Annotated in this window: 63 protein-coding genes, 2 pseudogenes and 1 riboswitch (2 of these 66 cut by a window edge); of the genes and pseudogenes, 10 read left to right on the forward strand and 55 right to left on the reverse strand. The window is 36.3% G+C overall.

Annotated features, from left to right (window positions below; genetic code table 11):
* The 5 genes from lpdA to KHA87_RS08935 all read right to left on the reverse strand — a co-directional run.
* Positions 1–361, reverse strand: the start of a protein-coding gene (gene lpdA, locus KHA87_RS08915; RefSeq protein ID WP_213093719.1) for a dihydrolipoyl dehydrogenase. 1,064 nt of this gene lie to the left of the window's left edge; only the first 361 of its 1,425 coding nucleotides appear in the window; the start codon lies at positions 359–361; its stop codon lies off the left edge, out of view.
* A gap of 22 nt (positions 362–383) precedes the next feature.
* Positions 384–1,490, reverse strand: coding sequence for a butyrate kinase (gene buk, locus KHA87_RS08920; RefSeq protein WP_213093720.1), 1,107 nt, complete (start codon positions 1,488–1,490; stop codon positions 384–386).
* A gap of 137 nt (positions 1,491–1,627) precedes the next feature.
* Positions 1,628–2,725 carry a branched-chain amino acid dehydrogenase gene (bcd, locus tag KHA87_RS08925; protein ID WP_213093721.1) on the reverse strand — a complete coding sequence of 366 codons (1,098 nt, stop codon included), beginning with the start codon at positions 2,723–2,725 and terminating at the stop codon, positions 1,628–1,630.
* Between the two features lie 18 nt (positions 2,726–2,743).
* Positions 2,744–3,649, reverse strand: a complete 906-nt coding sequence (gene yqiS, locus KHA87_RS08930) for a phosphate butyryltransferase (RefSeq protein ID WP_213094290.1) — start codon at positions 3,647–3,649, stop codon at positions 2,744–2,746.
* A 177-nt stretch (positions 3,650–3,826) separates the two neighbouring features.
* A complete protein-coding gene (locus KHA87_RS08935) occupies positions 3,827–5,890 on the reverse strand; it encodes a sigma-54 interaction domain-containing protein (RefSeq protein ID WP_213093722.1) in 2,064 nt (687 codons plus the stop codon).
* A gap of 122 nt (positions 5,891–6,012) precedes the next feature.
* On the opposite strand from KHA87_RS08935, the gene KHA87_RS08940 reads away from it, so the two are divergent.
* Positions 6,013–6,252, forward strand: a complete 240-nt coding sequence (locus KHA87_RS08940) for a DUF2627 domain-containing protein (protein ID WP_213093723.1) — start codon at positions 6,013–6,015, stop codon at positions 6,250–6,252.
* A 36-nt stretch (positions 6,253–6,288) separates the two neighbouring features.
* On the opposite strand, the gene KHA87_RS08945 is transcribed toward KHA87_RS08940, so the two are convergent.
* The 27 genes from KHA87_RS08945 to KHA87_RS09075 form a co-directional block, all read right to left on the reverse strand.
* Positions 6,289–7,035 (reverse strand): glycerophosphodiester phosphodiesterase, encoded by a 747-nt coding sequence (locus tag KHA87_RS08945; RefSeq protein ID WP_213093724.1) that lies wholly within the window; start codon positions 7,033–7,035, stop codon positions 6,289–6,291.
* Positions 7,036–7,235: 200 nt separating this feature from the next.
* Positions 7,236–8,021, reverse strand: a complete 786-nt coding sequence (gene spo0A, locus KHA87_RS08950; protein ID WP_213093725.1) for a sporulation transcription factor Spo0A — start codon at positions 8,019–8,021, stop codon at positions 7,236–7,238.
* Positions 8,022–8,264: 243 nt separating this feature from the next.
* Positions 8,265–9,560: a SpoIVB peptidase gene (gene spoIVB / locus KHA87_RS08955; protein WP_481748341.1), complete on the reverse strand. Its 1,296-nt coding sequence runs from the start codon at positions 9,558–9,560 to the stop codon at positions 8,265–8,267.
* A 150-nt stretch (positions 9,561–9,710) separates the two neighbouring features.
* A complete protein-coding gene (gene recN, locus KHA87_RS08960) occupies positions 9,711–11,420 on the reverse strand; it encodes a DNA repair protein RecN (protein WP_213093727.1) in 1,710 nt (569 codons plus the stop codon).
* Between the two features lie 60 nt (positions 11,421–11,480).
* Positions 11,481–11,930 (reverse strand): transcriptional regulator AhrC/ArgR, encoded by a 450-nt coding sequence (gene ahrC, locus KHA87_RS08965; RefSeq protein WP_213093728.1) that lies wholly within the window; start codon positions 11,928–11,930, stop codon positions 11,481–11,483.
* Positions 11,931–12,062: 132 nt separating this feature from the next.
* Positions 12,063–12,902, reverse strand: coding sequence for a TlyA family RNA methyltransferase (locus KHA87_RS08970; protein ID WP_213093729.1), 840 nt, complete (start codon positions 12,900–12,902; stop codon positions 12,063–12,065).
* A 2-nt stretch (positions 12,903–12,904) separates the two neighbouring features.
* The gene (gene dxs / locus KHA87_RS08975) at positions 12,905–14,797 is read right to left on the reverse strand and encodes a 1-deoxy-D-xylulose-5-phosphate synthase (RefSeq protein WP_213093730.1); all 1,893 of its coding nucleotides are present in this window, start codon (positions 14,795–14,797) and stop codon (positions 12,905–12,907) included.
* Positions 14,798–15,276: 479 nt separating this feature from the next.
* Positions 15,277–16,137, reverse strand: a complete 861-nt coding sequence (locus KHA87_RS08980) for a polyprenyl synthetase family protein (protein ID WP_213094291.1) — start codon at positions 16,135–16,137, stop codon at positions 15,277–15,279.
* 28 nt (positions 16,138–16,165) lie between these two features.
* Positions 16,166–16,393, reverse strand: a complete 228-nt coding sequence (gene xseB / locus KHA87_RS08985; protein ID WP_213093731.1) for an exodeoxyribonuclease VII small subunit — start codon at positions 16,391–16,393, stop codon at positions 16,166–16,168.
* Positions 16,386–17,741 (reverse strand): exodeoxyribonuclease VII large subunit, encoded by a 1,356-nt coding sequence (gene xseA, locus KHA87_RS08990; protein ID WP_213093732.1) that lies wholly within the window; start codon positions 17,739–17,741, stop codon positions 16,386–16,388. The genes xseB and xseA overlap by 8 nt, the downstream gene beginning before the upstream one ends.
* A 264-nt stretch (positions 17,742–18,005) precedes the next feature.
* Positions 18,006–18,872: a bifunctional methylenetetrahydrofolate dehydrogenase/methenyltetrahydrofolate cyclohydrolase FolD gene (gene folD, locus KHA87_RS08995; RefSeq protein WP_213093733.1), complete on the reverse strand. Its 867-nt coding sequence runs from the start codon at positions 18,870–18,872 to the stop codon at positions 18,006–18,008.
* Positions 18,873–18,929: 57 nt separating this feature from the next.
* On the reverse strand, positions 18,930–19,322 hold the full coding sequence (nusB, locus tag KHA87_RS09000) for a transcription antitermination factor NusB (RefSeq protein ID WP_213094292.1): 393 nt from the start codon (positions 19,320–19,322) through the stop codon (positions 18,930–18,932).
* Between the two features lie 171 nt (positions 19,323–19,493).
* Complete coding sequence (locus KHA87_RS09005; protein ID WP_481748342.1) at positions 19,494–19,907, reverse strand: Asp23/Gls24 family envelope stress response protein; 414 nt, start codon at positions 19,905–19,907, stop codon at positions 19,494–19,496.
* Positions 19,908–19,928: 21 nt separating this feature from the next.
* Positions 19,929–21,278, reverse strand: coding sequence for an acetyl-CoA carboxylase biotin carboxylase subunit (gene accC / locus KHA87_RS09010; RefSeq protein WP_213093735.1), 1,350 nt, complete (start codon positions 21,276–21,278; stop codon positions 19,929–19,931).
* Between the two features lie 13 nt (positions 21,279–21,291).
* The gene (gene accB, locus KHA87_RS09015) at positions 21,292–21,798 is read right to left on the reverse strand and encodes an acetyl-CoA carboxylase biotin carboxyl carrier protein (RefSeq protein WP_213093736.1); all 507 of its coding nucleotides are present in this window, start codon (positions 21,796–21,798) and stop codon (positions 21,292–21,294) included.
* A 270-nt stretch (positions 21,799–22,068) separates the two neighbouring features.
* Positions 22,069–22,605, reverse strand: a complete 537-nt coding sequence (locus tag KHA87_RS09020) for a SpoIIIAH-like family protein (RefSeq protein WP_213093737.1) — start codon at positions 22,603–22,605, stop codon at positions 22,069–22,071.
* 12 nt (positions 22,606–22,617) lie between these two features.
* Positions 22,618–23,274 carry a stage III sporulation protein AG gene (gene spoIIIAG, locus KHA87_RS09025; protein ID WP_213093738.1) on the reverse strand — a complete coding sequence of 219 codons (657 nt, stop codon included), beginning with the start codon at positions 23,272–23,274 and terminating at the stop codon, positions 22,618–22,620.
* Positions 23,264–23,890 carry a stage III sporulation protein AF gene (gene spoIIIAF, locus KHA87_RS09030; RefSeq protein ID WP_213093739.1) on the reverse strand — a complete coding sequence of 209 codons (627 nt, stop codon included), beginning with the start codon at positions 23,888–23,890 and terminating at the stop codon, positions 23,264–23,266. Before spoIIIAF ends, spoIIIAG begins: the two co-directional genes overlap by 11 nt.
* Before the next feature lie 75 nt (positions 23,891–23,965).
* A complete protein-coding gene (gene spoIIIAE / locus KHA87_RS09035; RefSeq protein ID WP_249310239.1) occupies positions 23,966–25,153 on the reverse strand; it encodes a stage III sporulation protein AE in 1,188 nt (395 codons plus the stop codon).
* 37 nt (positions 25,154–25,190) lie between these two features.
* On the reverse strand, positions 25,191–25,574 hold the full coding sequence (gene spoIIIAD / locus KHA87_RS09040) for a stage III sporulation protein AD (RefSeq protein ID WP_213094294.1): 384 nt from the start codon (positions 25,572–25,574) through the stop codon (positions 25,191–25,193).
* Between the two features lie 214 nt (positions 25,575–25,788).
* Positions 25,789–25,992, reverse strand: a complete 204-nt coding sequence (gene spoIIIAC, locus KHA87_RS09045) for a stage III sporulation protein AC (protein ID WP_101353406.1) — start codon at positions 25,990–25,992, stop codon at positions 25,789–25,791.
* Between the two features lie 19 nt (positions 25,993–26,011).
* The gene (gene spoIIIAB / locus KHA87_RS09050) at positions 26,012–26,527 is read right to left on the reverse strand and encodes a stage III sporulation protein SpoIIIAB (RefSeq protein ID WP_213093740.1); all 516 of its coding nucleotides are present in this window, start codon (positions 26,525–26,527) and stop codon (positions 26,012–26,014) included.
* Complete coding sequence (gene spoIIIAA / locus KHA87_RS09055; RefSeq protein WP_213093741.1) at positions 26,524–27,450, reverse strand: stage III sporulation protein AA; 927 nt, start codon at positions 27,448–27,450, stop codon at positions 26,524–26,526. Before spoIIIAA ends, spoIIIAB begins: the two co-directional genes overlap by 4 nt.
* A gap of 228 nt (positions 27,451–27,678) precedes the next feature.
* Complete coding sequence (gene efp / locus KHA87_RS09060; RefSeq protein WP_213093742.1) at positions 27,679–28,236, reverse strand: elongation factor P; 558 nt, start codon at positions 28,234–28,236, stop codon at positions 27,679–27,681.
* Positions 28,237–28,299: 63 nt separating this feature from the next.
* Positions 28,300–29,361, reverse strand: a complete 1,062-nt coding sequence (locus KHA87_RS09065) for a M24 family metallopeptidase (protein ID WP_213093743.1) — start codon at positions 29,359–29,361, stop codon at positions 28,300–28,302.
* A gap of 1 nt (position 29,362) precedes the next feature.
* Positions 29,363–29,809, reverse strand: coding sequence for a type II 3-dehydroquinate dehydratase (aroQ, locus tag KHA87_RS09070; RefSeq protein WP_213093744.1), 447 nt, complete (start codon positions 29,807–29,809; stop codon positions 29,363–29,365).
* An 85-nt stretch (positions 29,810–29,894) separates the two neighbouring features.
* Positions 29,895–30,401: a YqhR family membrane protein gene (locus KHA87_RS09075; protein WP_213093745.1), complete on the reverse strand. Its 507-nt coding sequence runs from the start codon at positions 30,399–30,401 to the stop codon at positions 29,895–29,897.
* Between the two features lie 221 nt (positions 30,402–30,622).
* On the opposite strand from KHA87_RS09075, the gene KHA87_RS09080 reads away from it, so the two are divergent.
* Together KHA87_RS09080 and KHA87_RS09085 are read left to right on the forward strand one after the other, a co-directional pair.
* Entirely contained in the window at positions 30,623–31,573 is a 951-nt protein-coding gene (locus KHA87_RS09080) for a DUF1385 domain-containing protein (RefSeq protein ID WP_213093746.1), read from the forward strand.
* Between the two features lie 110 nt (positions 31,574–31,683).
* Complete coding sequence (locus KHA87_RS09085; protein WP_213093747.1) at positions 31,684–32,037, forward strand: SA1362 family protein; 354 nt, start codon at positions 31,684–31,686, stop codon at positions 32,035–32,037.
* Positions 32,038–32,059: 22 nt separating this feature from the next.
* Here the strand turns inward: KHA87_RS09085 and KHA87_RS09090 are convergent, their stop codons facing one another.
* The 4 genes and pseudogenes from KHA87_RS09090 to KHA87_RS09105 all read right to left on the reverse strand — a co-directional run bounded on the left by KHA87_RS09090 (position 32,060) and on the right by KHA87_RS09105 (position 36,938).
* A complete protein-coding gene (locus KHA87_RS09090; protein WP_213093748.1) occupies positions 32,060–32,944 on the reverse strand; it encodes a patatin-like phospholipase family protein in 885 nt (294 codons plus the stop codon).
* Between the two features lie 312 nt (positions 32,945–33,256).
* Positions 33,257–33,415 (reverse strand): annotated as a pseudogene (locus KHA87_RS09095) (ClpX C4-type zinc finger protein); the annotation flags it as partial.
* A 13-nt stretch (positions 33,416–33,428) separates the two neighbouring features.
* Positions 33,429–33,953, reverse strand: coding sequence for an RNA polymerase sigma factor (locus KHA87_RS09100; RefSeq protein WP_213093749.1), 525 nt, complete (start codon positions 33,951–33,953; stop codon positions 33,429–33,431).
* Positions 33,954–34,379: 426 nt separating this feature from the next.
* Entirely contained in the window at positions 34,380–36,938 is a 2,559-nt protein-coding gene (locus tag KHA87_RS09105) for a vitamin B12-dependent ribonucleotide reductase (protein ID WP_213093750.1), read from the reverse strand.
* 504 nt (positions 36,939–37,442) lie between these two features.
* On the opposite strand from KHA87_RS09105, the gene KHA87_RS09110 reads away from it, so the two are divergent.
* Both KHA87_RS09110 and KHA87_RS09115 read left to right on the forward strand, forming a co-directional pair.
* On the forward strand, positions 37,443–37,802 hold the full coding sequence (locus KHA87_RS09110) for a rhodanese-like domain-containing protein (RefSeq protein ID WP_481748356.1): 360 nt from the start codon (positions 37,443–37,445) through the stop codon (positions 37,800–37,802).
* Between the two features lie 56 nt (positions 37,803–37,858).
* The gene (locus KHA87_RS09115) at positions 37,859–38,656 is read left to right on the forward strand and encodes an AAA family ATPase (protein WP_213093752.1); all 798 of its coding nucleotides are present in this window, start codon (positions 37,859–37,861) and stop codon (positions 38,654–38,656) included.
* A gap of 30 nt (positions 38,657–38,686) precedes the next feature.
* Here KHA87_RS09115 and gcvPB read toward each other — a convergent pair whose 3' ends face one another.
* Genes gcvPB through gcvT form a run of 3 tightly spaced genes read right to left on the reverse strand, consistent with a single transcriptional unit; the run spans position 38,687 to position 42,612 of the window.
* Entirely contained in the window at positions 38,687–40,147 is a 1,461-nt protein-coding gene (gene gcvPB / locus KHA87_RS09120; RefSeq protein WP_213093753.1) for an aminomethyl-transferring glycine dehydrogenase subunit GcvPB, read from the reverse strand.
* The gene (gene gcvPA, locus KHA87_RS09125; protein WP_213093754.1) at positions 40,140–41,489 is read right to left on the reverse strand and encodes an aminomethyl-transferring glycine dehydrogenase subunit GcvPA; all 1,350 of its coding nucleotides are present in this window, start codon (positions 41,487–41,489) and stop codon (positions 40,140–40,142) included. Before gcvPA ends, gcvPB begins: the two co-directional genes overlap by 8 nt.
* Positions 41,490–41,508: 19 nt before the next feature.
* Positions 41,509–42,612 carry a glycine cleavage system aminomethyltransferase GcvT gene (gcvT, locus tag KHA87_RS09130; RefSeq protein ID WP_213093755.1) on the reverse strand — a complete coding sequence of 368 codons (1,104 nt, stop codon included), beginning with the start codon at positions 42,610–42,612 and terminating at the stop codon, positions 41,509–41,511.
* A gap of 174 nt (positions 42,613–42,786) precedes the next feature.
* A riboswitch (glycine riboswitch) is annotated at positions 42,787–42,885 on the reverse strand.
* Between the two features lie 351 nt (positions 42,886–43,236).
* Between gcvT and KHA87_RS09135 the strand changes: the two genes are divergently transcribed.
* Positions 43,237–44,943: a DEAD/DEAH box helicase gene (locus KHA87_RS09135; protein WP_213093756.1), complete on the forward strand. Its 1,707-nt coding sequence runs from the start codon at positions 43,237–43,239 to the stop codon at positions 44,941–44,943.
* Positions 44,912–45,709, forward strand: a complete 798-nt coding sequence (locus KHA87_RS09140) for a YqhG family protein (protein ID WP_213093757.1) — start codon at positions 44,912–44,914, stop codon at positions 45,707–45,709. Before KHA87_RS09135 ends, KHA87_RS09140 begins: the two co-directional genes overlap by 32 nt.
* Before the next feature lie 37 nt (positions 45,710–45,746).
* Here the strand turns inward: KHA87_RS09140 and KHA87_RS09145 are convergent, their stop codons facing one another.
* The 13 genes and pseudogenes from KHA87_RS09145 to KHA87_RS09205 all read right to left on the reverse strand — a co-directional run bounded on the left by KHA87_RS09145 (position 45,747) and on the right by KHA87_RS09205 (position 52,461).
* The gene (locus tag KHA87_RS09145; protein ID WP_213093758.1) at positions 45,747–45,923 is read right to left on the reverse strand and encodes a YqzE family protein; all 177 of its coding nucleotides are present in this window, start codon (positions 45,921–45,923) and stop codon (positions 45,747–45,749) included.
* Between the two features lie 43 nt (positions 45,924–45,966).
* Positions 45,967–46,464 (reverse strand): shikimate kinase, encoded by a 498-nt coding sequence (locus KHA87_RS09150; protein WP_213093759.1) that lies wholly within the window; start codon positions 46,462–46,464, stop codon positions 45,967–45,969.
* A gap of 18 nt (positions 46,465–46,482) precedes the next feature.
* Complete coding sequence (gene comGG, locus KHA87_RS09155) at positions 46,483–46,857, reverse strand: competence type IV pilus minor pilin ComGG (protein WP_213093760.1); 375 nt, start codon at positions 46,855–46,857, stop codon at positions 46,483–46,485.
* Positions 46,847–47,341 carry a competence type IV pilus minor pilin ComGF gene (comGF, locus tag KHA87_RS09160; protein WP_213093761.1) on the reverse strand — a complete coding sequence of 165 codons (495 nt, stop codon included), beginning with the start codon at positions 47,339–47,341 and terminating at the stop codon, positions 46,847–46,849. The genes comGG and comGF overlap by 11 nt, the downstream gene beginning before the upstream one ends.
* Positions 47,301–47,618, reverse strand: a complete 318-nt coding sequence (locus KHA87_RS09165; protein ID WP_213093762.1) for a type II secretion system GspH family protein — start codon at positions 47,616–47,618, stop codon at positions 47,301–47,303. The genes comGF and KHA87_RS09165 overlap by 41 nt, the downstream gene beginning before the upstream one ends.
* Positions 47,605–48,045 (reverse strand): competence type IV pilus minor pilin ComGD, encoded by a 441-nt coding sequence (gene comGD / locus KHA87_RS09170; protein ID WP_213093763.1) that lies wholly within the window; start codon positions 48,043–48,045, stop codon positions 47,605–47,607. Before comGD ends, KHA87_RS09165 begins: the two co-directional genes overlap by 14 nt.
* A complete protein-coding gene (gene comGC, locus KHA87_RS09175; protein ID WP_213093764.1) occupies positions 48,042–48,362 on the reverse strand; it encodes a competence type IV pilus major pilin ComGC in 321 nt (106 codons plus the stop codon). Before comGC ends, comGD begins: the two co-directional genes overlap by 4 nt.
* A gap of 12 nt (positions 48,363–48,374) precedes the next feature.
* The gene (gene comGB / locus KHA87_RS09180) at positions 48,375–49,367 is read right to left on the reverse strand and encodes a competence type IV pilus assembly protein ComGB (RefSeq protein ID WP_213093765.1); all 993 of its coding nucleotides are present in this window, start codon (positions 49,365–49,367) and stop codon (positions 48,375–48,377) included.
* Positions 49,354–49,848: pseudogene (locus KHA87_RS09185) on the reverse strand (ATPase, T2SS/T4P/T4SS family); the annotation flags it as partial. The gene comGB and the pseudogene KHA87_RS09185, both read right to left, overlap by 14 nt.
* Before the next feature lie 156 nt (positions 49,849–50,004).
* Entirely contained in the window at positions 50,005–50,160 is a 156-nt protein-coding gene (locus tag KHA87_RS09190; RefSeq protein ID WP_213093766.1) for a hypothetical protein, read from the reverse strand.
* Positions 50,157–50,636 (reverse strand): hypothetical protein, encoded by a 480-nt coding sequence (locus tag KHA87_RS09195; protein ID WP_213093767.1) that lies wholly within the window; start codon positions 50,634–50,636, stop codon positions 50,157–50,159. The genes KHA87_RS09190 and KHA87_RS09195 overlap by 4 nt, the downstream gene beginning before the upstream one ends.
* Positions 50,637–50,648: 12 nt before the next feature.
* On the reverse strand, positions 50,649–51,224 hold the full coding sequence (locus KHA87_RS09200; protein ID WP_249310241.1) for a replication-relaxation family protein: 576 nt from the start codon (positions 51,222–51,224) through the stop codon (positions 50,649–50,651).
* Positions 51,160–52,461: an FtsK/SpoIIIE domain-containing protein gene (locus KHA87_RS09205; protein WP_213093768.1), complete on the reverse strand. Its 1,302-nt coding sequence runs from the start codon at positions 52,459–52,461 to the stop codon at positions 51,160–51,162. The genes KHA87_RS09200 and KHA87_RS09205 overlap by 65 nt, the downstream gene beginning before the upstream one ends.
* A 266-nt stretch (positions 52,462–52,727) precedes the next feature.
* Between KHA87_RS09205 and KHA87_RS09210 the strand changes: the two genes are divergently transcribed.
* The 3 genes from KHA87_RS09210 to KHA87_RS09220 all read left to right on the forward strand — a co-directional run bounded on the left by KHA87_RS09210 (position 52,728) and on the right by KHA87_RS09220 (position 54,137).
* Positions 52,728–52,949: a helix-turn-helix transcriptional regulator gene (locus tag KHA87_RS09210; RefSeq protein ID WP_249310242.1), complete on the forward strand. Its 222-nt coding sequence runs from the start codon at positions 52,728–52,730 to the stop codon at positions 52,947–52,949.
* Positions 52,950–53,067: 118 nt separating this feature from the next.
* Positions 53,068–53,349, forward strand: coding sequence for a hypothetical protein (locus KHA87_RS09215; RefSeq protein WP_213093769.1), 282 nt, complete (start codon positions 53,068–53,070; stop codon positions 53,347–53,349).
* A gap of 41 nt (positions 53,350–53,390) precedes the next feature.
* Entirely contained in the window at positions 53,391–54,137 is a 747-nt protein-coding gene (locus tag KHA87_RS09220) for a hypothetical protein (protein WP_213093770.1), read from the forward strand.
* A gap of 25 nt (positions 54,138–54,162) precedes the next feature.
* Here KHA87_RS09220 and KHA87_RS09225 read toward each other — a convergent pair whose 3' ends face one another.
* From KHA87_RS09225 to KHA87_RS09235, 3 genes are all read right to left on the reverse strand, one after another.
* Complete coding sequence (locus KHA87_RS09225) at positions 54,163–54,864, reverse strand: N-acetylmuramoyl-L-alanine amidase (RefSeq protein WP_249310243.1); 702 nt, start codon at positions 54,862–54,864, stop codon at positions 54,163–54,165.
* Positions 54,864–55,226, reverse strand: coding sequence for a phage holin family protein (locus KHA87_RS09230; protein WP_213093771.1), 363 nt, complete (start codon positions 55,224–55,226; stop codon positions 54,864–54,866). The genes KHA87_RS09225 and KHA87_RS09230 overlap by 1 nt, the downstream gene beginning before the upstream one ends.
* Before the next feature lie 383 nt (positions 55,227–55,609).
* A protein-coding gene (locus KHA87_RS09235; protein WP_213093772.1) for a hypothetical protein crosses the window boundary here: on the reverse strand, positions 55,610–57,671 show its final stretch. It continues 2,402 nt past the right edge of the window; only the last 2,062 of its 4,464 coding nucleotides appear in the window; its start codon lies off the right edge, out of view — the gene reads right to left on this strand; it ends in the stop codon at positions 55,610–55,612.

Raw genomic sequence — 57,671 nt, forward strand, 5'->3', positions numbered from 1 at the left:
TAGAAGGACCTAATATCGTACCTTTTCCTTCAAATACATCTATTTTTCCTTGTTTCATAAGATGTTGAACTCCCTTATGTAAGGTTTCAACAATACCATTCTTTCTTTCTTGAACACGATTAAAATTTAAGGAAACATCGGTGGCGATAACACCAAACTCTTCTCCCTTTTTCGCTGTAGCATATACTTCTGCACTTCTTAATAATGCTTTACTCGGAATACATCCGCGATGAAGGCATGTACCGCCAAGTTTTCCTTTTTCCACAATCGCCGTTTTTAAGCCAAGCTGAGAAGCTCGAATTGCAGCAACATAACCACCGGTTCCGCCGCCTAATATGACCAAATCATATTCTCTTGCCAAAATGTAGTCCTCCTTTTATAGGTTATTCCATATTTCCTGGATATTGTTTCGCTACTTCTTCTCCATTGAGAACTCGGAGAGCACCTTCTGCTAAAGCCTGCAGTTCATTCTCTCCAGGATGAATAACAACATCAGCTATCCAACTCACATACTCGCTAATTTCTTGAACAAAGGATTTGCCGTAAGCTAATCCGCCTGTCAACACAATTGCATCAATTTTACCCCTAAGTACGGCACTGGCAGAACCAATTTCCTTCGCAACCTGATATGCCATTGCATCATAGATTAGCTTAGCATACTCGTCCCCCGCTGCAATCATTTCTTCCACTTTCACAGCATCATTGGTTCCTAAATAACCGACAAGACCGCCTTGTCCAACTAATTTCTTTGTAATTTCATTACGATAAAATTCTCCAGAATAACAAAGATCGATTAGATCACCCGCGGGTACTGTACCGGCTCTTTCAGGACTCAACGGTCCTTCACCATGCAATCCGTTATTAACGTCGATTACTCTCCCCTTTTTGTGAGCCCCGATTGTTATTCCGCCGCCCATATGAACAACTATTAAATTCAATTCCTCATAACTTTTTCCTAGCTGTTTAGCAACTTTTCTTGCGACTGATTTTTGATTTAATGCATGAAAAATACTCTTTCTTTCAATAAGAGCAAATCCTGAAATTCTAGCAAGCGGTTCTAATTCATCGACAACCACAGGATCTACTATATAGGATGGAATATTTAATCCTTTTGCAATTTCATAAGCAATGATTCCACCTAAATTTGAAGCATGCTGCCCGGAGAAACCGATCCGTAAATCTTCCAGCATTGCATTATTAACGGAGTATGTGCCACCTTCAATTGGGCGTAGCAAGCCTCCCCGTCCACAAACTGCATGAAGCTTAGAAATATTGATTCCTTCTTCATCCAAAGCTTCTAGAATAGTTCGCTTGCGAAATTCATATTGATCTATGACATTTTCAAATTGTTGAATCTCACTTGTTTCATGTCTAATTGTTTTTTCTAAAATAGAATTCTCATTATCAAAAATACCGATTTTGGTCGATGTAGACCCTGGATTAATAACAAGGATTCTGAAGTTGGTACCTGACAATGCTGCTACCTCCATTTGCTGTCCAAAAAAGGCTCTAAACTACTTGATACGTGCAATAAAACGCCGCACTAATAGCGGGAGAAAAGGCCGCAAGCAGGAGCGGCCTAAACCACAGGTAAAAAGCTAGAAGTGAGGCGTTTTAATACTAAAGATTATGCACGATTACTTAAGATGTGGCGATTATTTAATAAGAATTGACTTCTGGATTTAGATACTTTTGCAATTCTTTCTTCTGCCATACGGTCTGCTGCAACATAAGTCGGGATACCATCACGCTTCGAAATTTCAATTATTTTTTCTATGCTGTTATATATACCCTCAACCTTTTTCATTGCACGGTCACGATTATATCCATATAGTTCATCTGCAACATTTATAACTCCACCTGCATTAATAACAAAATCTGGAGCATAAACAATTCCCATTTCATGGATTTGATCACCATGACGGGTTTCTCTTAATTGATTATTTGCAGATCCAGCAATGACTTTAGCCTTTAATTGTGGAATAGTATCATCATTAATGATAGCTCCAAGTGCACAAGGTGCAAAAATATCGCATTCTACTCCATAAATTTCATTAGGGTCAACCGCTTTTGCTCCGAATTGTTCAACAGCTCTCATAACAGCTTCTTTATTAATATCTGTAACAATTAATTTTGCACCTTCTTCATGCAGGTAACGGCACATTTCGAAAGCTACATTTCCGACACCTTGCACAGCAACTGTAAGGCCTTCTAATGAATCTGAACCAAACGCTTCTTTAGCAGCAGCCTTCATTCCAACATAACAGCCATATGCTGTAACTGGTGAGGGGTTACCTGAAGAACCGAATGCAGGTGAAATACCGGTAACAAAATTTGTTTCTTCATGGATTAGATCCATATCTGCTACAGTTGTACCTACGTCCTCAGCAGTAATATATCGACCGTTTAATCCTTGAATAAAGCGACCGAAAGCACGGAACATTTCTTCACTTTTATCCTTTTTAGGATCTCCGATAATAACTGTTTTTCCTCCGCCAAGGTTTAAACCGGCAGCTGCATTTTTATATGTCATACCACGAGCAAGACGAAGTGCATCCTCAATCGCTGCATCCTCAGACTCATAAGTCCACATTCTCGTACCGCCTAAAGCTGGCCCAAGTGTTGTATCATGAATCGCAATAATTGCTTTTAATCCTGATTGTTCGTCTTGGCAAAATAAAAGTTGTTCATAATCGTATTTTCCCATGTATTCAAAAATTTTCATCATTCATTCCCCATTTCATCATATTTTAGTTGAACAAATAGCCAACGCAAGAGAATATAGCTTACTTTTTGCACTATCAGATCGGGAAGTTAATACTATCGGGGCGGCAGCTCCTGCAATCATTGCGCCCACTTGTGCATTTGCAAAATAAATCATCGATTTATATAATGCGTTCCCGGTTTCAATATTTGGAACAAGCAGAATGTCGGCAGAACCCGCAACCTCATTTTCTACCTTCTTATGTTTTGCTGCTTCCTTTGATACAGCAATATCAAGAGCCAAAGGTCCTTCTATAATACATCCGCTTATTTCCCCGTTTCTATTCTTTTCCTTCAATGCCGCTGCATCAATTGTCGCCTGCATACTCGGATTCAATACCTCCACTGCAGCAAGTGCAGCAACTTTTGGATATTCAATACCAATAGATTGTGCAAGCTGAACAGCATTTTGAACTATTTGTTCTTTTTGCTCTAGAGTAGGCGCTATGTTCATAGCTGCATCTGTTAGTAGAAAGAAACGATCATAGTTTGGCACTTCAAAAACAGCAACATGTGACAAAACTTTACCTGCTCTTAAACCATAATCCTTATTTAAAACTTCCTTTAATATGGTCGATGTTGCAACATTACCTTTCATCAAAACAGTTGCTTCATGATTTTTGACTGCCTTAACTGCAAGTGAACATGCCTCAACTGGAGAACTTACATTTTTAATATAAATATCAGTATTCTCCAAAAGACGCGGTGCATGCTTTCTTAATAATAAATGAATTTGTTCAGAATCACCAAATAAAATAAATTTTGCTAATTTCTTTTCGACAGCTATGGATACGGCTTCTAGTACCTCAGTATCCTCTGCAACTGCTACTGCTACTGTGGCATTATTCATTCGGGTTGCCATATTTACTATAAGGTCTAAATCCATTCTCGTTGCTTCAACCCCTTTATCCCCATTTATCAACAAATTAATAATATGCAATTATCGTACCAACTTTAATTTCTGACCAATATTTTTCTGATATCAGTAAAAATAATATACTTTTTACATCTCACTTCATTAGTCAGCTATTTTTTTCGTGCAATAATTTTCATAGTACGAAAATTATTGCACGTCATTATTTGCAAGATTGTATTTTTCTAACTTATAGTATAAATTCCGAACAGAAATTCCTAATTGCTTGGCGGTAGCAGTCTTGTTTCCATTATTGTTTTCTAATGATTCTTTTATAACTCTTCGTTCAAAATTTTCCACCATACTAGTCAAATCTTTATTATGTATTTCTAAATGAGTGGGACTAACGCTTGACTCTTTATTTTGTGTTAAAAAATTTAAATGCTTTACATCGATGCTTGTCTCACTATAATCCATGAAAATAATTGCTCGTCCAAGGATATTCTCCAATTCCCGCACATTTCCCGGCCAATCATACTCCATTAAAACATTCAACGCTCTAGGTGTCACTCCTTCCACATTTCTGCCATAATCACGATTAATTTTTTGAATTAATCTTTCACATAAAAAAGGGATTTCCTTCTTTCTATTTCTTAAAGGCGGGATTTGAATTGGCATACGGCTTAATCGATAATAAAGATCCTCTCGAAAGGAACCACTGCCAATAGCTTTTTCAAGATTAACATGAGTTGCAGCAATCACTCTAACATTAATTGGAACAGGTTTCGTCCCCCCTACTCGAATTATCTCATTTTCTTGAAGAACACGTAATAATTTTGCTTGCGTATTAATACTGAGCTCCCCGATTTCGTCCAGGAATATACTTCCATTATTTGCCTCTTCGAACAAACCTTTCTTTCCACCTCTTTTTGCTCCAGAAAAAGCTCCTTCTTCGTATCCAAACAATTCACTTTCTAACAAGGATTCCGATATTGCTGCACAATTTACTCGAATAAACTTATTGTATCTTCGATCACTGGCATTATGTATTGCATGGGCAAACAGTTCTTTTCCAGTACCAGATTCACCTCTTAAAAGAATGGTAACAGGTGTCTTTGCGGCAAGTTTTGCCTGTTCCACCGAAATATTCATTTCTTCTGAATGACTAATAATATCCGCAAAAGTATACTTAGCTTCCAGGGTTCGAATGATTTGTCTGGCAATATGAAGCTCTTTCGTTAAAGACTGAATTTCTGTAACATCGTGAATAACCCCTACACTGCCTTTTAGCTTCCCATTTACAATAATAGGAGCAACATTTACGATTACTTCTTTTTTCATTGGACCTACACGCATCTTAACGCCACGGACTGGTCTTCTAGTTTGAAGGACTTTAAAATGCATACTCTCTCCTTCAGAAATATCTGCAGTAGCAGGTTGGCCAATTACTTTTTCTTCAGAAAGTCCCGTTATTCGTGTATATGCTGGATTAATCAATATTCCCCTGCCGTGTTCATCCACAACCGAAATAGCATCATCACTGGATTGAATAATCGCCTCCAGCATCGTTTGTATTTCCTTCAAATTTGTAATTTCTTCCGCTAAAGAAACGACTTCTGAAACATCCTTAAAAACAGCAATCGCCCCAATGACCTCGTTTTCATCATTAATCATCGGAATTCGTGTAGTAATAATTTTTGTGCCGTTTTTTAAAACCGTTTCTTGGTTAACCTCTACTCTTCTCGTTTGAATGACCCTTAATAATTGACTGTTTGGAATTATCTCCAGTATATTGCTTCCAACTGCGTGCGAAATTGGTGATTCTGTCATTCGTTCGGCGCTTCGGTTAAAGAAGATGATAGTTCCTTCATTATTGATCACTACCATCGCTTCATCCGTAGAATTCAATATCAATTGATGCTTATAGGTTTCTTCCTTTAGCTGCTTAATTAGATCCTCTTTTTCGTCTAATAATTTTGCAATCAAAAAAGCTATACTACCTGGTATAAGAATGGTTTCTTTGCGACAATTTTCAAGTATCTCCCTATATACTCTCTCATCTCCGGTTACTTCTACAATGAGATCTATGGAATTATGGAGAAAATCTCTCCAGTCCTTTCCAAAATCAATTCCATTTTCTTTTGCAAATTGTATACCAGTGGCATCCTCATTCGGATCTGTCACTGCAATAACCTTAAATACATTGCTATTTTTAAATATTTTTAAGATGGCTGTGCCACCCTTTCCCCCGCCTACTACTAAAACGTTTTGCAATTTTTTTCCTCCTGAAATTGCAATATTTTTCATACTTTTATTGTAGGGAAAAAGTGTTCACTTGACAAATTTATTGTGTGTTATATGATTTTCTTAGTCAGAAATATAAGGAGTTTTTATAAATGATTCGATTAATTGCACTTCTCATTTTACTCATACCTGGCGCTTTGGCCGCATACGGAATAAAATTAATGAGAGATATGCTATTTGGGATATTACAGCCGCCATTTCCATATTTATGGCTACAATTTTTAGTGGGATTTATATTATTTATCGCTGGACTCGGCTTTGTTGCAGGCTTTATTTTTTATCGTGACCGTAAACGAAACAAAGTGCAAAACCGTTTTAGCAATAGAGTGTGAATATATTAGAATAAAAAATCTGCGTATGCAGATTTTTTATTTTTTCATTTTAATCGCGTCTCTCCATTCAACGGCCTCTTTCGGAAAATCCGTTATGATAGCAGAACAGGATAAATTTAATAATCTTTTTATATCTTTTTCTTTATTCACTGTATATGGTCGAACTTGAATACCATATTCCATCGCTGAGGTAATAATATCATCCGGAGCAATTTTATAATTCGGATGAATTCCTTTTGCATGAATGGAAGAAGCATAAATCCAAGGCATGAATAAGCCGTCTGAATAGAGTGGGGCAATTTCAATTTCAGGTGCTAAACGATAGCAATGTATAATGGAATAATGATTAAAAGAAGATATGATAATTCGTTTCTCATAACGATACTCGCGAATTAATTGGATCACCTTTTCTTCAATAAGTGGATATTCAATTTTGCCTGTCTTTAATTCAATATTGCATAGTAAGGAATTGCCCCTCATCCAATCAAATACTTCCCTTAAAGATGGGATATGGGGGGATTTAAAAAATGTTTTTAGAGATTTGGATAGATATGAAGCATTAAATTTCTGCAGCTCTTTTAGGGAAAAATCTTTTACAAAGCCTTTGCCATTAGTTGTTCGGTTAATTGTCTCGTCATGAATGACGACGATTTCTCCGTCCCTTGATAATTGTACATCCAGTTCAATGCCGTCTGCTCCACTTTTTTCAGCCGCAATAAATGCATCCATCGTATTTTCCGGGTATGTACCAGCTGCACCACGGTGAGCAAATATAAGGGTCATGCCTTCACGTCCTTTAACGATGTTGTTATCAGATAATAATTAATTAATTAAAGTTGAACTTATAGATAATGTACATTTGGATAAACAAATCCTTTATTTCATTTTATGCTACTTTAAGAAATAAGAAAATACAGAAAAACAGACTCATTAATCTCCATGAGTCTGTTTTTTCTTAAAATAATTATTTAGCGTTTCATTTATTAACTTGCTTTATGCTCCAAACGAAGTTTATCAGCAACCATAGCAATGAATTCCGAGTTTGTTGGTTTGGCTTTGGACATGCTGACAGTATATCCAAATAAAGAAGAAATAGAATCAATATTTCCACGACTCCATGCAACCTCAATAGCATGACGAATTGCCCTTTCAACACGACTAGCAGTGGTATTGTATTTCTTTGCAATATCCGGATATAGAACTTTTGTTATAGATCCTAATAGCTCAATGTCATTGTAGACCATGGAGATGGCTTCTCTTAAGTATAAATATCCCTTTATATGTGCAGGAACTCCAATTTCATGAATAATACTAGTAATACTCGCATCTAAATTTTTTGTCTTGGACTCGCCTTGAGTTCTTAAAGTGGCTGATCTTTTTATTATGGAGCTTCCTTTGCCGCTAACCTGGCGTATTTGGCTTGCTAGGTTTTCCATATCAAACGGCTTTAGAATAAAATAGGAAGCACCTAACTCAACAGCTTTCTTCGTAACGTCCTCTTGACCAAAAGCAGTTAGCATAATAACATTTGGCATCGCAGACAGATTAAGTTCCTTTAATTTTTCTAAAACACCAAGACCATCTAAATGAGGCATGATAATGTCCAGTATAAGTACATCTGGCGCAGCCTCCTCGATTAATTCCAGGCATTCCGATCCATTATATGCTGCTCCAGCTATTTCCATATCATCTTGAGATGAAATAAATTCCTCTAATAATGAAACTAATTCACGATTATCGTCTACAACAAAAACTTTAATTTTCTTCACAAGCAGTTTCCTCCTCAGTTATATCCCTAACAATTTTGTACTATAAACACTTTCGACAATTCCATTTAAAATCCTTCTATTTAATGAAATTTTCCCAAAAAAATAAGTTTTTCTTTATTTTTCTCCCATTTCCTCTTCATTTCGACTGTTTTCGATACATATTACTGCTTTTGTCGAAAAATCTTTATTTAATCATACCATATTTTTTGCAACAGAAAAAGCAAGCTGAAGAGGATTACTCTTTCAGCTTGCTTTTTCTTTATCATCATAAATGTTAATACCAGCCTTATTTAACATCCATTCGATATGAACTCCATATCCGGATGTTGGATCGTTTACAAATACATGTGTTACAGCACCAATTACTTTTCCATTTTGAATGATAGGACTTCCGCTCATTCCCTGTACAATTCCTCCTGTTTTTTCAAGGAGTCTTGGATCGGTCACCTTAATAATCATCCCTTTGGTGGCAGGAAATTTTTGAGGTATAGTACTTACCACTTCTATGTCAAACGCTTCCACTTTGTCTCCATCAACAACTGTTAATATTTTTGCTGGCCCTTCTTTTACTTGATCTGATAAAGCAATTGGTAACGGTTTATCATATTTTCCGTTCTTTATCATTTTGTGTAAATTCCCAAATATCCCAAATGGACTGTTTTGCTTAATATCACCGATTACTTCACGATCTGCTGAAAAACGAGCAAGTTTTTCTCCCGGATTTCCGTTGCTTCCCTTTTCAATGGAAGTAACCGTTGATCTTACAATTTGGCCGTTTTCAACTACGATAGGCTTTTTGGTATCCATATCAGATATGACATGACCTAACGCTCCGTATTTTTTTGATTTAGGATCAATGAACGTCATCGTTCCAATTCCCGCGGCTGAATCCCTTATATACAACCCTAGTTTATATATATTTTCTGATTCATCTTTCTTGGGCTGAATTTGAGTATTAAATTTACCGGAATCACGTTGAATGGTAACTTTTAAAGCGTTCCCACTTTCCCCTGCCTCCTGTACAAAAGGAGCTACATCAGACATTTTTTCAATTGTATGTCCATTTAATTTTGTAATGATGTCCCCAACTTTAATCCCAGCTTGATCACCAGGTGAAACCTTTCCATTTTTCGTTTCAACTAAATGATGTCCTACAACGAGCACACCTTTTGAATTTAATTTCACACCAATGGATTGTCCACCTGGAATGATCCGAAAGTTTTTTAGTACATTCACATCTACTCTTTTTATTGGTAATCCTGCTAGTTCGAGAAATATTTCTTCATGCCCAGCCTTTTTTCCTGTAATAGCAAGTGAATGTTTTTGCTCCTGTACATTCACATTTTTAACCGATTGGTTTACGCTTGCTGATACCTCGGCTGCTTTTGCAAAATTTATTTGATCACCTTGAAAGATCGTGATACTTTTTGGTATGTGGAGATAGTCTTGAAAAGGTTTAGAAAACCCGATTAAACATAGTGAAACAAGGAGAAATCCACCTAACAATTTTCTAAGAAGTTCCCATTTCAAACTTTTCACTCTCCTCGCTTCTAGTCCACACTTATCTGTTTTGGTTTTATAGCGGAAAATAGCTTTCTCTGTTTATTAGCTACAGTTTTAATTTAGCCTTGAAACGCTCGAAATATAACAAGAGGTTATGAAAAAAAGCTACCCATTATGGATAGCTTTTCAAGTACTTTTAATTGTATAAGCTAATTCAATTAATTCTTGGGCGTGCTGTTTTGTGAGATCCGTTATTTCTACCCCTGATATCATTCTGCCGATTTCAATAATTTTTTCCTCATGTGATAAATGCTTGACATTTGTTCTTGTTCTGCCATCCACCATTTCCTTCATAATAAAAAGGTGTGTGTCAGCCATAGCCGCAACTTGTGGAAGATGGGATATACAAAATACTTGTGAATTAGCGGAGATTTGATGAATCTTTTCAGCAATTGCCTGTGCAACCCGTCCACTAACCCCAGTATCTACTTCATCAAATATAATGGATGTTATTCCCTGATGCTTAGAGAAAATTGTCTTTAATGCTAACATCATCCTTGAAAGCTCTCCGCCGGAAGCTACTTTAGCAAGCGGTTTTAAAGGTTCACCAGGATTGGTGGATATATAAAACTCAACGATATCTAAGCCATCTCTTCTGAAAGGTATTTCCTGAACATCCAGAAACTTATCAGCACTTTGGTGGAATTTCACTTCAAATACAGTCTTATCCATATAAAGTTGTTTTAATTCATTTGAAATGGCATCTTTCAGTTTCTTCGCCCACTTTTGTCGCAAATCACTCAGCTGCTTACCTTCTAAAAACAAATCCTTTTTTAATGCAGTAAGCTTCTTTTGCAATTGATCAATATGGCTTTCACGATTCGTAATTGTTTCAATTTCTTCTTCAATTTTAGCACTATACTCTAATATTCCCTCTATCGATTGTCCGTATTTACGCTTTAATTGATTAATTTCATTCAAACGATTTTCTATATCGTTTAATTTTTCTGGCTGAAATTCTAATTGGTCCAATTCATCGCTGATGCTTCTTGTTACATCTTCCAATATGTAAAAGCAATTGGAAATGGACTCGTGTATAGGCTCATATTCTTTATTAAGCTCTGCTGCAGTTTCCATTTGATTCATAAGTAAAGAGATCCAATCAAGACCGCGATGTTCTCCTTGCAGAGCATCAAAGCTTGTTTTTAAAGCATCGAATAGCCTTTCATAATTCATCAGCTTTCTTTTTTCTTCCATTAGCTCCTCGTCTTCCGATAACTGGAGGTTAGCGTTTTGTATTTCTTTTAATTGAAATTGGATTAAGTCTAATCGATGAGCCATTTGTTGTTCATTTTCACTAAGTTTTTTCAATCGGCCTAATGTTTGTTCGTATTCTTTATAAATGTCATTGTAATTTTGCATTGCCTTTTCAATATCTGTTTTCCCATATTGATCAAGCAATTGTAAATGCAATGATTCATTCATCAATTCTTGGTGCTCATGCTGACCATGAATATCCACTAATGTACTGCCTATTTCTCTTAAAACAGAAATAGTAACAAGCTTACCATTAATTCGGCAAACATTTTTTCCGTTCATGTAAATATCTCTTTGAAGCACAATCATATCGTCTTCAATTTCAATTCCAAATTCATTTGCACGTTCTATACATGGGTGTTCATTATGTATGGAGAATAGCCCTTCAATTTCCGCTTTTTTTTCTCCATGCCGAACAAACTCAACTGAGCCTCTCCCACCAACTAATAAATGAATAGCGTCAATAATGATGGATTTACCTGCACCAGTTTCACCAGTTAAGGCAGTTAATCCTTTATCAAATGAGAGATATATTTCATCAATTATTGCAAAGTTTTTTATGGTTAATTCTTGTAACAAGGCAAATTCACCTCTGGTATTTTATTAGAGGACATCCTATAATTTAAATAATGCGCCGGATTAAACCATTTCTAATATTTTTTCGGAAATTAGTTTCGATTTCTCTTCGTCTCTGCAAATAATAAGACATGTATCATCACCGCAAAGAGTTCCGACAATTTCTTCCCAATCCAGGATATCAATTAATGCGCCAATAGAATGGGCATTGCCTGGCAAGGTTTTTAATACAATTAAATAACCAGCCCGATCAATGCTTATAAAAGAATCTGTTAAATTTCTTTTTAATTTTTGCAAGGGATTAAATTTTAAATCAGCAGGCAAGCTATATTTATAACGACCATCATTTAATGGAGTTTTCACTAAATGAAGCTCCTTTATATCACGTGAAATCGTAGCTTGTGTTACATTAAACCCAGCATTTTTTAAGCGGTCCACTAATTCATCTTGGGTTTCAATATCATATGTGGTTATTAATTCTCTTATTTTTATTAGACGTTGACCCTTACTCACCTAAAACCACCTCATACAAAAACATATATTATTTCTCTATTTAATCATCATGTTAGCTTATTTTAATTTAATTGTACACAGAAAAGAAATCCTAAGCGGATTATGATGGAGGTAGACAGAAAAAAGAAGCAATCAGTGAGATGCTCCTTTTGATAATTCCATATGTGCTTCTTCCACAAGATCCTTTATATTTACCGGAATGAAGTTTTGCCCATTTTCCTGGCCTTCCCCGCACCATTTTAAATGGATTAAAAATTCAATATTCCCTTCACCGCCTGTTATAGGCGAATAAGAGATGTTTTCAGCGTTATATCCTTGCTCTAATGCTAAATTAATGATTTTTTCTAGCACTTGTTCATGCACTTTTTTATCCCGTACAATCCCTTTTTTCCCTACTTGTTCTTTACCGGCTTCAAATTGCGGTTTAATCAGGGCAATTACATCACTATTTGGAACTAATAGTGTTCGTAAAACAGGTAGAATCAATGACAGTGAAATAAAGGAAACATCAATGGACGCAAAATTGGGCATTTCACGTGAAAGGTCTGCAGGAGTTACATATCTAAAATTTGTTCTTTCCATCACGACCACTCGATCATCTTGCCGTAATTTCCAAGCAAGCTGATTGTATCCCACATCTAATGCATAAGACATTTTTGCCCCGTTCTGCAAAGCACAGTCGGTAAATCCTCCTGTAGAAGCACCGATATCCAATAAAATTTTATTTTGGATATTTACATCAAAAACCTTAAGAGCCTTTTCAAGCTTCAATCCACCACGGCTAACATAAGGCAAAACATTTCCTTTAACTACTAATGGTATATCCTCATTTACTTTTTCTCCAGGTTTATCTAAACGATTTTCATTAGAAAAAACGAGGCCGGCCATTATTGCCCGCTTCGCTTTTTCTCTCGTTTCAATAAGACCTCTTTCTACAAGAAGCATATCTAGTCGTTGTTTTTTTATCTTCATCTTTACGCCCTTTTTTGTTTTTTTGGAGTAATAGAGATAATTTTATTTATGGCGTTTTCCGTAGTAAAACCAATTTCCTCCAACAATTGATCCACATTTCCATGCTCTATAAATCGGTCAGGTATACCCATTCTGTCTATGACATTATGATAATATCCATGATCATGAGCAAATTCGATTACAGAGCTGCCAAACCCGCCTTCTAGAACTGCCTCTTCAATGGTTAAAATAGGCATATTTTTATCTAATAATGATGTCAGCATTTTTTCGTCCAAAGGCTTGATAAATCGAGCATTAACTACCTTAACGGAGTATCCTTGTTTATTCAAACGGTTTGCAGCATCTAACGCCATTGGTATAGTTGTTCCAAAGGTTAGGATTGCAGCATCTGTACCTTCCTTTAGTACCTCCCAGGTTCCAATTGGAATCTGTCTTAGGTCTTCGTCTAGCGGTACACCTATCCCATTTCCACGTGGAAATCTCATTGCAATTGGTCCTTTATCGTATTTAATAGCTGTATTGACCATATGCTGACCTTCGTTTTCATCCTTCGGCATCATAATGACCATATTTGGAATATGACGTAAAAAGGCAATATCAAATACACCCTGATGTGTTTCCCCATCAGCGCCTACCAATCCTGCTCGATCAATTCCTATAAAAACATTTAAATTTTGCCGGCAAATATCGTGTACCACCTGGTCATAGGCACGTTGTAAAAAGGTAGAATAAATAGCCAAAAACGGTTTCATTTTCTGCGTCGCTAAGCCTGCAGCTAAAGTTGCAGCGTGCTGTTCCGCAATTCCGACATCATACATTTGATCCGGGAGTTGTTCTGCAAATTTCTCCAACTTAGATCCTACAGGCATGGCAGGAGTTATGGCTACAATCCGTTTATCCTTTTTTGCTAATCTTAGTACTGTATCACTTACGAGCTTGCTCCACGCCGGTGGTGCATTAACAGGCTTAATTAGATCGCCTGTTTCAATTTTATATTGACCAGTACCGTGCCAGGTTCCGATAGTGTCATTTTCAGCTGGTTTATAGCCTTTTCCTTTTTTGGTGATAACATGTAAAAGAATTGGACCTTTAGTCTTTTTAGCATATTGAAAATTCTCAAATAACGCTTCGAAATTATGGCCATCTACAGGACCTAAATAAGTAAATCCTAGCTCTTCAAAAAATATCCCTGATACAACTAAATATTTTAAACTATCTTTGATTCTTTCAGCTGTTGCAGCAAGCTTTCCACCAACTGCAGGAATCTTTTTCAATAAACTTTCTAATTCATCCTTTGCCCAACGATATTTTCCGGCAGTTCTTAACCTACCGAGCACATTATGTAATGCACCTACATTGGGAGCAATCGACATTTCATTATCATTTAATACGACTATTAAATCTTTCTGTTCGTGCCCAATATGGTTCAATGCTTCCAGCGCCATTCCACCTGTTAATGCACCATCTCCGATTACAGGAACAATAAAAGATTTTTCCCCTTTTATATCTCTTGCAATCGCCATTCCCATCGCTGCCGATAATGAAGTGGAACTATGACCTGTCTCCCATACATCATGTTCACTTTCTGCCATTTTTGGAAATCCGCAAAGGCCATTAAATTGTCTTAACGTATCAAATTGATTTGCACGCCCCGTTAATATTTTGTGGACATAGGACTGATGGCCAACATCCCAAAGTATCTTATCATTAGGACTATCAAAACATTTATGCAATGCAATGGTCAATTCAACAACCCCTAGGTTGGGACCAATATGCCCACCTGTTTTTGATATTTTTTCGATTAAAAATTTCCGGATATCTTCACTAAGATCCTTCAATTGGTCGACATTCATATTTTTTAAAAACGAAGGGTCTTTAATTGATAATAGATCCATGATGGATCACTCACTTTCGTTAATATAGATTGTGTTTCGTAAAATAATGTATCAAAAAATAAAATGATTAGTCTCATGGAAGCTGTTAAGAAATATGTCCTTTTTATATTACTACTCCTGATTATAATAATAATTTGATTTTCTACAATATAGGTTCATATTATTTATTATAGCCTTTTTCGAATATATTGTTGCTTTTTGTAAGCAGTAATAAATTCTAATCTAGAATTTGATTCGAAGCAAGCAGTTATTCATTTCTAATCCAAATAAGGATGTTTATCCGTACTCGTCTACGATAGTAATAACGATTAAGTAAGGAGTTCAAATTATAATGGAAAAAGAGCCGTTAACACTAATGTGATAACGGCCAGACATTCCACACAAATAACGGTTAACATTATATATGTACGATTTATACATAATAAGTATACTATAACATAACAACCATTTTCACTCAATTTCTGTAAGCGTATCCTTCTTTAGTAATTTCTCATTGCAATCAAATCCGTCATTTGTGCAAGAAGTTCTGCTCGCAAACCTGTCTTTTTCAGCATTCCTTTTGCTTCTTCAATATGATATTGCAATCGGTCCTTCGCCCCATCTAAAGATAAAAGAGACGGATAAGTACTTTTATGGTTTGTTACATCACTACCAATAGGCTTACCGATAATATCCTGATTCCCTTCTATATCTAAAACATCGTCTCTAATCTGAAACGCAATCCCTAAATGTTTAGAGTACTCCTTTAACAAATCCTGCTGTTTTTCAGTAGCTCCTCCAATTAGTGCTCCAGCCATAACAGAAAAAGTAATGAGCTTCCCGGTTTTATTTGCATGAATATATTGTAGCTGATCGATGGATAAGGTGGTATTTTCACCCTGCATATCTGCTACCTGTCCTCCAACCATTCCTTCAGAACCTGCTGCACGAGAAAGCATCGTAATTAATTCTAATTTTTCATTGGAGGTCAGGCGTTCATCCTCTGCTATTAGCTGAAAGCTATACGTTAGCAATCCATCACCAGCTAAAATCGCGATTGCTTCACCGTAAACCTTATGATTAGTCGGCTTTCCTCTACGTAAATCATCATTGTCCATTGCAGGAAGATCATCATGAATTAAGGAATAGGTATGTACCATTTCTACTGCACATGCTGCGGAGAGACCTTTGTTAATATCTTGGTTTAACGCATGTAAGGTGGCTAACAGCAATATTGGACGAATTCGCTTTCCTCCTGCTTGTAAGGAATAATCCATTGCTTCCTTTATAAGGGTGGGAGCTTTCAATACAGCAATATATTGGGCCAGTTCTTTTTCAATTTGAATAATATATTGCTTCATAAACGCACTTAATTCTGTTGTACTCACCTTACTCTTCCTCCTTAATCACAAACTCCTCTTCCCCATCTTCCGTTATCACTTTGGCTAATTGTTCCTCCACATTTTTCAACTTATCATGACAAAGCTTGGAGAGCTCCATTCCTTGTTTATAATAATTCAATGCTTCCTCTAAAGGAACATCTCCTTCCTCCAACCTTTGAACAATCACTTCTAACTTTTCCATCGCTTCTTCAAATGTTATTTTATTCTCACTCATGGTCTATACTCCTCTCTATCCCTTGAACGGTACAATTTAGAGTACCATCTGACACTCTTACTATTACCGAATCCCCTTTATCTGCTTGTTCAATGCTTTTTAAAACGGTTCTCTCTTCCGTATAAGTAACACTATATCCTCTTTCCATTATCTTTAAAGGGCTTAGCGCTTGTAAAGTACTCACAATTTGAGAGAAGTCTTTTTGTTTATTATTAATAATCATCTTAAGATTTTTTTGAAGTCCTATTGTAAGACGCTTATATACTTCTTTTTCGCGCTTTAATTGTTCGGATGGTCGATTTCGATATAGACGTTGTCGCAAAAATTGTAACTCGGATCCAGCACGTTCAGATAAAACTTTTGTTTCTCTATTAAGTCTTTCTGTTAAGCGATCAATATGTTCCATTTTTTGTTGATAAAGCAAGTGGGGATTTTTAAAAATATAGGATTTTTTAATATAATCAAGACGTTTCTTTTCTTGGCGATATATATCTGAAATCCCTCTAATTAAGCGAGTTTTCCTATTTAATAATCGCTCCATCAAATCCTCGATATGAGGAACAGCCATCTCGGCAGCACCCGTTGGTGTAGGTGCTCTGAGGTCAGCTACAAAATCTGCAATAGTAACATCTGTTTCATGACCAACGGCTGAAATAACGGGAATATCGGATGCGTGAATGGCCCTGGCTACTATTTCTTCATTAAATGCCCATAATTCTTCGATCGATCCCCCACCACGCCCGACTATTAATACATCGGCCAGCTTTTGATCATTCGCCTTTTGAATCGCCTTTACAATGGATTTAGCCGCATTCTCCCCTTGTACCAGTGCAGGATGAAGGTGAATGGCACCGATCGGATATCTTCTTTTAATGGTCGTAATAATATCTCTTACTGCTGCACCCGTTGGGGAGGTAATGACCCCAATTACTTTTGGATAGGGAGGAATTTTTCTCTTTCTTTCTGGTGCAAAAAGACCTTCCTTTTCGAGTCTTTCTTTTAGCTGTTCATAAGCCAGGTATAATCCCCCGATACCATCAGGTTGCATGTCCTTCACATAAATTTGATACTGGCCACTTGCCTCGTAAACGGAAATAGATCCCCTAATTAAAACATTCAATCCGTTTTCTGGTTCAAATCGCAGGTTCTTCGCTGCCGAGGAAAACATAACCGATAATATTCTTGCTTTAGCATCCTTTAATGTAAAGTAAAGGTGACCGCTGGAATGTAGCTTTAGATTAGAAATCTCACCCTTCACATAAATATCGTTCAAATAAGGATCGGCATCAAATTTTCTCTTTATGTATTTAGTTAATGCTTGTACGCTTAAATATGTTGGAGCTGTCATTTTAACACCTTCTATTTTATTTCAAAACCATTAAAATGTATGAAGAAAAGCTGCTTCCTGCATTTTTTTGGAAGACAGCTTATTCTTTTTATTTGGCTGTTTTCATATAGTTGTGGATTTTCGTAAATTGTTATAAATCATACTATAGACTTATTTTTAGGGCATCTTTTCTTAAGAAGTTTTCTTACAAAAATTAGGTTGTTATTAAGAATTCGTCTGCAAAAACAATAATGTTTCAGAAAAGAACCTTCTATTATTTACTATTCAGGAAAGTTGAGGATGCTGAATATCCATACTGGCAGATTTTAACGTGTTGTAAAGAAGCATGGTAATGGTCATCGGTCCGACACCACCCGGTACAGGTGTTATATATGACACTTTCGACTTTACCTGTTCGAAATCAACATCCCCACACAGCTTTCCATTTTCATCTTTATTCATTCCAACGTCAATAACTATAGCGTTATCCTTAACCATATCAGCAGTTACAAATTTTGCCTTGCCAATTGCAGCAACGAGAATATCTGCCTGCTTTGTAAAGAAAGAAAGATTTTTTGTTTTGGAATGACAATAGGTGACCGTAGCATTTTCATTTAAAAATAATTGCCCCGAAGGTTTTCCAACGATATTGCTTCTTCCTATTACTACAACATGTTTGCCCTCAATGGGAATACTCTCATATCTTAACATTTCCATAATTCCAAAAGGTGTACATGGCAAAAAGGTATCCTGACCCGTCATCATTTTGCCTATATTAATTGGATGGAAACCATCTACATCCTTTTCCGGAATAATGGTTTCAATTACCTTCTTATCATTTATCTGTTTTGGTAAAGGCAATTGAACAAGAATGCCATGAATCGAAGAATCTTGATTCAATTCCTCTATTTTATCTAGTAATTCCTTCTCTGTGATTGTATCGCTTAATTCGATGAGCACTGATTTCATGCCTAATTTTTGACAGCTTATTTGTTTATTCGTTACGTAGGTTCTTGAAGCAGGATTATTTCCAACTAATATTACCGCAAGGCCAGGAATAACTCCTTTTTTCAATAAAGTATCTACCTCAGCCTTTATTTCTTTCCGGATAGAAGCGGCAATTTGTTTACCATCAATGATTTTCGCTGACATCTCGGTCCATCCCCTTATTTGGTTTTTTCCGTTAGCGTCGAATCAAAGAAGAAAAAATTATTGATTTAAGCCATCCTTTATTTTCGAAAGGACCCCATTAATAAATTTACTTGATTTCTCATCACCAAAACGTTTCGATATTTCCAACGCCTCATTAATCGCTACATTGGACGGAACATCATGAACATACAATAATTCATATACCGCGATCCGTAATATATTTAAATCTACCTTTGCCAAGCGATTAACAGACCAGTTTTCAAGATGCTTGGATATTCTTTCATCTATTTCTTTTAAATGTGTACTTGTGCCATTCACAAGCTCCGCTAGATACGGGTCCATCGTTTCACCATGCAAAATGTTTTTTATCGCTTCCTCTGGCCCCGCTTCATTAATATCTATCTGAAATAATGCTTGAAGGGCTTTTTCTCGAGCAGTTCTTCTTTTCATCATTATGTATTACTCCTTTTTATTAAATAATGTATAAATAATGGTTTTATCCTCTATATTATTTTGTTCCATTCATCGTATTACCATAAAAATAATATCATAAAAAGGAGTAATCACGCATTTTTTGTAAAATTTAAATAGCCAAAGGTAAGGTACCTTTGGCTATGATGATTAAGAAAGCTCCAAATCAGAATCGCTTTCATGCTTTTGATTTTCGAATTGAATACCTACAATATGAATATTGACTTCATCAGCAACCAGTGCTGTCATATTTATTAATGATTGACGAATATTATCCTGGATTTGCCCGGCAACAGTTGGGATAGATACCCCAAAGTCCATAATACAGTATACGTCAACCTTAATGCCTTCATCTGATAAATCAACTTTTACACCTTTACCATGATTTTTTCTGCCTAGACGTTCTGCCACACCGCTAGCGAAATTTCCACGCATTTGCGCAACACCTTCCACCTCAGATGCAGCGATACCAGCAATTACTTCAATAACCTCTGGAGCAATTTCTACTTTGCCAAGATCATTATTCACTGATTCCATCTCTAGCATTGGATTTGTTTCTACCACGTTCAACACCTCCATAGAGCATTATTTCATTACTTCATATTTCTCTAAAAACTTCGTATTGAAGTCTCCCGAAACAAATACTTCATGATCCAATAGCCTTAAATGAAACGGTATAGTAGTCTGAACACCTTCAATAGCAAATTCACTCAATGCTCGTTTCATACGGGCTATTGCTTCCTCTCTTGTCGATCCGTACGAGATTACTTTTGCAATCATCGAATCATAATAAGGAGGTATTGTATATCCAGGATATGCAGCAGAGTCCACCCGAATACCTAAACCACCAGGTGGTAAGTACATATTAATTTTCCCAGCAGAAGGCATAAAGTTTTTCTCTGGGTTCTCCGCGTTAATACGGCATTCAATAGCCCATCCGTTAAAAGTAACATCCTCTTGTTTCAAGGATAAAGGTTTTCCCGAAGCAACAAAAATCATTTCTTTAATTAAATCTACTCCCGTTACAAGTTCTGTTACCGGATGTTCTACTTGAATACGTGTATTCATTTCCATAAAATAAAACTTTTGATTGTGGTAATCATAAATAAATTCTACAGTACCTGCTCCAGAATAATCAACCGCTTTAGCTGCTTTTACAGCTGCTTCTCCCATTTTCTCGCGAATTTCAGCATTAAGTGCTGGAGAAGGAGTTTCTTCTAACAATTTTTGCAAACGTCTTTGGATAGAACAATCCCTTTCACCTAAGTGAATAACATTTCCATGATTGTCAGCCATTATTTGAATCTCAACATGACGGAAATCCTCAATATACTTTTCAATATATACTCCTGGATTTCCGAAAGCAGTTGCCGCTTCCTGTTGAGTTATATTAATACCTTTGATTAGCTCGTCTTCCGTTTTGGCAACACGAATTCCTTTTCCGCCACCACCGGCTGTAGCTTTAATAATCACAGGATAACCAATTGTGTTCGCTAATTCTGTTGCTTCCTCAATGCTCTCAATAATTCCTTGAGATCCCGGAACAATCGGAACACCTGCTTCTTTCATTGTTTCTCTGGCAACATCTTTTGTTCCCATCTTGGAAATTGCCTCAGGGCTAGGACCGATGAATGTAATATTGCAAGCTCGGCAAAGCTCGGCAAAGTCTGCATTTTCAGCAAGGAATCCATAACCTGGATGAATTGCATCACACCCGCTTAATTTTGCTACGCTAATAATGTTGGTAAAATTTAAATAGCTGTCTTTCGATGCCTTCGGTCCTATACAATATGCCTCGTCAGCCAGTTGAACATGAAGAGCTTCTTTATCTGCTTCAGAATAAACGGACACAGCCTCTATTCCTAAGTCACGGCATGCACGAATAATTCGGACTGCAATCTCTCCACGATTAGCTATTAGGATTTTTTTTATCACTGGTGATCGCTCCTTACTTCGTCTTTACCAAAAATAGTGGTTGTCCATATTCTACTAGCTGTCCATCTTTAGCAAGAACTTCCACAATTTCTCCATCTACTTCTGCTTCAATTTCATTGAACAGTTTCATAGCTTCTACAATACATACGATAGAATCACTTTTTACTTGTGAGCCTACTTTTACATATGCATCTTTATCTGGTGACGGTGATTGATAGAAAGTTCCTACCATTGGAGAAACAATTTTATGTAGGTTAGTATCCTGAACAGGCGCCGCTTCCACTTTGCTTTCTATCCGATTAGTGATAGCATTTTCAATCGGAGCTGCTGCTGCAACTTGCGGTACACTTTGAACTACTGGCTGCTGTACTGGTTGTGTAATAACCTGTGACTCAACTACAGCAACTCCAGAATTTTTTTTCATTTTTAAAGTAGAACCTTCGCTTTCAAATTCAAATTCGTCAATGCTTGATTGGTCAACAAGTTTAATAATTTCGCGTATTTCTTGAATTTTAAACATATTACACCTCTTCTAAATTTAATGTGCATGATCCTTATTGTTCCCGCGCAGCTTACAATGTAGCCTTTACCATATTTAAAATAACGTATGATAGATAAACAGCAGGGTAAAAATTAGTTTAGGACTAACTACTAATATCATACGATAACTTTGCTTTAAAATTCAACCATTGAGAAAAAGAGTAAATATATATTACTATGTAAATTACAAAAAAGGGAACATCTTTCGCTCCCTTTTGAAGTAAAGTTTATACGTTTTAGGAATTCTAGATTACTTTTGGAATTCAACTGCAACCTGCGGTGAGTTTCCGATTTGTTGCTCCACTAGTCGGATAATTTCATTAGCCGCGGCTGTGCTTTGTTCCTTAGATTTCACCGTAATATTAATGTTTGTACCGTCCGACTGAACTAACGCATCCTTGTAGCCATGAGACTTAATTAAAGTTTCTAAAACTTGTTCTTGTTGTGCTGTATCATTTAGCTTTTGCATTTCGTCATAGATTTTGTTTTTTTCATCAATGGAAATATTTGTAGTAGCTAATCTGTCTGTTAATTGCTGCTGTATTTTGCTTCTTTCATCATCTCTTGACATACGCATTGCTTCAAATGCTTCATCCCCTGCAGCTTGTGTAGAAATATTTACTTTCCCTTCGTTTTTAGATGTTGAATTTGTGTTAGCTTTCCCGTTTTTATCGACCATTGCAAAATCATTATTTGTTTTTGGATCTGAAGTAACATAATAGACTGATAGAACCACTACTAGACTTAGCATTGTTAATAACCAAACAGTTTGTTTTTTAAGTAACATTTTATTTCCCCCTTAATTTTTTTTCGGCAAAACCGTTACTTTATAATCAGGCACATTAAAAGTTCTTGCTACTGCTTCTTTTACCCATCTTTGTATGGTCATATTGTTTGCCCCCTCTGCAATAACGAGAACACCAACTATATTAGGTTTCTTCGTTTCTGTAACAATGGGAGTCTCATTTTCTCCATTTCTAATAATTACTAGCTTTTCGTCCTGAGAAAGGTCATCTACCTTTCGTTCTCCGCCATTACGGTCGGTTTCGGTTGTTGTTTGATTTTGAGAAGTAGTGTTTTTCTCATATACCTTACTTTCCGATGAACCAACATTTACTACTACCTTTACCTTTCCAACACCATCTATTTGCTCCAGCGCATCCTTCAACACACTCTCATACTGCCTTTCATAATCCTTCATCGATTTTGCCTGTTTATTGGATGAACCAGATCCGAATGTTGCTACATCCTTTTGATCATTCGGCTGATTAAAGACAGGTGTGGAATTATCGTTTTGGTTTTTGCTCCAAATATTACTAATCAGCATGATGGCTATACCAAAGAGAAGCAGAATTAAAAAGTACTGAAGCTTGTTCTTTTTTCCGCTACTTTGATTTTCTTGCGATGCAAATAGCTTTTCCTTTAGCCAGTCGAAGGGCCCTTTCTTATCGCTCATTTAGCTGTCCGTTCCCCCTTTCAAAATGTAGCTCTATCGATTGGTTCGTTAGGTTCCACTTCTTGATTAAAAATGCTGTAATACTCTCTGTTTCTACGGAATTTTGATTTTCAACTGGTTTTTGTGTATCAATTTCAATAGGTTCTATTGCTGCAACTGACTGATCATCCTTTGCATTTTTTAAATAAAGAATAATCTTGTCAATATTGTCTACAGATGCTTGTTCATGTTCTTTTATCTTCAGTTCAATATCGCCATCGATGCTTTTTCCAAAACGGTCTATCAACTCCTTATTCACATCTTTTTTCATTTGGACAGCCACTTGTTTTAATTTATATGCATCTTGGGAGGCTTGTATTTCTTTTTTTTTCATTTCTATTGAATTTTCTACTTGATTTTTATTCACAATGGATGTAGCGGAAACCTGGTCCATAATACTATCAAAATCTTGCGAAAATAGTTTTAAAATAGGGGTCAAGATAATAGCAATTAATAATAATCCAGTAACCAATTTTGTATATTTTTTCATTGTTGAGCTGGGCAAAAGCATGTCCAAGATCATTGCTAAAAGGATAAATACAATAATATTCATGACCCATTCTGTGATAAAGCTCATGGAGTTCCCTCCAATCCTTTCTTCGTCTATTAGATTGAATAAACTGATTAAAAAAACTAAAAGAAATAAATATTTTTAACGCATCATCATCGTAATATTCCCAGCTGTGATAATGATCGTGAGACTCAAAAAGAACATAATTGCTACAATTGCCAATGCTGCAAAGACATAAATCATATTTTTGCTGATTGTATCTAGACAAGATATAACTGGACCATTACCAACAGGCTGTAGAATTGCGGCCGTAAATTTAAACATAAAGGCTAGTGCTAATATTTTAATTGCAGGAAATGCTGCGATTATTAATACGATAACAACTCCCGCAATACCTAAAGTATTTTTCAGCAATACCGATGCACTGATGACAGTGTCAGCAGCATCGGTAAACATTCTTCCTATTACAGGAATAAAATTTCCAGTAACAAATTTTGCAGTCCTAATCGAAATTCCATCTGCCACTGCTGAAGCTGTGCCCTGTACAGAAATAACACCAAGAAATATGGTCATAAATATTCCAAGTAAGCCAATTCCGCAATTCCTTAAAAGTTGTGCTAATTGCGTTGCTTTATAATGCTCTGAAAGTGTACTGACGATGCTTAACAATGTAGACAATAAAATAAGAGGCAAAACAACATATTGTACGAGTATGCCACTTGTATTCATGAGGAAAATAATCACAGGGTGGAAAAACGCAGCGGATGTTATACCTCCCGAGGTTGAAATTAATGCAAGTAGCAACGGCATTAACGCTATAATAAAATTGATCATCGTACTAATAGCATCTTTTGTATAGCTTATAGCGACGTGAAAGCTATTAAGAGCAATAATGATCAACACCATAAAAACAATCGAGTATGCTACCTTGCTGATTGTTCCTTGTTCAAATGCATTATGCAAGGATTGAAGAAATAAACTAAAAATCGTTAATATTATTAAAGACCCTAGTAATTTTCCATTCATTATTATTTCTTGAAATAAAAATTTCAGAATGCCTGTAAACCATTGATTTAAGGAGAAATTTTTATCCCCTTTTATAAAATCAATAAGGCTTCCCTTTTGACTATCAGGTAAAAATCCTCCGTATTCATCCACAATTTTTTGCCAATATCCAGTTAATTCCTCTATGCCTAAATCATTCATTTGTTTGTTAACGAGCTCATCCTGCAAAGTGTCTCCATCATTTTTATCTGTGGCTGCTATTGCGGTGCTTTGTCCAATAAAGAATAGAAATACTATTATTAATAACTGCATCCATTGCCGCAATTTTCTTTTCACCTCTTTTTTATATACACTGTCCCAGTTAACCATTAGGAATTAAATGAATGACCGTTTCAATTAGTACACTTAATATTGGGATAGCCATCGCTAAAATAATGATTTTCCCAGCTAATTCGACTTTTGCAGCCATTGCCCCTTGTCCGGCATCCTTAGATATATGAGAAGCAAATTCAGCAATATATGCCACTCCTATTATTTTCAAGATAGTTTCAACATAGAGCGTACTTACATTTGCATTTGTAGCTATCCTTTGCACCATATGAATGATTTCTCTCAGCTGGTCTACCAAAAACAGAAAGATGGCACTACCGACAAATAATACTAATAGAAATGCAAAATTTGGTTTTTGCTCCTTAATAATTAAAGCCAAAAAGGTGGTAATGAGGGATATGCCGACTATTTGTATTATTTCAATTCTTAAGCCCTCCCTTTTAAATTCATAATCCTATCGATTATCGTAGCTGTTTTCACGTTAAGTGTTACTCTTCGTCATATGCTATAAAGTACTAATTTAAATAGGTTTCGAGGCATCTTTTCTTATCAAATTTATTCATTTTTACCCAATTAAGGTTATTACCGAGAATTCTTATAGAAAACAACAAAGTTTCAGAAAAGAGCCTTTATTGAAATAGAAAAACAGATTTTATTTTTCCAAATAGATCACTTACGATAGAAGCTACCATAAACAAAATATATATAAAGCCAAATAGGGTTACCCATTGGGCATACTCCTTTTTCCCAACCTGATCCAAAATAGTATGCAAAAACGCAACGACGATTCCAACACCGGCTATTTTAAAGATGATATCAACATCAATCCCCACTTTTTCTCCTCCATTTCCACTACATCAATAAAATGACAATTAATAGACCTGTTAAAAAACCCATGCTCTTCACCATTTTTTCATACCGCTTTTGCCTATCGTAAGCATCTTTTTCTTCTCTTTCCAAATGGGTAATGGTTAGATGTATATTCTTCTGCTCTGTAAGGCGGTCATGCTTTCCTAAATTTTCACCAAATTGTTTCAAAATTTCGTACTCGTTTTGCTTTAGTGATGTCATTTTCCAAATCTCTTGTAGGCTTGATTCCCAAGCATTTTTCACGGTTGTGAGATTGTTAAGAAGCTTCTCGGCAAAGGAAGAAAAAAAAATGGAAAGTGGTTTCGGAAATTGTGGCGATAATTTTCTTGCTGCTTCATGGAGTGGAGTATGACCATACATAATTTCCGCTTCAAGCGATTGAAGTGCTGATTTGAACCATCGTAATTGTTTTGGACGTTCACTTAAATGCCTTGATATCTCAAAGCCGCCCCAAGTAGTTGCTAATATAATAAATAGAGCACCAAAGATTTTTATCATTTTGACACACCAGCTTTAAACTTTATTTCATTTCCAAAGCCATCCCTAATTTTCCGAACCGTTCCAGGACCATGTGATCGCGATAATTCAATAAATCTCTCAAAAGTGTGCATCTGCAATATTTCTTTTAATATTGGCCGTTTTTGAATATCCTCATAGGAATTTCCATGTGTCGTCATAATAAGGGTAATCCCTGCATTAATTGCTTCTAGAATAGCAATGCTATCCTCTTCTCTACCAATTTCATCAACAATCAGCACATCGGGGCTCATGGAGCGAATTAGCATCATCATCCCTTCCGCTTTGGGGCAGGCATCTAAAATGTCTACCCTAGGTCCAAAACGTAATTGAGGAACACCTCTTACGCATCCTGCTATTTCAGACCTTTCATCCACGATCCCAACCTTCATTGCGGGAATATGCTTGTCCTTTACACCACTTGAAATGATTCTGGCAATGTCACGCAAATAGGTAGTCTTTCCAGTTTGCGGAGGACCAATAATCATTGTATGCTGCCATTTATTATGGTGGATATAAGGAATAAAAGGTTCCGCCACGCCTATCTTTTCTTTGGCAATCCTTATATTAAAGGAGGCAATATGTCTAATGGCTTTGACTAAACCATTCTCCAGTATGACTTTGCCTGCAATTCCAACTCGATGCCCGCCGTTTATAGTGATATAACCCTTTTTAAGTTCTTCATCTAATGTATAAAAGGAATAATTGGCAATTCTATTAATAAATTGCTCTGCATCCGCTTCAATCACTATATATGATAGAAAAAACGATTCATTATTAGAAATGACTTCGACAGGTCTGCTAACACGGATACGAATTTCTTCCATGGTATTTATGATGGGAGTCGGTAATTCTTGTATTTTTTCTGAAATGTTTTTTGGCAATAAGTTAAAAATTGTTTCCACAAGCTGATTCCTCCTTTTGTACAGGCCTCCCGATACTAAATGTATTCTAAACTATTGAAATTATGACTTTGAAAATGCTGTTTTGTATCGATTACTACTTTACCTAAGTGAAAATAAATGTGTAGCTTTATGACTTTCATTTACAAAAACAATAATGCTTCGGAAAAAGAGTCTAAAGAAGCAAAAAAAAAAGAAACCGAAATAGTTTTCGATTTCTTTTTCAAGAAATTAGGCTCTTGATACGTAAGAACCATCAGTTGTATTAATTATTAGCTTATCCCCTTCATTTACAAAGAAAGGAACATGAACTACTAAACCGGTTTCAACCGTTGCAGGCTTAGAACCGCCGGAAGCAGTGTCCCCTTTAATACCTGGTTCTGTTTCTGTTACTGTCAACTCAACTGTATTTGGAAGCTCCACTCCAAGTGTTTCTGTTTGGAACATCATAATATTTACTTCCATATTTTCTTTTAAGAACTTTAATTCATATTCTATAGCGCTTGAGCTTAACTCAATTTGCTCGTATGATTCATTATCCATGAATACATGGGAATCGCCATTGGCATATAAGTATTGCATTCTGCGGTTATCGATTTGGGCCTTTTCCACCTTTTCACCAGCACGGAATGTCTTTTCTTGAATAGCACCAGTTCTTAAGTTACGCAGCTTAGAACGTACAAACGCTGCTCCCTTCCCCGGTTTAACGTGTTGGAAATCAATTACGCGCCAAATACCGCCATCTACCTCAATGGTTAAACCTGTACGAAAATCATTTACAGAAATCATGCTTTATTTCCTCCTCATTTTAAAGACACATCTAAGATGATATATCATTTGTGTGTTTCCAATCTACAGAATAATTAAATCCTTTGTGGAATGTGTAAGGGTTTCGTTTGAGTCTTCCGTAATTAATGTATCATCTTCGATTCTCACGCCGCCTAATCCAGGAATATAAATTCCAGGCTCTATTGTAACTACCATTCCTGGTTTTAGTACAATATCAGAGCGAACAGATAGACTTGGTCCCTCGTGTACTTCAAGTCCAATGCCATGTCCTAAGGAATGTCCGAAACTTTCTCCGTAGCCATGACTAGATATATAATCACGAGCAATTGCATCCGCTTCAATACCTGTCATACCAGGTTTGATTTTTTCTACTGCAAGCAATTGTGCCTCTAATACAACATTGTAAATTTCTTTTAGCTTCTCAGATGGTTCACCAACTGCCACCGTTCGGGTAATATCAGAAATATAGCCTTTATAAAGCGCACCATAATCCAAGGTTACAAAGTCACCTTTTTCGATAACCTTTTCACTTGCTACACCATGTGGTAGTGCAGATCGTGTTCCAGATGCGACTATAGTATTGAATGAAGATGAAGTTGCTCCACATTTTCTCATAAAAAACTCAAGCTCATTCGAAACGTCTAGCTCCGTCAATCCAGGTTTAATATAATCTATAATGTGCTTGAATGCTGCATCAGCAATGTCGGCAGCTTCCTTTAATATCTTAATCTCTGATTCCGTCTTTATCAAGCGTAAATTTTCAATAAGGTTCGTAACAGGTATTAGTTCAGCTTTAATGAATTTCTGATATGTTTGAAACTCTGAATAGGTTACATAATCCTGTTCAAAACCCAAATTTTTTATGCCAAGATTTTTTACCTGCTCAGCAATTTCTTCATGTATGATTCCTTTATGCTGAACGATTTTAAAGCCTTCTGCCTGCTTCGATGCTTGCTCTACGTAGCGAAAATCAGTAATAAATAGGGCAGCATCTCCAGCAATTAAAACTGCACCAGATGATCCGGTAAAATTGGAGATATATCTTCGATTATAAGGGCTGGTAATCAAAATCCCATCTATTCCTGATGAATGAAAAGCCTCTCGTAATTTTTCAAGCTTTACCATATTATTCTCCCCTTTTTATGTATTCTGTTAGAGCTTTTAAGGCTAATTCATAGCCGAAAAAACCTAATCCCACTATTTGGCCCACCGTAACTGGTGCCGTAATGGAATCCCTTCTAAACGCTTCCCGCGCATGGACATTGGAAATATGAACTTCAATTACAGGTACATTAATGGAAGCAATAGCATCACGAATTGCGTAACTGTAATGAGTAAATGCTCCTGGATTTAAGATAATCCCGGTATAGTTTTCCTCGTCTGCCTTATGAATATAGTCGATCAATTCACCTTCATGGTTGGACTGAAACGCATTCACAACCGCATCATAGGATGGAGCCAATTTTTTTAAATGTTCCACTAAATATTCTAGTGTATTGCTTCCATAAATATCTGGTTCCCTTTTTCCAAGCAAATTTAAATTTGGTCCGTTTAAAACAAGTATTTTTTTCATTTTTTTTTGCACCTTTTAAAGCAAGAATATACAGCATAATCATTCTATCATAAACAACAAAACATACACTAGCGTAAAAATTCAATTAACTTTTTACTTCTTTATTTTTATCACGAAAATGAGTTCTTTCATTTTGCTCATAAGAAATAGAGTAACCAATGAATACCCCGTAAAGTATATATAAACAGACACATGTAATGATGGTATTAAAGTCTATTTTAAAAAACGGCTTCATACTCGGGAAAATGGGATTTAAAATAAAAAATACAATTAAGAATAATACAACACCGTAAGTCGCCCCTACCCACATTGTCCTTAATTTTTTCAATACTCCATAATAGAGAAATGCAGCGCCCATGGAAACAATTCCATATGCAAAAATGGAAATAATAATTCCAATCCAACTTTCTCTCCATGTCCCGACTGTAAAAGGCTCCAAAATAATGTTTGGCTCAATTTTAATAAAATTTAAATAGTAGGAGAAGTAGGCTATAGCACTCCAAAACACCCCACCAATAAATCCTGTAATAACAACCATCTTCACAAAAGATCCAGGTTCACTCAACCATGTTTGTTCGTGCTGTGTTTCCATTATGCCACCTCCAAAAATAAATGAAAGCAATGGTCTAATAAAAACCAAAGTCTTTATTAGTAGAATATCCATATCTTATTCAGCTAGTCGTATTACATTTTTTTTAGTAAAATGAATATATCTTCTTTTATATGAATCAATTCTGCAATAACTTTCATATAGAATAGAGGACTATCGTAATGCACACGGTACTCATTCAGATAAATAGGTTGGTGAAAAAAATGGATAATAAAAAGGCGAATGTCTATGGAGGGCAGGCGGTAATAGAAGGTGTTATGTTTGGAGGAAAAAACCAAACAGTTACAGCAGTCAGAAGAAAGGATTCATCTATTGAATATTTTTATCTCCCTCGTAAAGAGAGACCTGCCTTACAGGCGTTAAAAAAGATTCCCTTTTTAAGAGGCATTATTGCTATATTGGAAGCTAGTGCGAACGGTTCCCAGCATTTGAATTTTTCTAGCGAAAGATACGAAGTGGACCCAGAGGATGATGAAAAAATAAAGGAAGAAAGAGTATCTAAGACAACGATGGTTTTAGGAATTGCAACTCTCGGTGTTCTATCCTTCATTTTTGGAAAATTCGTTTTTACTCTCGTTCCCGTTTTTCTTGCAGCATTATTTAAACCGATAATATCCAATGATATTGGTCAAGTACTGCTGGAAGGTTTATTTAAGCTAATTCTATTGCTTTGCTATATTTATTTTGTATCATTGACTCCTCTTATTAAGCGAGTTTTTCAATATCATGGAGCTGAGCACAAGGTTATCAATGCCTTTGAAAATAATTTGGAGCTAACAGTGGAAAATGTTCAATCACAATCACGATTGCATTACAGATGCGGAAGCAGCTTTATTTTATTTACAGTTGTGATTGGAGTCATTATATACTTATTTGTTCCTACAACTCCTCTGTGGCTTAGAATCGTTGATAGGATTGCACTTATACCTGTTGTATTAGGGATCTCATTTGAAGTATTACAATTTACGAATAAATTACGGAATATACCAGTACTTCGCTATCTTGGCTATCCTGGACTATGGCTTCAGTTACTTACTACAAAAGAACCGGCTGATGATCAAGTGGAAGTAGCAATTGCTTCGTTTAAAGAATTGCTACAAGTGGAAAAAAAGGAAAAAGACATTTCCGTGGAAGCACCTGAAATGTCCATGTAATAAGCGAATTGTATTGAATCCTGAAGCAATACCAAATATGTGAATAAATTGGTATAAAAGGATGATTTTGAGGAAACAATGCTTATGATGCTCTTATGGAGGTGGCTTTTTTGCATGTAAGAAACAGTATAGTCGGTGTGATCTTTCTCCTGGCAGTCATTGGCTTTGGTGCATTAATATTTACAAATCCAGCTTCCCTTATGAAGCAAATCATTTTTGCCGGTCTTCTTATATTAGCTGTATCGTTTATCTATCGTATGTGGAGCGGCAAAAAATCAAATGTTAAGGAACAACGGAATTTTATAAAAGCTGCACGTAGATCAAAACGACGTCTCAAAAAGCGTCAAACATTAGGAAAATCAACTGTACAAGTTCGGAATAAGCCGATCCGGAAGAAATCAGATGTTCAGCTTACAGTCATTGAAGGTAAAAAAGGAAAGAAAAAAAATCGAGCCATTTTTTGATAAAAATTGATGTTAACTAGTTTCAATATGTCCATTTTTTCAGAAATTCCTTTGTACGAAAACGTCCTAACTCAATAAGGGCGTCTTTTTTTTCGGTCGTTAATGTAAACTCAGTAGAGGTGAAATCATCTGTTGGAATAAATATAATGTCTTTTTCTATTTGTCTTGATATATATCTTGTGTCATGCGCATCCTTCATTGTATCAAATAAGGCACCAAATAATTGGAAGCCATTCTTAATGGTTGCTTTGCGGTGATTCATCCGTTTCGAACTTAAGGAAATTCCAATAACTGGGCGCGCTTTTTTTACCCCTTCTCCTACAAAAAGCCACATAGGGAAGTTGCTTAATACCGCACCATCCACGATAATGTTCGTACCATCCAACGATTTAAGCTTGACCGGCTCAAAAAAATAAGGAATACTGCAGCTCATTCTGATTGCCCTAGCAACCGGGAAGCTGTCAATTGGAACACCAAGGTCCACTAAATTATCCGGTAAAACAAGTAGTTTCCCATTTGTTAAATCGGAAGCTACAACCCTCAGTCTTTCCTTTGGCAAATCTGCAAAAGTATAAACTCCCTTAGCAGCTAACATTTTAGATAGCCAATCTTCAAATACCCTGCCGCGATACAATCCTAAGCGCCAATATAAAAATAACCATTTTGCAAATGGGATGGGAAGCCATGTTTTCCTAGTATCAAGAAACCCGGACAGGTCTATGTCATTAGCGAGACTTTTTAATTCTGAGCTTTTATAACCTGCTGCGACTAGAGCGGCAATAATGGAACCAGCACTGGTACCAGCAATTCGCTTAAACGTGAATCCTTTTGCCTCTAATTCCTCGAAAGCGCCAATTAATGCCAACCCTTTTATCCCACCCCCAGAAAAGACACCATCAATGTCCATATATACATCCCCTTCAGATTGAAGTATTTATATATTTTTAAGAATGGGAATGTCAAATTAGAACTATATCAAAAATAATAAAATAAGAAAAAGGAGCTAAGCATGAATGCTTATGTAGCTTTAAAATAAAGTTTGATCAAGAATCCCACACAAATCCACATTTCACTTTAAGTTAAAAGAACCCGTTTTGAAATAAAGATTGATCAAAACGGGTTATTTTTTTTTGCGAAATATTGCACAACTTTTATAAAAAAGATTGATCATTTTCAGGGATCCGCTCTTCAAGAAAAGCACACATTTTTAGCGATTCTCTTCTGCAGCAAGAATCTCATTACATTTTTCGACACATCCCTTGCAGATATATACACCGGGACCTGCAATGAGTTTGGGAACCTCATTAGCAGGTTTCCCACAAAACGAACAATGAAGGCTAAGTTTGGTGCTGTCTTCTGGTGCTTTATCATTTGTCATTTCATTTTCCATGTCATTTTTCATGTGCTCTCTCCTCCTCCTCACTTATGATATCCTGCAATGAATGGAGCATTTCACGAATCTTCCACCGTATCGTTGATGCGGCCAACCCTCTGAACTCAGCAATCTCCGAAGATGTGTATCCATGTACTATATACATCTCCAACATATTTCTATCGTTTGGACTAAGTGTATGCATTGCCTGCCGAATAGCGATTCGATTAACAGCAGCATCCGCTTCATTAAAATTATCTGCGCTCCACAGTCTTGGATACATCTCAACTTCCTTATATCGCCTACGAAGCAACTGCATGGATAAATTGTAAGCTATTGTTCGTAGCCAACCTCCAATTTTGTCCTTATCCTTTAAGCTGGCATACCCGGTCATGGCCACAAGCATCGTCTCCTGCAAAATGTCCTCTACATCCTCCTTTCTCGACACTAATTTGGCAACAAATCGATAGAGGTGAGGTAAATATGCTAAAAAAGTATCCGCATCGTATACTGAGATGTTGTTTTGATCTGAGCCGTCACTCACATTTTCACCTCCTAACTATTATGTTGTTTATAGAGGGTAAAGTGTTGGTGCGGTTACATATATTTTTCTGCATTTTACTGATGTATTCTTCCAAATATGGTTTTATTTTTTTGAAATTCTAGGTTTCTATTGCACAAGATTCCCTCAATTTCTCAAATCTCACGCAATTATCTTCTTCCAACATTTGATCTATTACTATGCAACAATGTCGAATTTGAAACTCTTGGACTGTTTCTGTAATTTCATTAAGTAATTTGTTAGTCTGTGGCAATTTTTCCACATAACTTTTCATTGAGAGGTTGAAAATATTTAAAAGACAAAAAATAACCTCTTTAGTAAAGAATACCAAAGAGGTTATTTTTTATCGAACTTTATTGTAAAAATCAAACTCTATTGTAAAGCTACTGCTTAACTACTTACTAGCGATCATAAGCCACATTTTAATTGTGTATTGCAGTTGTCACATGTATTGCAGCCGCCAATTTCCTTTACCGTACCTTTGCGGCATACTGGACACGTATTTCCAATTTCGGATCCAATTGTAACACTTGTGGACCGCAAATCTTGAATAGTATCCACTAATACAACAGCTGGTTTTTCCTGTTGATGTGAATGAATATCTTCATCTATTTGGTTTTCTTCTGCTTTTAAGGTTAATACCTGTGAATCACGACTTCCATCTACATAAACGGTACCACCTTTTGCACCGCCTTTATATAAGCGCTCATACACCTTTTGCACCTGTTCTACTGAATAACCGCGTGGTGCATTGACTGTTTTCGAAATAGAGCTATCAATCCATCTTTGGATAACACATTGCACGTCTGCATGTGCTTCTGGTGCAAGCTCCATCGCAGTTGTGAACCAGCCTGGAAGTTGATTTGGATCTGCTTCCGGATGTTTATTAAGATACTCTTGAACAATCTCTGCTTTTACTTCAATAAATTTACCGAGACGTCCGCTGCGATAGTAAGTGAAGGAGAAATATGGCTCTAAGCCTGTTGAGCATCCAATCATTGTTCCTGTTGAACCTGTAGGAGCAACAGTTAAAAGATGTGAATTGCGAATTCCGTTCACCAGAATGGATTGTCTTATATCTTCAGGCATTTTGCTCATATAGCCAGTTTCAATAAATGCTTTGCGCAAACGATTTGTTTCTTCCTCTGTTTCTCCTGTGAGGAACGGAAAGCTTCCTTTTTCTTTCGCAAGCTCTATAGATGCACGATAAGCAGTAGTGGCAATGGTTTCGAATACTTTATCTACAAGAACATTTCCCTCTTTAGAGCCATATTCTTTTTCACAGTAGATTAATAGATCGGCAAGACCCATAACACCAAGTCCTACCCGGCGTTCCCCAAGTGCTTGCTTTTTATTTTCTTCCAGAAAATAAGGTGTTGCATTAATAACGTTATCCTGCATTCTAACGCCAATTTCGACGGTTTGTTTTAATTTCTCAAAATTAACGGTCTTATTTTCTTTATCAGCCATTTGTGCTAAATTCACCGCTGCTAAGTTACAGACACTGAATGGAGCGAGGGGTTGTTCACCACATGGATTCGTTGCAACGACTTTTTGTCCATATGCCTTTGCATTGGTCATGTCATTTGCATTATCAATAAAGAAAATTCCCGGTTCTGCTGAGTATGTTGCACAAATATTTATCAGATTCCACAGTTCTTTTGCTTTCATTTTGCGGTATGTTCTAACCTTATTTCCAAGCTTTTCCCATTCGCGAACATCGCCGACTTTATGCCATTCTTCGTTATAAATCTTCATTTCTTCCGGGCTATAATTCTCCACATCTGGGAAACGAAGCTCGTAATCAGCATCCTGTTCTACTGCGTCCATGAAATCCTTTGTTAAACAAACAGAAATATTAGCTCCTGTTAAGAACTCAGGATTATGAACAGTATAGGTACCGCCTGTAGTTAATTTTTCCTGGGCATCTTTTAAAATCCCTTCGCTAAAACCACCAAGGCCAGGAATGGATTTATAATTTAAAATTCCTTGATACATCGCTTTTTCTTGTTCTGTCAGTGGTGTAAATTTCAGCTTTTCTTTTGCATGTTTTTTGATTGTTTCATCCTGCGTAGTTTCAAGCAAAAATCTTAATATACGAGGATTTTGCATTTTGGAAATAATAAATTCTACAATATCCGGATGCCATGAAGATAGCATAATCATTTGGGCGCCACGTCTTGATCCACCTTGTTCAACAAGATGAGTAAGCTTAGCGATATCATCTAACCATGAAACAGAGCCGGATGATTTTCCATTTACCCCTTTTGCTAATGTATTTCGTGGTCTTAGAGTGGAACCGTTTGTTCCAACGCCACCCCCGCGGCTCATAATTTCCATTACTTGTTTGCGGTGATCTGAAATACCTTCGCGGGAATCTGCTACAAATGGCATTACATAGCAATTAAAATAAGTTACATCTGTATCAGCGCCGGCACCGTATAATACCCTGCCAGCCGGAACAAAATTCAAGTTCACTAATTCTTGATAGAATTTCTCAAACCATTCTTGACGCTTTTCTTCTGTATTTTCAACAGCTGCTAATCCTGTTGCGTTGCGTTTCGCAATTTGCTCATAAAATACTTCAAGTGGTTTTTCTATTACATCAATGGAGCGAACAATTAATCCAGTTTCTACTTCATTCTGATCATCCAGTGCACTTCGAAACTCTTCATCGATCAGAATCGTCGCAACATTTTTTTCCCAATCAATATCTTGTATGAAGCCTAGGCCTCTTGCTGGGAACTTTGGATCCTCTTTGATGGTTAAAACAACAAAATCACCAGTGGTAAGAGTAATTTTTTCTGTATCCTTGAAAGCATAGCGGTCAATCATTACAAGGCGGGATACCCCTTTATGGGTGATGTGCATATCAGAAGTAATTGGATATACTTGAGGAAAAAGACTGATATCCTTGTTCAATCGCTCCTTTTCAATATTCATTTTGGTAGTAAACGCAACAGACATTTTGACAACTCCTTCATTCATCTATCAAATTCATAATCTATTAAGCAAAATTCTAAGATGTTTTACTCTTAATAAGGTATCATATATCCTAAGCTAAAATCAACATATAGTATTTGAAAAACTGCAATAAATACAACATATAGGTATAGAGATGACTTTTGTCCGTTTTTGTCAAATATTGAAAAAGGCAAATTTAAGAGATTGGAAGAGAAAATATAAGATTCAATAGAAAAAATGCTTAAAAACAAATAAATTCAAACGTTGCAAACGAGAAAATCGTCGTAAAGTCTTATAATTACAGGAAAATTCGCCCATTTTTAATTTTAGAAAAAAATATATTTTTCTCTTGCAATTCAACTTGATTTTGAATAACAAAATAGAAAGTTATACTTACTTTGACAAATTAGATAAAATGTTTTGATTCAAGCAGCTTGGACGAATATAATAGATATAGTGTTACTCGTAGAAAGGAGCATAAATAAATTGTCACAATGGTACTTTTTTATCATCGTAGTCGTAGCAATTATTGCTTACACACTTTATAACTATTTTGCACAAAAGAGAATTGTAAAAACCTTGACAGAAGAGGAGTTCAAGGCTGGATATCGGAAAGCACAGCTTATTGATGTTCGAGAAGCAAATGAATTTGAAGGAGGGCATATTCTCGGCGCTCGCAATATACCTCTTTCTCAAATGAAAATGAGAATGAAAGAAATTCGCCCGGATAAGCCAGTCTATCTGTATTGCCAAAGTGGAATGAGAAGTGCACGCGTAGCTCAAATGCTGCACCGAAAGGGATATCGTGATCTTTATCATTTACAAGGCGGCTTTAAAAAATGGTCAGGACGTATTAAAGCGAAATAATGTAAACCGCAGTTTTTGCTGCGGTTTTTTTTAAAATGGATAAGAGGTGATAAGCCATGTTTTTAGAGTCTGTACAATTGAAAAGTAAAGCTTTTCGACACTATTATCCTTTTTCATTACCGATTTTTGACCAATTTCAGTCTATTAACTTTCAAAATCCTGTTACCATATTTATTGGGGAAAATGGTAGTGGAAAATCTACCTTTTTGCAAGGAATCGCAGCATCCTGTAATCTCCCGGCTGCAGGTGGAGCTGAAGTAAGTGACGATCCCGACTTCCTACATGCAAAGGAGTTAGCAGATTCCTTCCTTTTAAAATGGAAGGTGCAGACAAAAACAGGCTTCTTTTTAAGAGCAGAGGATTTTCTCTCATTTACAAATCGTATCAAACAAATGAGAGTAGAAGCGGAAAATGAGTTGAAATCGATAGAGGAAGAATACAAACATAAATCTGCTCATGCTAAATCCTTGGCATCTATGCCGCATAAACGAACGCTTCATGAACTACAACACCTCTATCAAAATGGCCTTGATACAAGATCCCACGGTGAAAGCTTTTTAGATTTCTTTCAAGCACGAATACGGCCAAACGGGCTCTATCTACTCGATGAACCTGAAGTACCTTTGTCTCCAATGCGTCAGCTTACATTTATAAGTATTCTCCTGGAAGCAATTCAAAACGGATCTCAATTCATTATTGTCACGCATTCACCAATATTAATGGGGATTCCTAATTCTGATTTATTTACTTTTGACTCGCATCCGCCTGTAAAAATTAACTACGAGGAAACAGAGCATGTTCAGATTACAAAACAATTTTTAGAATTCCCACAACGGTTTATTAAGTACTTATAGAAAAAGGCCTCTTCAAAGAGAGGCCTTTTCTTATGCTTTCATATATCTCAAAATCGGCTTACGCGCGGCTTGTGTTTCATCCAAGCGTTTGATGACTGTGTTATGTGGAGCCTCTTGAACGATCTCTGGATTCTCCTCTGCTTCCTTTGCAATTTGAATCATTGCATCAATAAAGGCATCAAGCGTTTCCTTTGATTCTGTTTCTGTCGGCTCAATCATCATACATTCTTCCACATTTAACGGGAAGTAGATAGTAGGTGGATGATAGCCAAAGTCTAGCAGACGCTTGGCGATATCTAATGTACGAACACCTAATTTCTTTTGGCGCTTTCCGCTCAATACAAATTCATGCTTACAATGACGATCATATGGCAGATCATAATATTCTGCTAATCTTCTCATCATGTAATTTGCATTTAATACTGCATATTCCGTTACTGCTTGTAAACCGTCCGGTCCCATTGTACGGATATACGTATAGGCTCTTACATTAATGCCAAAGTTTCCGTAGTAAGGTTTAACACGACCGATGGATTGTGGACGATCATAATCAAAGGCAAATTCGTCTCCTTTTTTCACGATCACTGGTTTTGGTAAGAACGGTATTAAATCTTCTTTCACACCGACAGGTCCAGAACCAGGGCCGCCACCGCCATGAGGGCCGGTAAATGTTTTATGAAGATTTAAATGTACAACATCAAAGCCCATATCTCCTGGACGTGCTTTCGACAATACCGCATTTAGATTCGCACCATCATAGTATAACTTCCCACCAGCACTATGCACTATCTCTGCCATTTCCAAAATATTTTCTTCAAAAAGTCCTAAAGTATTTGGATTTGTTAGCATTAAGGCAGCTGTATCCGGTCCAACTAAACTACGCAAATCATCTAAATCAACTAAACCATTTTCATTAGACTTTACTGTAACTGTTTCAAGACCTGCCACTGTCGCCGAAGCTGGATTCGTACCGTGTGCAGAATCCGGTACAATTACCTTTGTCCGTTGATTATCTCCATTTGCTTCATGGTATGCACGAATCATCATAAGTCCTGTCCATTCACCATGAGCACCTGCTGCAGGTTGAAGCGTAACCTCGTCCATACCAGTAATCTCAATTAAATGCTCTTGTAGATCATACAATAAACCTAAAGCACCTTGTATGGAGCTTTCATCTTGTAACGGATGTATATGGGCAAATCCAGGATAACGAGCCACAACCTCATTAATCTTCGGATTATATTTCATGGTACATGAACCAAGTGGATAGAAGCCGGAATCCACACCATGGTTTCGTTTTGAAAGAGCGGTATAATGGCGCATAATATCCAGCTCTGAAACCTCAGGTAAATTCGGTTCATCTTCACGAAGATATTCAGAAGGCAGATATTCTGCAAGATTGGTTTCCGGTACATCTAATTCCGGAAGACTGTAACCAACACGTCCTGGTTTCGTTAGTTCAAAAATTAGCGGTTGATCTGCATTATTCATGGCTATCCCCCAATTCCTCTACGAAGTTATCAATTTCCTCTTTTGTACGAAGCTCAGTCACTGCGATAAGCATGTGATTTTCCAACTGTTTGTAATCACGTCCCAAATCGTAGCCGCCTATGATGCCTTTTTGTAGAAGGCTTTGGTTCAATTGTTTTACTGGTTTTGAGAGTTTAATAACGAATTCATTAAAGCTTGGACCTGTAAAAGCAATTTCAAATCCCTTATTCTTTAATAGGTTCATTGCATATTGAGCTTTATGAATATTTTGCGCAGCCATTTCCTTTACGCCTTTTTTGCCTAAAGCTGTCATAGCAACGGATGCTGCAAGAGCATTTAATGCCTGATTGGAACATATATTAGAAGTTGCCTTATCGCGTCTGATATGCTGTTCCCTTGCTTGTAAGGTTAAAACAAACCCTCTTAATCCATTTTCATCAGTTGTTTGGCCAACTAAACGACCAGGTACTTTTCGCATTAATTTTGTTGTAACAGCAAAATAACCACAATGTGGACCACCGAATGCAGAAGGAATACCAAAAACTTGCGCATCCCCTACCACAATATCTGCCCCAAGTGAACCAGGAGAAGCTAAGACACCTAATGCAAGCGGATTGCTTGATACGACAAAAAGTCCTTTATATTGATGGGCAAGCGGTTCAAGTTCCTTTAGAGGCTCAATTTGGCCGAAGAAGTTCGGATATTGAACAATTACAGCAGCCACATCTTCGTCCATTTCTGCTTTCAAAGCTTCTAGGTTAGTTATTCCATTCTCATGAGGAATTTCCACTACTTCAATGTATTGACCTTTTGCATATGTTTTTAAAACCTCACGAGATTCAGGGTGTACCGTTTCAGAAATAATGACTTTCTTTTTCTTCGTTTGACCGCAAGATAACATCGCTGCTTCTGCAAGCGCAGTCCCACCGTCATACATAGAGGAATTGGCAACATCCATACCTGTAAGTTCGCAAATCATTGTTTGAAATTCAAAGATTGCCTGTAATTCCCCTTGAGAAATTTCTGGCTGATAAGGTGTATATGCTGTATAAAACTCGGACCGTGAAATAACATGATCCACAATAGTAGGAATATAATGATCGTATACACCTGCTCCTAAAAAGGAAACATTTTGTTTTAAATCTGCATTTTTAGAAGCTAACTGGGTTAGCTCTTTTAATAAAGCTGTCTCTGATTTAGCATTCTTAATATTATATTGACCTTTAAAATGAACTTTTTCCGGAATGTCCTGGAATAATTCGTCCACTGAGTCTACTCCTATTGTTGCCAGCATCTCTTTTTGATCTTGCTCGGTCATCGGTAAATAACGATGCGTAGTCATGTATCGGTTCTCTCCCATCCTATTTTTTTGCCTTTTTATAAAATGGTGTTGGTACAACTTTTGCTTTTAATAATTTTCCGCGTATTTCTATTTCTACCTCTTGCCCTATTTCGCTGTATTCGGTATTTACAAGAGCCAGCCCAATATTGGTTTTGAAAGTAGGAGATTGTGTTCCAGAGGTTACTTCTCCAACCTCACTATCATTTACAAATACCTTGTAACCATGTCTTGGTATGCCACGGTCAATCATTTCTACTCCGACAAGCTTGCGCAGTAAGCCAGCTTCTTTCTGCGATTGCAAAGCAGCTTTGCCAATAAAATCTGCTTCCTTTCCTACCTTCACAGCAAAGCCAATGCCAGCCTCTAATGGTGATATATCAGAGGAAAGCTCCTGACCATATAAAGGAAGTGTTGCCTCAAAACGAAGTGTATCCCTTGCTCCTAAGCCACATGGAAGTACACCATCTTCTTTGCCGGCATCCAATATCGCCTTCCAAAGCATTACAGCATCTTCTTTATTGCAATAAATTTCAAATCCGTCTTCACCTGTGTAGCCAGTTCTTGAAACTAGTGCAGTCACACCGTTCAATTCAACATTTGGAGAAAATTTAAAAAACTTAATTTCTGATAATTCCTTGTTTCCAACAAGTTTCTGAAGGATTTCCTCTGCCTTCGGACCTTGCAGTGCAAGCTGAGCTAACGAATCAGAAATATTTTCAAGAACTACATCGCCGCTTACATGGTCCAGTAGCCATGAAAAATCCTTTTCAATGTTTGCCGCATTCACAACCAGCAGATAATCCTCATCAGAATTTTTATAGACTAATAAATCATCTACTGTACCGCCATTTTCATAGCACATTGCCGTATACTGTGCACCGCCATCCGCTATTTTCGAAACATCATTCGTCATCATTTTTTGTAAAAACGCTAAACTATCTTTTCCTTTTACCGTAAATTCACCCATATGGGAAACATCAAATAATCCAGCTTTTGTTCTAACAGCTTCATGCTCTTCCTTAATGCTTGAAAACTGAACTGGGAGCTCCCACCCTCCAAAATCAATTGTTTTTCCGCCATACTCTTTATAAACGTCAAACAATGGTGTCCTTTTTAATGACATTGTTATTCCCCCTTATTTGATAGTAAATCTTATTATGCCACCTTTAATGTAAGAAGGCATAAAAATGGACAGAGAAACTCCTTAAAAAGTTCCTCTGTCCTGTAACCTGAAAGTTTACCATTCTCATGGTTTTCCTCTTGGGTGGCTTCAAAAAGTAAGCGCTCTCCAGAGATGCGTCAAACAAGAGTCTTTTTGCCTGAGAGATTCACAACTTTCGTTATTTGCTCCTTCGGCGCTGCCGACATCTTTGGCAGTCTCTCCCCTTGTTCTCATTCGCCTATATTTAATTAAAAAGTGGGCATACTAAGAAATAACGAAAATGTCATGCTTAACAATATGTTCAAGCTATTTTCATCCTATCATTAAACACTTCATTCAGCAATCAATTTTTATAGTATATTAAGATAATTTTTCATCTATTAAATAGGCTGTTTTAAAAACATTGTTGCTTTTGGTGAACGTAACCAAATTACACATTTACATTGGTTCAAAATCCGTAATGTTCTTACTAAATGATGCCCGGAAACCAAGTCTATATTAGGATTGCAAACTTTTAAATTTTAAACAATACATGCGAAAACAACCATTAAATGGCATTACTGAGCATAATTAAGGAGTGGCAATATGACGGTCAATATTGAATTTGATCAGGCTTGGGGCGAGGAATTATCCAATCGTTTTCATAAGGACGGTCCATGGGGTAATTGGGAGCTCTATAAGCTAGCAGTTGAAATGGAAAAACATATTATTATCCCTGAATTTGAAGGGCTTCAAGCGCCGAAGCATTTAGCAAATTTGAAACCATTACCTCATCAATTAGAGGTTGCAAGACAGGTAGTTGAAAATATGAATGGTAAAGCAATCCTAGCAGATGAGGTCGGCCTTGGAAAAACAATTGAGGCGGGATTAATCCTAAAAGAATATATGATTAGGAAGCTTGTGAAAAAGGTGCTCATCTTAGTGCCAGCATCCCTAGTATCACAATGGGCATTTGAACTAAATACGAAGTTCCATATACCTGCTGTCGCTCAAAAGAAAAGCTATGTATGGGATCAATTCGATTGTGTTGTATCATCCATCGATACAGCTAAGAGAAGTCCGCATCGGGAAAAAATATATGATCAAAATTATGATCTAGTTATTATCGATGAGGCGCATAAGCTTAAAAATCATAAAACAAAGAACTATGAATTTGTACAAAATCTTAAAAAGAAATTCTGTCTGTTATTAACAGCAACTCCCATTCAAAACCGGATCGATGAAATTTTTCATCTAGTTTCATTATTAAAGCCTGGTCATCTCGGAAATCAAACAGGATTTATCGAAAAATTTAAGAACGGCGATCGAAATATTAAAGATGATAAGCATTTGAATGACCTCGTGAATAAGGTTATGATTCGCAATCGCCGTTCAGATACGGGAATTGAATGGACAAAGCGGCATGTGAAAACTGTGCTCATTGAATTTACCAAAGAAGAAAGAGAGCTTTATACAGCTATTGATATTTTAAAGCAAAATGATGATTATTTTTCCAGTGCCGGATTTACCATTATGACACTGCAAAGGGAAGCATGCAGCAGCAGAGAAGCCGTATACTACACATTAAAAAACATGCTCCAAAAGAGAGAAAATCCAACACCTGCATTCGAGGAAAAAATAAAGTTCCTTATTCAGAAAATCGAGGCAGTTAAGCAAAATTCCAAGGCCGAAAAAACACTTGAGCTCATAAAGCAAATTAATGACAAGGTCATTATTTTCACAGAATACCGGGCAACCCAACTCTATTTGCAATGGTTTCTAAAACAACATGGAATAACCTCTGTTCCATTTCGCGGGGGCTTTAAACGCGGCAAGAAAGATTGGATGAAGGAACTATTTCAAAAGCATACACAGGTTCTCATTGCAACAGAGGCGGGAGGCGAAGGAATTAATTTACAATTTTGTCACCATATGATTAACTTTGATCTACCATGGAACCCAATGAGGTTAGAACAGAGAATAGGACGTGTTCATCGCCTTGGGCAAGAGGAAGATGTTCATATATATAATCTGGCAACGAAAAATACAGTGGAAGACCATATCTTAAAGCTATTATATGAAAAAATTAATTTATTTGAACGGGTTATCGGAGAATTGGATGATATTCTTACACGCCTGGAATTTGGCAAATTAGAGAACCATTTAAAGGATATCTTTCAAAATTCTAAATCAGAAGGCGAAATGAAGATTAAAATGGAAAATTTAACAGAAATGATTCAATTTGCAGAAAGTATTAAAGATAATGAGGAGGGATTGATGCATGCAGCAAGCGGAAATTCATCAATTTCTTGAACGCTATTTCACTGCCAATGACTGTGAATTACTAGAGAATCACCCTGGATATTTGACTGTTCAGTTAACCATTGATATGGATAAAGAACTGATGAATCGACCTTTTTATTGGCATTATCTTGAGAAAACTGGCGGCATCCCAAATCCCGCCAAACTCACCATCATAACCGATAAAAGTAAAGCTCCGGATGAAATCAAAGGAGAGATGATTCATTTCGGCGCTCCCCGACTTCATCAAATATTCCAATCGACCAAAGACCTTGCGGGATATATTCGTTTGTATGAAGAAACAAAAGTGACTCAACATCAGCAAAGGCCATTATATCCATGGCTAGGTGTGAACATTAAAGTTTCATACCAGTGCGACAGGAAGAGGGATATATTTCGGTCATTTGGTCTTAACATGATTAATGGCGCATTGGTAGAGAATTTTCAGAAGCATCTACTAGAAAAAAAACTAACTCCAAAAATACCTGATTTGTGTTTTACACTTTCTCCCATTATCATGCCGAAAAGCGGAGTGAACAGAATTGAATCCTATCTACAACAAGAAATTCTTGGTGAAGATCACAGTTGGGCAGAACAAGCAAAACAAAGATGGGAGGAGGATTTAGCATTATTAGATCACTTTTATGAAGATTTGGAAGAAAAACCTGAGAGCTATTTTATTGAAAAAGAAGCACTACGCGAACAATATGAACCGGTAATCAAAATCGAAATTATTAATGGAGGACTATTTTATTTAAATACATCCACTATAAAATAAAAAAGGAAAAAGAAGAGTATGCAGATTGTTGCCTCTTCTATTTCCTTTTAAAAATCATCCATATAGCCATTGGAATCATTCCAAACCATCTGTTCAAAAATGGAGATTTCTCCATTTTTCTTTGCATTCGAATTTCTTTCCTAGTTGTTTTCGGCATATCAAAATGCTTTACAAAAGTTTGGGTAATGTATTTTATATAATCATTAGTGGACATTTTTGCACACCCCTTTTTCCATTGAAGTGTGCCCACAATCGCACTATTTTATTCTTTTGAGAATTTCCTCTACGGTTTCTGGAACGGTTAGAAAGGATGTATCAATCGTAAAACTGGCCGCTTCCTCATAATAAGGCATTCTTAATTCAAATAATGCCTTCACTTCTTCTAGCTTTTTATTCATTAAAAGTGGTCTAGAAGTATCATTTTGTAGTCTCTTCATGATAATTTCAATATCACATTGAAGAAATACGGATACACCGCTTGACTTTATCAACTCTCGATTACCCTTTCGCAGGATAATTCCTCCGCCAGTTGTAATAATGGCATTCATATTTTTGGTGTTTGTTAATATTTCCGATTCTTTATCACGGAAATAATGCTCCCCTTTTTCTGAAAAAATTTCCGGTATTCTTTTTCCTTCCTGTTGCTCGACAAGATGATCCGTATCGAAAACGGAAATATCGAGAACATCAGACAATTTTTTTCCTATCGTCGTTTTTCCTGCACCCATAAAACCTATAATATAAAGTGGAAACATTCTTTCGAAATTCTCCTCTCACATTTCTATCCATTTAGTAATACTTTTTCGATAATGGTCATACACTAATTCATTTTTCGTTTCTTGTCCATAAGAAAGATTTGTTTCTAGAATGATTCGGTATTTATGTTCATCCAGAGATTCTATCCTATATGAAACAGTGCCTTCCTCAAATGATAACATACCATGATCTTGTATAGATTGATTTTCAATATGATTGATTAGTGTTTTCAAACCTAAAATCATTATACTGTTCCTAATATAATATCCTTTTGCCTCATGTATATAGCGTGACTCTGATACATAAATTTGGACAGAAGAAACGAATACAAAAAACGCAAGAAAAGAAAGCATTAATGTAAAAGGCAGGATATATCCCTTTTCATTTTTCATTTTTCGTTTCCTCCATGCTTTGATTTTCTGTAATCGAAGACGAAAAAAAAGAAAATGCGGCAGTTTCCATACGATCATTTGTAAAATGAACGATTAATTCCATTTTGTTATCATGAATCAAAAACTCCGCATTTTTTACCTTTTGCAGCACAACCTCATGTCCAGAATCATGTACCCTTCTTCTTATCAATGAACCATATTGTTCATACGTTACCTTTTCCCCATTCACATACAATATGAGCTTATCCCCTGCTACTCCAACATCACTACTATTTCTTATCTCTTTTCTAAGCTGCATTAAAAAGGTATTCCATTCAAATGTTACCTCTGTGGATAAGGATTGATTGATATGGCTGAAACCTTTAATGATAAGCGGGAATATTCCTAAAATCGTAACAACAATCATCAGTACAAAAATGGATTCTACTAAGGTAAAGCCGCCTTCATTTCTCCATTGCGGAAATACAGGCTTGTCTACTTTCATAAAAAACACATACCTTCCAATTTCCATTATTAGTTGTTGCATTTAGATTGTATAAGGTCCCATCTAATGTTTTGCTGTCGGAGAAAATAGTGTCGTCAATCATTAGTTGTTCCGCTGCCTCATATAAAAACCGGTATGCGACCAGGGTTTCTTTATATTCCTGAAGCTTCACTATCGTCTGAAACATTAGAGGGAATAGGATGCATGCAACGATAATGATTGCTCCAAATGAAACTAGCCCTTCAGCAATGGTAAACCCCTTTTCATTCTTGAACACGAAACCTTCCCCTTCCAATATTAAATATCAATGAAAATGTTCGCCCATTTATCTGGAATGAAAGTTTCCCGAACTTACTGATATTCCCATCCGGTAAAATAGTAAAGGAATTAAAGGTTCCTCCATTCATCAATGTTACAGATGATGTCCATAACCGATTAACAATGACTTTCCCTTTTCCTGCTTTCATTACATAACGATTGTCCATTGGATAAAATTGTACTGAAACAGGCTCCTGCCTATTAACCGCATATGTTTGGGCGTAATAGAGATCTGCTTCTAACTGTGATATTATCAATTTCTTCTCCATTGCATTTTTTAATGGTTTAAAAATCGCCATACTAAAGGAAAGAAATATAGTGAAAAGAAGTAGGACAATTAACACTTCTACCATAGTAAAACCTTTATTTCCAAAGTTAGCTTTCAAGAACTTTTATCCTCCGAAACCTTTCCGTCTTTGTCAATAATAATGGAATTTCCATTAGAGCATTTTGCTCTGCTTTCCTGCAAAAACCCTTTGTTTACCAATTCATTGACACTTGCCGGATACGTATGAAATTCCATTTCATATGCTTCTACCTGACCTTGTACCATATTTACGAATGCTTCACACCCTTTATTATTGATACTTTTGCTGTGCTTTGTGATATTTGGAATAGCAACAAATATTAAAATGGTGATAACCAAAAGAACCACTAACATTTCAATTAACGTAAAAGCTTTTTGGCTTTTAGTGTATTTCATTGAATTTCCTCCTTATATGGAATCCAACATATCAAACATCGGCAGCATAATAGACATATAGACTGCAAGTACTAATAGACCGACAATGATGAACATAATTGGCTGTAATAATTTAAAAACCTTTTCCATTTTGTCTTCCATTAGCCCAAGGCAATAGCGACTAAAAAAAAGCATTTCTTGATCTAGTTTTCCATTTTTTTCACCATGTTGAATGATGGAAATTAACTGTTTATCATAGAACGAAAACTTCTTAAGAGAATCGGAAAAGGAAAGACCTACTGTTAAATCTTTGCGGATGATCTCTGCAACGTTTTTTAACAAAGGACGATAATTTTGTGATGCTATGCAAACTAGTATCTCATTAATGGAAAAACCGCTCTGCAGTAAAAAACTGCATTCCCTTGCTAAGAATTGACTGTTGAATAATTTATAATATTGTTGAATGATAGGAATCCGGGCAATCCACTCTGCCCTTTTTATTGGAGGCCATTTTTTAAAGAAAATATAGGAGACTGGAATAAATAAGAAAACACTTACGGAAAAAACGAAGAAATACCGAGGGCCATTCTCCATGATTACGGCAAAAAATTGAATAACTGATGAGGGGTGATAATCTAAAGATGTGTATAAATCAGTAAATTGCGGAAGTAAGATGTTTTTTAGCATAAAGAGAATAAGGATAAGTATTCCAACTAGAACAAGTGGATATTGTAATAATTTCCATAAAGTTTTTCGTTCTTTATCCCTTTTTAATAAGTACTTACCAGCCTCCGCCAAGGCAATAGCAAGATTTCCATGTTTTTCAGCAAAGTAAATTTGAGCGCAAGCCTTCTTATCAAATTGTTCCTCGCTAAATATTTCATGGATGGCTATTCCTTCTTGAAACTTCTTTAACATATTGCTGGTCAGAGAATAGATATTTTTATCTATCCTTCCTAGAAATTCGATTGCCTCAGCCAATGAAAAACCATTTTGAAGCATTTCCCCAAGCCTAGTTAAAAACATACCTTGATCCTTTAGTTTTCTCCTCTTCCGATTCAAAAACCCAACGATCATATTCCTGTTTAGAGATATATCCAAGAGCAATCCCCTTTCTTAAAGTTTCTTTCAATGTGGAGTAATGATATGGAGCTGCTTCTCCATTTACCTCACTTAATACTTGTCGCAAAATATTTCCATGAAGAAGCTCGTAAACAGCTACTCTTCGTTTATTATGATAGTGTGAGCAATATTTTGAACAATTTTCTCCGCAAAAAGGACACATAAGTGTGACAAGCCGTTGTGCTGTAATGCCTATTAATGTTTGCTCAATCTCATTTTGTTTAATACCAAATTCCAATAATCGATATATCGCTCCTTTTGCATCCCTTGTGTGCAATGTGCTTAACACCAAGTGCCCTGTTAATGCTGCACGAATAGCTATTACGGCCGTTTCTTGATCCCGTATCTCCCCTAGGATAATGATGTCAGGACTGTATTGTATTATTACATTGGTTTCATCCGATTAACGATAAACTCGAAAATCCTTATATATCAATGGTTTTAAACAAAACACCCCTCAATTTTTAAATATAGATTCACCCTAGTTAACACTAGTGTGTGAGCATTTTGGTGGTCAAGTGGTCAATCGCTTGACCTTTTTTTATTTATACAGTTCACTTTCTAACTTCGCTTCCTTTACATACATTAAAGAAAGTCGGAATAATATTCTTACCATTTGGTCATTGCTGATATTATTTTCAATTTGAATATCTACTAATTTATCGATTAATAGAGCTGTTATACTTTGTTCATTCATACTGCTTTCCCCACCTGTTCTAATACCTTTACGAATAAAGGTGATAATTGAATTAATACATATCCTAATCCTGCGTTTTGAATCATGCTCCAAGCTTTTTCGGAATTACCTAATATAAAGAAGAAACAACCACCGACCATTACTACGGAAGCTACCGGAAGTGAAATTGCTACTAATATATCGACTAACGGATCCAATGCATGAGCCAACGTTCTTAATGCTGTATCGCTAATATATTCACTTGCTCCAACTTCAACAACAGGTCCTACTGGAATCGTTGTGGATGTAGTTGCCAATGCTTTGAACCCAGCTACTGCTAGACTAGCTGCGCCAACTCCTCCTGTAAGTAATAAAGGAATACCAATGACACTCGCAATACTCGCTGAACGTTTTACAATCTTTTGTTTTCTTACTTTATATTCCTCTCTAAACGATCCATCCATAAAAGCATTAAATTTAATGGATTTCGCTTTCATTATTCTCCCTCCTTATCGAATATCGTCGATACTATAGACTATACAAGGTAACTCTTTACACAGTTCTTTCAGTTGATTTTTTCGGTTCTCTGTTGTGGTAAGCCATATTAATTTCGGGAAATCCTTAGATAATTTAAAAAGTGTTATATATCGGTTTATTTTCGCCTTGTTTTCTTTCATGTTTTGTTTATGATCTACTTCTAAGCAGTACCTTTTTCCATTTGATACATACAAAGCATCACAAGTAACGGAATATTTATCTAACTTTATTTTAATTTCGTTCCTCCAGTTGGAAGGGAATCCTGCATAGATATAGAAGTCATTTCTCATAATGATGTGATTCACATAGTTTGTTTTTCTTCGAATCTTATTACAACTTACATACTCCCTTCCTTCTTTGTTTAAATAATAAATGGTTGAATATTCTTCTCTAAAATTGGATAGATAAGGTGATAGTGTGCTAAGGATACGGTTTGTGTTTCTTGGTTTTCCGAGTCTGTGGATTTTAGAGAGTTGATCGCGGTTAAGATAATCGAGTTTCTTCAAAGATAAGAGTATCGCTTCTTGTCTTTTGCTTAATGGTTTCAACCTTTTTCACTCCTTTATCTATGATGTGAGGTTTGATAGTATCTTTGATGTCTTTAGGTGTGATTAAAGGAGTTTGTATGATGGTTTTTTGATCAGCATTTTGGTAAATGGCTCTACCTTTTATTTTTGGTAGTTTTTCTGCTCCATCACCATCCAAAACAACTCTTGATGCGATAGCCGATTGAACTCGAAAGCAAAGTTTTGCATCGCTATTTTGTTTACACTGGCGGGGAATTACATCACCTGTTGGATATTGAGTTGCTAAGATTTGTCGAAACCCTAATGATGCTCCTAGTCTTGAAATCTGACTCATATACTTCTGACATTGTTTTTTTAGCGCTTTTTCCTCACTAGTTACTGCTTCATCTGGATTCAATTCTCCGACTTCGTCTATGATGACAAAGTGACGTTCGACAATTCCAGCATCCTGGACTTTTTTCTTTCCTGCTTTACGTAAAATCTCTTGTTTATACCTCATAATGTTATAAGCGTTTTCTAATGTCTCTAGCGCTTCCTCTGGCTCGTATGCGATGGAAATAGTTTGGTTAATACTTTCGTAGTCGCATAACTCTACACCGCCTTTTAGGTCGATTAAATGGAATTTTACGTTATTTGGTTGTTGCCTTATTAATGATGTGATTATACAGTTAATCAGGTTTGATTTACCGTACCTAGTAGCCCCTCCTAATGCTAAGTGTGGTATTTGTTCAAAATCGTGATATACAGGTTCATTTTTTTCTCTTGTTATTCCAAAAGGAACTCTCCATCCATTACCTTCTCCTAACGATATTTCACTTGGCATCGGATCATTATAGACTCTTATAATTAAAACACCATCATAGGATAGCTCTATTTCCTTCCTGTTCTTTAGCTTTTTTTGATATAGACTTTTTATATTAGCAATGATATTACGATCTAATTTAAGGCCTTTTAAGTCTCTAAATTCCATCTTGATAATACGTGAGTTAAGTCCATCCTCTATATGATTTTGTTTTGCTACATAATCCTCGAAACTTCTTCCTAAAGGAATACGATAACGATATTCTGTGCCCCATTCATGATTACGTTTTTTTAATAACTGTGCTGTATATGTTTCTTTACCGTCTTTGACATTCAAACCGGTTAGTGAAAATATTTTATTGATTTTGTTTGAATCATTCCCCTCCCCGCTTTTCGATAAATACGCTTTTAATCCAATCCATCCCATGACTAATGTGGTGAGTGCTTCGAAAATCATTCAAATTCACTTCCTTTCTGCGCCACCTCATTGAAATTACGAAGTAATTGTTACTACCATCAGGAATAGCAAAATCACCTCTCAATCGCTAGATAGGAAAGAATCGGGAATATGCTTAATTGCTATACTGCGATGGTATTTGATAAAGCATATTAAGATAATGATTGTCTAATAACGAAAATCAAAATTTAATTTTGATAATTTATCAAATTTATTTTTGAAAGGTATTTTTCAAATATTATCGAATACTTTGTTAGGTGATGATAATGAAACTGAAAAGTAATATCGGGAAACTAATCGACGAATCTCCATATAAGAGAGAATACCTTAAGAGGAGATACAATAAAACTGCAACTACTATAAGTAATTGGTGTACAGGTAGAACGTTCCCGACCGCGCCAGAACTATTCGATCTAGCTCATTTGTTAGGTGTAAAAGTCGATGATTTATACGAAAGAGGTGAAACGGATGAAGGTAACTATAATTGAAGGTCCTCATTTTGATGAAGCTATTCAAAAGTGTTATGAATACATATTAGAATTATATTGGAAGAAATTACAAATAAGTGAACGTGAGAAATAGCGATATACGATTGGAGTAATTCAAATGCAAATACACATCGAGATACACGTACGTTCGGAGAGTGGTGGAGGAATATTATTTTTCTCTAATCCATATGTGAAGATGAAGAATTATAAAGTGGATCCAGACAAAGAAGCAGCAAGGTGGGCTTATGTTCGAATACGTGAAACGGAATTACAAATGAGTCGAAGTTTGGAGATTGAAAAGGTTATTTATAATGGAGACCGTAACATTACCGAAGAAACGAAGTTGTGTAGAGAGGAATTTGACTTATCGGAGTGGAGGCAAGAAGGATATATACAATAAATGTCGAATATATCCACTGATACAAAAAAGGGGGAAATAGAATGAAAAAGAAAAGTATAGTTCTTGTTGCTGCAGTCTTATTTTTATCGGTAGTCTTTGGGAATACCAGTTATGCGAAGTCTACCGCTAAGAAAATAACTGCTATCTTTGGTAGTTACCTTGTTAAAGTTAGTGGCAAAAAACAAAATACCACTACTTTAGCAAATGGATCAACAGTATATGTTCCAATAAACGAATTGTCAAAGTTAACAAATGCTACTGTTAAAAAGTCCGGAAATACTTATAACATAACTCCTGGAGTACCACAGAAGAATGTAGATGAAATGAAATTTATGGTCAACATAATGAATCAATATCAACGTTTAGATGATTTAGGTGATTTTATCATAACCATGTCTAGAGGTTTTGAAATCGCTAAGGATAGTATGATATCAAATGGTACAAGAACTGAATTGGATAGTAAGTTAGTGAATTATGATTCTGTTATCGATGAATATAACGATCAGTTAAAAATGGTTAACGCAATGCAAAAACAAGCAAAAACAAAAAACTATTCGTACACTAGTGATTTCGCGCAAATGAACATTATATTAAACGATTATTATCGCGCGTTTGATGATTTAGATGCAGCAGTTTCTAGCCTAGAAAACTATTATAAAACTAAGAATGACAAATATATCGATGATTTTTATAATAATACCGATAGTGCTTGGGATAACTGTTATGCAGGTAAAAATATTTCCTCAACAGGTTATTTTAAATTATACGGTAAGGTATTGAAAAAATAAGCCCTTCAATTGAAGGGCCTTTTTATTACACAATAAAAGGATTATATCCTTTCTTCTTCAATTCATCGACTAACTTCTGTGCATTATTTTTATCTGAAAAAGCACCTACTTGAACTCTATGAAGTTTATCGTCACTTTTTGGTTGTTCTTTTGGTGCTTCCTGCTTTGGGACTTTCAATTTGAAGAAAGAGACAAAAGCCTGGAATACTGCTTCGGCATATTTTTCTCGGAATGCATCTGATTTCAATAATTCAGCTTCGTCTTTATTACTCATGAATGGACCTTCTTGTAAGATTGCCGTCATGTGTGTTTCTCTCACAATATGAAGGTCTGCTGCTTTAACTCCCCTATCCTTAAGTCCTGTAGCTTTCACAACGCTTTTCTGTACCTCTGCAGCAAAGGCAACCGCTTCCTTTGGCTTAGTGGTATAGGTGTATGTTTCGAGTCCTCCTGCGCTATTCCAAGAGTTATAGGCAGCGTTTGCATGTTGAGAGTAATAAACATCAGCTTTCCATGCGTTCGCTTTGTCTGTACGTGTTTTGAGAGGAACATCAGTTTTCCCTGTTGGATCGTCAGTCCTTAAGATTTCCACACCTTGGCATGTTTTCAACTTGTTAATGAGTTTTGTGACTACTGCACTGTTAAACTCCCATTCATGTAAAGAATTATCAGGAGTACGTTTACCAGGTGTATTTAATCCGTGTCCAGCACAAATTGCGATTTTCATTATTCGCCATCTCCATTTACTTTAGATTTATCGAAATACTTGGTAAGGAACTTTATATTAATCCCAATACGACTTAGATTCTCGACAATACTCATACCTTCATAAGCGACAATCAACCCAATACCAAGCTTAATAATGTACCCGTTTGCGCTTACATAAGCATCCATGAATACTAAAAAAGCGAGTGCTACGAATAGCCCCACTTTGCGAATTAACCCTATATAACTGATGGATGAATTGAGTTTCTTTTCAACTGCAGCCGCCAATAAACCTGTAATCACATCGAATAAGATAAAGGCTAGAGCAACATACCATATGTTTCCCACCACTGTTGTAATGTCAAAATTATTTAAATGTATCATTGTAAACACTCCTCATCAAATAAAAAGAGAGCTGAATATCAGCCCTCTTTGGTTTCTCTTCTAAATATTAATCTATATACAATAAATCCTATACAATACAGTATTAATGCCCAAACTGAGTAACTATAATAATTTGGTGCATAAGCTTTCACGATGCTTGGAGTACATAGCAAAATCAAAAACAACGCGAAAAATATGGCTAATTTAAACCCTTCATAATACCACAAAGCAAAGAAACCCTTTATTCCCTTCCCTAACTGAAATAGAAGTGTGAGAACGACTATAACAGCGAAAATCCATGCGATTATTTCTAATATCATTTCACACCTCCTCACTTCAGACTAATTACCAAAAATTATAACCTTTTTCCAGCAGAAATAAAATCATTTTTTCACACTATTCATAATTTCAATGAACTTTTGTAACTTTTCTTCATCAGAAAGTTTTTGATTTTTCTCTACTCTAGTGATTTTTCCTTTTAAAGCAGGTTTATTTTTTGCTATTCTCAAGAAGTTGTATAAGTCTGCCTGTTCTGTCTTTCCTAACCTCTTATAAATGCCAGTTTGTGTCTCATTTAACGGAACTCTATTGTTATCATAATATGCTTTTGCATCAGAAGTAGCACTTGGTCCGAATAAAGGAAGCTTAACTTTTTCGAATGTATTCGGATTAATTGGGTACATTAATTTTTCTTTTGGACCTTTTGCAATTGGATAAGGTAGTGGATTGTTTCCTGGAACATACACACCTTTATTAATTAGAGCATCCAGTCCTTTTGATGTTTTACGCATTTGTGATGCTCCAAAAGGTAACGCAACATAAGCAGGATCTTCAAAAGCTTTCGATAAAACCAGTCCACTTCCATAACGGTTAGGATTTCTTTCGCCGAATGCATCTTTAAACTTTACATCCGTAAAAGGTATTTTCTTTTCGGTATTAACCATTTGTGTCAAAATGTTACCGCCAGGAACGTTTCCGATTGTCTCCCCTGCCAGTGATGCTAAAGCATGAAGTGATTTTTGGCCAACTGTACCATCCTTCTTCATGTATCCTTCAATAATGGCATCTATAGGGTCAAAGGAAACACCGCTACTTCCTCGAATTTCTTCGGCAGCTTTGTTTATTCCGTAGGATGCTACTAGAGCTGTAATGATACCTGCAGCATCTTTCTTACCAACCATATCACTTAAAACTTTCCATTGGTTTCCTACCTCTAAGGTAAATGGCGCAAACACTTGGAACGTCTTAGCTTTTTGTAAAAGAGGAACTTCTCCGATTCCACGACCTGCAACGGTTTTTCTTGTTTCGTAATCGGCATATTTGATAGCGTCTTTGATGCCCTCTTTTTTCGCCTTGTTATACATCGAATTCCAGATAAAACGAGTTGCCTGTTGATCAGCAGTTTCCATCGCCCATACAGCAAATTTCTTAGGTTGTTGAATTAATTTTTGGTCGAAACGTCGGAAAAGATGGTCTTGATAGCGTTCTTTCATGAAGGTAGATTGATAAATCGGATCCGTTTTTTCTCCATGAAATAACTCTTTGGTTGTTTGCTTGAGAGTATCTTTTAAGCCTGGTAACGAGCTCCACTTTGCTTTCCCGATACCCCACGGTAAGTTACCGTACTGTGCCACGACTGTTCCGAGATTACCAAGAATCATATTACTTCTCACACGACTGTTTAGCCAGTTAACCGCTTTCCATGTTCCTCCCCTGCCGAGTACCTTTTGTGCTAATCGGTCATAAGGATTCGTCTTACCCGCTAAGTCATTGGCATTATCTACAAGCGCTTCAATAAGTTTATTCGCATTTTTAGAGTCTACAGTCGCATTTGCTATATCTTTTGCTGTTCCTCGTAAGACAGGTATCACCGGGTCTACATTGATAGAATGAGAAGCAGCACGAACATATTTTAAATATCCGCCTACCGCATCGCTTTTATATGGCCCAATTCCTCGTTTTTGCATAAATCCTTGCCATTTGCTTTTAGGCTGTGTATAAGGCGATAATCCTTCTAGTCTTGGGTCGATATTAGCAGGATTGGAGAATAGATTCTTTACCCCTTCAAATCCGTTCAACTCATTAAAATGATGGTAGTAGTCATTCCGTTTGGGTACCATTTTTTCTGGATTGTTAGGATATATTTGACTTCTTACGCTGTTTACTTGTTCAATTAAATTATCGTATTTTTGACGGAAAAACTTATCTGCTTCTACAATGTTCTGCCACTTGTTAGGACTTTTCAGTTTCAGTTGTTCAATGTTTATAGCATTCAATTCTTCCAGAGAAAGTGTATTCGGGTCAATTCCTTGTTTTCTTAAATACTTTTTAGCTAATGTTTTTTCCCCAAAGTCTTGTACAAGAGCAGATTCCTTAGAACCATTTTTGATACCGAGTCCTTTTACTACTTTGCTATACAAATCATTCGTTTCCTGCTCGATATGT

This window comes from Bacillus sp. FJAT-49736 (genome assembly GCF_018343615.1).
Classification (GTDB): Bacteria; Bacillota; Bacilli; order Bacillales; family Bacillaceae_C; genus Margalitia.

Bases quoted from the DNA above. Each gene is read 5' to 3' on its own strand.
- buk (WP_213093720.1), bottom strand. From the start codon at position 1,490: ATGGAGGTAGCAGCATTGTCAGGTACCAACTTCAGAATCCTTGTTATT.
- bcd (WP_213093721.1), bottom strand. From the start codon at position 2,725: ATGAAAATTTTTGAATACATGGGAAAATACGATTATGAACAACTTTTA.
- yqiS (WP_213094290.1), bottom strand. From the start codon at position 3,649: ATGGATTTAGACCTTATAGTAAATATGGCAACCCGAATGAATAATGCC.
- KHA87_RS08940 (WP_213093723.1), top strand. From the start codon at position 6,013: ATGATTCGATTAATTGCACTTCTCATTTTACTCATACCTGGCGCTTTG.
- KHA87_RS08945 (WP_213093724.1), bottom strand. From the start codon at position 7,035: ATGACCCTTATATTTGCTCACCGTGGTGCAGCTGGTACATACCCGGAA.
- KHA87_RS08970 (WP_213093729.1), bottom strand. From the start codon at position 12,902: ATGAAGATAAAAAAACAACGACTAGATATGCTTCTTGTAGAAAGAGGT.
- dxs (WP_213093730.1), bottom strand. From the start codon at position 14,797: ATGGATCTATTATCAATTAAAGACCCTTCGTTTTTAAAAAATATGAAT.
- KHA87_RS08980 (WP_213094291.1), bottom strand. From the start codon at position 16,137: ATGAAGCAATATATTATTCAAATTGAAAAAGAACTGGCCCAATATATT.
- xseB (WP_213093731.1), bottom strand. From the start codon at position 16,393: ATGAGTGAGAATAAAATAACATTTGAAGAAGCGATGGAAAAGTTAGAA.
- xseA (WP_213093732.1), bottom strand. From the start codon at position 17,741: ATGACAGCTCCAACATATTTAAGCGTACAAGCATTAACTAAATACATA.
- folD (WP_213093733.1), bottom strand. From the start codon at position 18,872: ATGTCAGCGAAAATCATTGATGGTAAACAAATTGCCGCTTCTATCCGG.
- nusB (WP_213094292.1), bottom strand. From the start codon at position 19,322: ATGAAAAGAAGAACTGCTCGAGAAAAAGCCCTTCAAGCATTATTTCAG.
- accB (WP_213093736.1), bottom strand. From the start codon at position 21,798: ATGTTTAAAATTCAAGAAATACGCGAAATTATTAAACTTGTTGACCAA.
- KHA87_RS09020 (WP_213093737.1), bottom strand. From the start codon at position 22,605: ATGTTACTTAAAAAACAAACTGTTTGGTTATTAACAATGCTAAGTCTA.
- spoIIIAG (WP_213093738.1), bottom strand. From the start codon at position 23,274: ATGAGCGATAAGAAAGGGCCCTTCGACTGGCTAAAGGAAAAGCTATTT.
- spoIIIAF (WP_213093739.1), bottom strand. From the start codon at position 23,890: ATGAGCTTTATCACAGAATGGGTCATGAATATTATTGTATTTATCCTT.
- spoIIIAB (WP_213093740.1), bottom strand. From the start codon at position 26,527: ATGATAAAAATCTTTGGTGCTCTATTTATTATATTAGCAACTACTTGG.
- efp (WP_213093742.1), bottom strand. From the start codon at position 28,236: ATGATTTCTGTAAATGATTTTCGTACAGGTTTAACCATTGAGGTAGAT.
- KHA87_RS09065 (WP_213093743.1), bottom strand. From the start codon at position 29,361: ATGGTAAAGCTTGAAAAATTACGAGAGGCTTTTCATTCATCAGGAATA.
- aroQ (WP_213093744.1), bottom strand. From the start codon at position 29,809: ATGAAAAAAATACTTGTTTTAAACGGACCAAATTTAAATTTGCTTGGA.
- KHA87_RS09075 (WP_213093745.1), bottom strand. From the start codon at position 30,401: ATGGAAACACAGCACGAACAAACATGGTTGAGTGAACCTGGATCTTTT.
- KHA87_RS09080 (WP_213093746.1), top strand. From the start codon at position 30,623: ATGGATAATAAAAAGGCGAATGTCTATGGAGGGCAGGCGGTAATAGAA.
- KHA87_RS09090 (WP_213093748.1), bottom strand. From the start codon at position 32,944: ATGGACATTGATGGTGTCTTTTCTGGGGGTGGGATAAAAGGGTTGGCA.
- KHA87_RS09105 (WP_213093750.1), bottom strand. From the start codon at position 36,938: ATGTCTGTTGCGTTTACTACCAAAATGAATATTGAAAAGGAGCGATTG.
- KHA87_RS09115 (WP_213093752.1), top strand. From the start codon at position 37,859: ATGTTTTTAGAGTCTGTACAATTGAAAAGTAAAGCTTTTCGACACTAT.
- gcvPB (WP_213093753.1), bottom strand. From the start codon at position 40,147: ATGAATAATGCAGATCAACCGCTAATTTTTGAACTAACGAAACCAGGA.
- gcvPA (WP_213093754.1), bottom strand. From the start codon at position 41,489: ATGACTACGCATCGTTATTTACCGATGACCGAGCAAGATCAAAAAGAG.
- gcvT (WP_213093755.1), bottom strand. From the start codon at position 42,612: ATGTCATTAAAAAGGACACCATTGTTTGACGTTTATAAAGAGTATGGC.
- KHA87_RS09135 (WP_213093756.1), top strand. From the start codon at position 43,237: ATGACGGTCAATATTGAATTTGATCAGGCTTGGGGCGAGGAATTATCC.
- KHA87_RS09140 (WP_213093757.1), top strand. From the start codon at position 44,912: ATGCAGCAAGCGGAAATTCATCAATTTCTTGAACGCTATTTCACTGCC.
- KHA87_RS09145 (WP_213093758.1), bottom strand. From the start codon at position 45,923: ATGTCCACTAATGATTATATAAAATACATTACCCAAACTTTTGTAAAG.
- KHA87_RS09150 (WP_213093759.1), bottom strand. From the start codon at position 46,464: ATGTTTCCACTTTATATTATAGGTTTTATGGGTGCAGGAAAAACGACG.
- comGG (WP_213093760.1), bottom strand. From the start codon at position 46,857: ATGAAAAATGAAAAGGGATATATCCTGCCTTTTACATTAATGCTTTCT.
- comGF (WP_213093761.1), bottom strand. From the start codon at position 47,341: ATGAAAGTAGACAAGCCTGTATTTCCGCAATGGAGAAATGAAGGCGGC.
- comGC (WP_213093764.1), bottom strand. From the start codon at position 48,362: ATGAAATACACTAAAAGCCAAAAAGCTTTTACGTTAATTGAAATGTTA.
- comGB (WP_213093765.1), bottom strand. From the start codon at position 49,367: ATGTTTTTAACTAGGCTTGGGGAAATGCTTCAAAATGGTTTTTCATTG.
- KHA87_RS09190 (WP_213093766.1), bottom strand. From the start codon at position 50,160: ATGAATGAACAAAGTATAACAGCTCTATTAATCGATAAATTAGTAGAT.
- KHA87_RS09195 (WP_213093767.1), bottom strand. From the start codon at position 50,636: ATGAAAGCGAAATCCATTAAATTTAATGCTTTTATGGATGGATCGTTT.
- KHA87_RS09205 (WP_213093768.1), bottom strand. From the start codon at position 52,461: ATGATTTTCGAAGCACTCACCACATTAGTCATGGGATGGATTGGATTA.
- KHA87_RS09210 (WP_249310242.1), top strand. From the start codon at position 52,728: ATGAAACTGAAAAGTAATATCGGGAAACTAATCGACGAATCTCCATAT.
- KHA87_RS09215 (WP_213093769.1), top strand. From the start codon at position 53,068: ATGCAAATACACATCGAGATACACGTACGTTCGGAGAGTGGTGGAGGA.
- KHA87_RS09220 (WP_213093770.1), top strand. From the start codon at position 53,391: ATGAAAAAGAAAAGTATAGTTCTTGTTGCTGCAGTCTTATTTTTATCG.
- KHA87_RS09225 (WP_249310243.1), bottom strand. From the start codon at position 54,864: ATGAAAATCGCAATTTGTGCTGGACACGGATTAAATACACCTGGTAAA.
- KHA87_RS09230 (WP_213093771.1), bottom strand. From the start codon at position 55,226: ATGATACATTTAAATAATTTTGACATTACAACAGTGGTGGGAAACATA.